The sequence below is a fragment of the Saccharopolyspora sp. 6M genome (assembly GCF_020176775.1).
GTDB classification, from domain to species: Bacteria; Actinomycetota; Actinomycetes; order Mycobacteriales; family Pseudonocardiaceae; genus Saccharopolyspora_C; species Saccharopolyspora_C gregorii.
This window is the reverse complement of sequence record NZ_JAIUJZ010000096.1, coordinates 1-47722: the sequence shown is the minus strand read 5'-3', so window position 1 is coordinate 47722 and position 47722 is coordinate 1. Positions and strand designations below refer to the sequence as shown.

Here is a 47722-nt window from a genome sequence, read left to right as displayed (position 1 = left end):
CCGGTGTTCCGGCTCCCCCAGGTTTGCGCCCGGACCGCCCCCGCCCGATCCCGTCCGCCCCCCGGTGCGGGCGGGTCTCCGGCTCGGCCCCGGCACGCGCTGAAGTCTGCCGTGGCCGGGGGCCCCGCAAGACCGTGAGAGCCCGCGGTGCCGCTGAGTAGAGCTACGCAACTCCACCGGGGGGCCGACGACGCGGACCCCCGGGGCGGGCGCCGGGTGAGCCCCCCCCGCCGGCGCCCCCCCCCCCCCCCGGGGGGGCGGCCCCCCCGGCGGGGGGGGCGGCCCTGCTGGTCCACACCCGGCTCCTCGGCAGCCCTCCGACCGATGGCCGGAACCGCCCGGTGTCAGATCGCCGCCACCCCGGTCTCCCCCGTCCGGACCCGCACCACGGAATCCACCGCGGTGACCCAGACCTTGCCGTCGCCGACCTTGCCGGTGCGGGCGGCACGCACGATCCCGTCGACGACCTCACCCACCGCCACGTCGTCCACGACGACCTCGACCCGGACCTTCTCCACGAAGTCCACCGCGTACTCGGCGCCGCGGTACACCTCGGTGTGGCCCTGCTGCCTGCCGTATCCCTGGACGTCGCTGACGGTCATGCCGAGCACGCCCAGCCTCCCCAGCGCGTCCTTGAGCGCGTCCAGCCTGCTGGGCTGGACGATCGCGGTCACCAGCTTCATGCGTTGCTGCCCTCCAGCTCGCGGTCGGCGCCGTCGGTGCGCACCGCCGGGCGGCGCGCGGAACGGCCGTCGCCGAAGTGGTACGCGGATTCGGCGTGCTCGGTCTCGTCGACGCCTTCGGCCTCGTCCTCCGGGCTCAGCCGGAAACCGACGGTGGCCTTGACGATCCAGGCCAGCAGCAGGCTTAGCGCGAACGAGTAGGCGAACACGACCACGGCGCCCACCGCCTGTCGCCACAGCTGGTCGAAGCCACCGCCGTAGAGCAGCCCGTTCACCCCGGCGGGCGCCGAACCGGAGGCGAAGAACCCGACCAGCAGGGTGCCGACCAGGCCGCCGACCAGGTGCACGCCGACCACGTCGAGCGAGTCGTCGAAGCCGAACCGGTACTTCAGGCTCAGGGCCAGCGCGCACACCGCGCCGGTGATCCCGCCGACCGCGATCGCGCCCAGCGGCGTCACCGACGAGCAGGCCGGGGTGATCGCCACGAGACCGGCGATGATGCCGGAGGCCGCGCCGAGCGTGGTGGCGTGACCGTCGCGCACCCGCTCCACCAGCAGCCAGGCCAGCATCGCCGCGCACGTCGCCACCAGCGTGTTCACCAGCACCACCGCCGCCGAGTTGTCGGCGGCCAACGCGGAACCGGCGTTGAAGCCGAACCAGCCGAACCAGAGCAGCCCGGCGCCGAGCACCACGAACGGCAGGCTGTGCGGCTTCCCGGTGCCCTTCGGCCAGCCCGCCCGCTTGCCGAGCACCAGCGCCAGGGCCAGCGCGGCCGCACCGGCGTTGATGTGCACCGCGGTACCGCCCGCGAAGTCGATGGCGGCGAGCCGGTTCGCGATCCAGCCGCCGACCGCGGTCACGTTCCCCGCATCGTCGGTCTCGTCGAACGCGAACACCCAGTGCGCCACCGGGAAGTACACGACGGTCGCCCACAACCCCGCGAACAGCAGCCACGGCCCGAAGCGGGCCCGGTCGGCGATGGCGCCGGAGATCAGCGCGACCGTCAGGATCGCGAACATGGCCTGGAAACCGGCGAACGCCAGCGTCGGGATCGTCCCGGACAGCTGGTCCTCGCCGAGCAGCCCGTCGAGCCCGAAGAACTGCACCGGGTCACCGAGCAGCCCGAGCCCGCCGAGGTCCCTGCCGAACGCGGCCGAGTACCCGAACAGCACCCACAGGACGCCGACGACGCCCATCGCTCCCAGACTCATCATGATCATGTTGAGCACGCCGCGGGCGCGCACCATGCCGCCGTAGAAGAAAGCCAGCCCTGGTGTCATGAGCAGCACCAGCGCGGCGCTGATCAGCACCCATGCGGTATCGCCTGAATTCACGTCGCCTCCCCGTGCGAACCGGTTGGGCGCATCCTGGGGAATGCCTGTTTCAGGCGATCCGTCCGCTCGTTTCCCCGCCGTGAACTGTCCGGGCCCTCGTGTTACGGCGACGTTCCCCGGTCACCACCAGGTCACGCGTCGAGCCGAGATCCGGCCGCCGAGTTCACTCCGCGCGCACCACGTTCAGCGAGGCCAGGACGGCGTCCCGATCGTTGATCGAGTCCAGCGCGTCCACCGGGAGCTCGAAGTAGTACAGCAGTTCCCGCAGCTCAGCGGCCTCTTCGGGGGACAGCGGGATGTTCTTCTCGCACAGCGTGCAAGCGATGCTGTCCAAGACCAGCCCGTGCTCCCCGGCCCGTGCAGCGCTCGACAGGTACGACGCGAAAACGCCCGGGGCCCGCCGTTGCACGGCGGACAGCAGATCGTCGACCCGATCCATGAACTCGTGCTCGTCCATGCTCATCGCTTCCTCCTCGGGTTTTCGATCACGCCTGGGCCGCCTTGCGGGAAGGTGGTCACCACCGATCCATCGGGATCCAGGATGACGACGATACGAACCCCGTCCCGAACACCGTTGACCAGCCAGCGCCCATCAGGTTCGTGCACTGGCGGCTGATCCGGATTCCGCCCCACGCTGCGCGCATTGTTCAAGATCAATTCCCGGTCCCATTCCGCCGGGAATTCGGTCTTGCCCGGAGCACCCGTGCCCGCGAGATGCCCGCCGCCCGTGCGGTCCCCGCCCAGGACGTGCGCCTCCCGCGCCGCCGTGATGTGCACCGAAGCCGGGTCGGGGTGCGGTTCGTCCACCGCGGCCCAGCCGTCGTACGGCGCGTCTCCCAGCCGCTGTTCGAGCCCTGCGTCCACCTGGGAGTAGACCCGGCTCTCGGAACCGATCTCGGTGTCCGAGCCCGCCCATTCCCGCAACCGGGCGGCGGCGCCGCTGTCGGCGAGGCGTGCGACGGCGACTTCCCGGTCGGCGTCGTAGTTGCTCTTGATCCGTTCCACGATCGCGAGCACCGCGAAGTACTCCCCGACGTCCACGGCGGCGGACGCCGCTTTCGCCCAGGGACCCGGTAGGTAGCCCAGGGCCGTGGCCAGGACGTCGAGGAACCGGTCAGCTTCACGCTGTTCGGCGAGCGTGCGCATGCCCTGCTGCGCTCGCTGGACGCCCTTCGCCAGTTCGCGGCACGACTGGGCGAGCAGGGTGGTGGTCGCCGTGACGGCGGGGAAGATCTGCGCGGTCCCGCACAGCTGGGACTTCGTCTCCCAGTACCCGCGAATCCGGTCGAACACCTCTCCCCGGTTGTCCCGCACGAGACCGTCGATCAGCGCGTCGCCTTCCGCCGAGATCTCGTGCAGCACTCCGACCAGGTGCTCCCATTCGCCCGCGGCGAACCGGAGCCGCTCCGGATACCCGTCCGGCCAGTAGTCGAACGCCCAGTCCGGGCGCGGTTGCGCAGGCGCGGCCGCGGCGCAGGACGGCGGCGGGGCGCTCGGACGCACCTCATCGACACCGAGCGCGGGCAACCGGTTCGGAACGCGGGAGCCGTGCCCGGCCGTGGAGGCGAGCTCGGAGTCGACGTAGTTGTTGCCGGTGTCCGTCATCCCCTGCGCGATCCCGCCGAGCACGTTCGTTGCGGCGCGCAACGTTCCCCACAACATCCGCACCGCGTGGTCGTACAACGATCGCCACGACGCCAGCACCGGATCCGCCCCGGCCATACCGGCCGCCGACTCGGCCAGGTTCCTGCTGATCCACGCCATGTTGTCGGCGAGACGCTGTTGGAGCCCGTAGAACGAGCGCGCCACGCGGCGGAGTTCCTCGACCGAGACGTCCACCTCGTCGGCGCCCGCGGACCCGCCCGCCGACATCGGCGCGGTGCCCGCCGGGCCTGCGGAACCGCCGGACGCGGCCGGGCCACCCCAGATACCGAGGTTGGCCCCATGCGCGTGCCGGTAGTTCTCGTCGATCTCCGCCAGCAGGCGCGCCAATGCGGCCAGGTTCAGGGCCATCTCGTCCGCGGCGACGCCCGACCAGCCGGCTCGGAGCGGACCCAGGTAGGCGTCGAGCCGGGCGAGCTGTTCCTCGATGTCGGCACCGGTGCCTTCGACCGAATGCCGCGCCTCGCCGAGCGAGGCGTACCGAACCGCGAACCTGTCCACTGCGCCCCTCCGCGAGCTGATCTTCAGGCATTCTCGCGGTCGAGCGACTCGGCGTTCAACCGGTTCCGGGGGGTTCGGGGGCCGGTCAGCCGAGGAGGGCGTCGACGAAGGCGGCGGGCTCGAAGGGGGCCAGGTCGTCCGGGCCTTCGCCGAGGCCGACGAGCTTGACCGGAACGCCCAGCTCGCGCTGCACCTGGAAGACGATGCCGCCCTTCGCGGTGCCGTCCAGCTTGGTGAGCACGATGCCCGTCACGTCCACGACCTCGGAGAACACCCGGGCCTGCACCAGCCCGTTCTGCCCGGTGGTGGCGTCCAGCACCAGCAGCACCTCGTCGACCTGGGCGCGCTTCTCCACCACCCGCTTGACCTTGCCGAGCTCGTCCATCAGCCCGGTCTTGGTGTGCAGCCGGCCCGCGGTGTCGATCAGCACCGCGTCCACGCCGCTGTCGGTGGCGCGGGAGACCGATTCGAACGCGACGCTCGCCGGGTCCTGGCCCTCGTTGCCGCGCACCACCTCGGCGCCGACCCGCTCACCCCAGGTGGCGAGCTGTTCGACGGCGGCGGCGCGGAACGTGTCGGCGGCGCCGAGCAGCACCCGGTGGCCGTCGGCGACCAGCACCCGCGCCAGCTTGCCGGTGGTGGTGGTCTTGCCGGTGCCGTTGACGCCGACGACCAGCAGCACCGCGGGCTTGCCGCCGTCGGCCGGGTCGCCGTGCGGCAGGGCGCGCACCGAGCGCTGCGCCTCGGTGCTCAGCGCGTCGATGAGGACCTCGCGCAGCAGCGCCCGCGCCTCGTCGGGGGTGCGCACGCCGCGCGAGGCGATCTCGGTGCGCAGCCGCTCCACGATCTCGGTCGTGGTGGCCGCGCCCAGGTCGGCCAGCAGCAGCGTGTCCTCGACCTCTTCCCAGGAGTCCTCGTCCAGGTCGCCCGCGCCCAGCAGGCCCAGCAGGCCCTGGCCGAACGTGGAGCGGGACCGGGACAGCCTGCCGCGCAGCCGCTCCAACCGGCCCGCGGTCGGCTCGATCTCCTCGACCTCGGTGACCGGTTCGGCGGCGGGCGCCGGTTCCGGCGGGGTCTCCACCCGTCCTTGGTCGGGCACGCGGGTCGCGGTGCCGGTCGAGTCGTCGCCGGGGATCTCGTCGGCGACGACCGAGCCACCGTCGGCGCCGTCCTGGACGCGTTCGGCGTCGGTCTCGGTCGCGCCGGAGCCGGTGTCGGTGTCGGTGTCGGTGGTGTCGGCGGGCTGCTCGCGGGGCGTGCCGGTCTCGGCCTCGACCTCGCCCTCGGCGGGCAGCGGCACGTCCACGATGCCGCGGCGCGCGCTGTCCCTCGGTTCCGCGGCGTCGTCGCCCACGCCGGGCTGGCCCTCGGTCTCCGGACGCTCCGGGACCGGGTGCTCCGGCTGGTCCGCCTCCGCGGGCGCGGCGGTCGCCCCGCCGCTGGAGAAGCTGAACCCGCCGCCCGCCTGGTACCCGCCGCCCTGCACCGCCGGGCGCTCCGCCTCCTGCTCGCGGAGGCTGATGCGGCGCCTGCGCGCCAGCACGATGCCGGCGACCACGGCCAGCACCAGCAGGACGGCGACGACAACGACGACCAGGATCAGGTTCGAGGTGGACACGGCGCCCATCCTCGCACCCGCCCGGAGCAGCAGCGGGACAACCCCAAGGTGGGCGATTCACCAACAATGGCGGAAAGGCGCTTGCGTCCCCCAGCTCGGTGCAATACACCACTGAGCATGTCCTCATGGCGAGTCCTCGGCCTGCTCTCCGGCACGTCGATGGACGGCATCGACGTCGCCGCCGCCGAGCTGAGCACCGCGGGCGACGGCGTCGTCGAACTGCGGCCGCTCGGGTTCGCCGAGGTCCCCTACCCGCCCGCGCTGCGCGAACGGCTGCAGGCCGCGCTGCCACCGGCGGCCGTGGACGCGCGGGAGTTCTGCGTGCTCGACACCGAGGTCGGCCGCGCCTTCGCCGACGCGGCCCGGCACGGCCTCGCCGAGTTCGGCGGCGCCGACCTGATCTCCTCGCTCGGCCAGACGCTCTACCACTGGGTGGAGGACGGGCGGGCGCGCGGCACCACCCAGCTCGGCAGGCCCGCGTGGATCGCCGAAGCCACCGGGTTGCCGGTGCTCGCCGACCTGCGCGCCCGCGACGTCGCCGCGGGCGGGCACGGCGCGCCGCTCGCCGGGGTGCTCGACGCGCTGTGGCTCGCCGACCGGCCGGGGCCGGTCATCGCGCTCAACATCGGCGGCATCGCCAACATCACCGTCGTCGGCGGCCCCGAACCGCTCGCCTACGACACCGGGCCCGGCAACGCGCTGCTCGACGCCGCCGCCGCGCGCGTCACCGGCGGGGCGGCGGCCGGCGACGTCGACGGACGGCTCGCCGCTGCGGGGCGGGTGCGGCCGGAACTCCTCGAACGGTTGCTCGCCGACGCCTACTACCGGGCGGAGCCGCCGAAGTCGACCGGCAAGGAGCACTTCAACGCCGCCTACCTCGACGAGGTCCTGCGCGGCACCGACCTCGACGGGCCCGACCTGCTCGCCACGCTCACCGAGCTCACCGCCGCCACCGTCGCCGACGCCTGCCACCGGCACCGCGCGCGCGAGGTCGTCGCCTCCGGCGGCGGGGTGCGCAACCCGGCGCTGCTGGCCGCGCTGCGGCGCAGGCTCGGCACCGGGGTGGACCTGCACGTCAGCGACGACCTCGGGTTGCCCGCCGCGGGCAAGGAGGGTTACCTCGCGGCGCTGCTGGGCTGGCTGACCTGGAACGGGCTGCCCGGCAACGTGCCCGGCACGACCGGCGCCGACGGCCCCCGGCTGCTCGGCTCGCTCACCCCCGGAACCGGACCGCTGCGCCTGCCCGAACCCGCGGCCGGACCGGTGCGGAGCCTGCGCATCACCCACCCCACGACACTGGAGGCCGAATGAGGTCGATCGATCTCATCGTGATCGGGCTGTACCTGGTCGCGATGCCGCTGCTGGGCCTGCTGCTCAGCGGCAGGCAGCGCAGCTCGCAGGAGTACTTCGTCGGCAGCCGGACCCTGCCGTGGTGGGCGGTGTGCTTCTCCGTCGTCGCCACCGAGACCTCGACGCTGACCGTGATCAGCGTGCCGACGGTCGCCTACCTCGGCACCTTCACCTACCTCCAGCTGGCCATCGGGTACCTGATCGGCCGCGTCGTGGTGGCGTTCGTGCTGCTGCCCAAGTACTACGCCGGGAACCTGGTCAGCGCCTACGAATTCCTCGGGCAGCGGTTCGGCTCCGGGTTGCAGGGCACCGCGTCGGTGACCTTCCTGATCACCCGGCTGCTCGCGGACGGGCTGCGGCTGTTCGCCACCGCGATCCCGGTGAAGGTGATGCTGGAGGTGTTCGGCCTCAGCGTCTCCTACTGGCAGATCGTGCTCGCGCTGTCGGTGCTGACCGTGATCTACACCTACCTCGGCGGGATCAAGGCCGTCGTGTGGGTCGACGCGATCCAGATGTTCGTCTACGTGGCCGGTGCGGTGCTGGCCGCGGTGGTGCTCGCGGGCGAGCTGCCCGGGGACTGGGTCTCGACCGCCTGGGAAGCGGGCAAGTTCCAGCTGTTCGACTTCGGGTCGTCCATCGTCACCGAGCAGTACGCGTTCTTCACCGCGGTGATCGGCGGCGCCGTGTTCGCGATGGCCTCGCACGGCGCCGACCAGCTGATGGTGCAGCGGCTGCTGTCCTGCCGGAACCTGCGGGACAGCCAGCTCGCCCTGATCACCAGCGGGGTCGTGGTGGCGGTGCAGTTCGCGCTGTTCCTGTTCATCGGCACCCAGCTGTGGTCCTTCTACCAGGGGGCCGATCCCGCGTCGTTGGGCATGGGCAGCGACGACGAGCTGTTCCCCCGGTTCATCGTGACCGAGCTGCCGCCCGGCGTGTCCGGGCTGCTGATCGCCGGCATCCTCGCCGCGGCGATGAGCACCCTGTCGTCCTCGCTGAACTCGCTGTCCACCTCCACCGTCAGCGACCTGTACCGGCGGATCGGGGGCAGCGGGGCGGACGATTCGAGCGTGCTGCGGCTCGGCAAGATGTGGACGCTGATCTGGGCGCTGGTGTTCGTGGTGTTCGCGTCCCTGTTCAGCAGCACCGACAACCCCGTCGTGGAGATCGGGCTGAGCATCGCCAGCTACACCTACGGCGCGCTGCTCGGCGCCTTCCTGCTGGGGCTGCTGGTGAAGCGGGCGCGGCAGAGCGACGCGATCATCGCCTTCGTGGCGACGCTGGTCGTGGTGCTCGTCCTGGCGTTCGGCGTGACGTTCCCGGACGGCGAGGGCGGCGAGGCGTCGCTGGCGTTCCCGTGGTTCACGCCCGTCGGGGTGATCGTCACGCTGCTGGTCGGCGGCCTGCTGTCGCTGCGGCACCCGGCGCCGCCCGAAGCGGAGAAGGTGGCGGCCACCGCCGACTCCGCCTGAAACCGCCGGTGAACGGCCCGCTCGCGGTGCGGGTGAGCCGTTCACCGCCGGTCGTCCTGCGCAATGCTCGCTGTTATTAGTGGCTGAAGCGTGATCAACGATCATCGCTGATCGTCGGACCGGGATCCCGGTGCTGGTCAGGCGCCGTCCTGGTCGGAATCGGCGGAGAGCACGATCGACGCCAGGTAGCCGTCGTCCTCCGGCACCACCTTCAGCAGCATCGAATCCTCGAAGATGTTGTCACCGTCGTTGAACGTGTCCCGCCCGGTGTGCTCGCTGTACGGGGCCCGCGCGAACACCGCCGAGTTCAGCTGCTCGTCGAACATGAGCTGGCTGGTCAGCACCCGCTCGTTGCTGACGTGCACCATCACGTGGACGTGCACCGTGCGGCCGGTGTACCAGCCGGGCCAGATGGTGGTGAACTCGACGACGCCGTCGGCGTTGCTGACCTGGGCGCCGCGCAGGTAGCGCTTGTCGTCGGTGGGCACCAGGTCCTGGTCCCCGCCGCCCCCACCGGGTCCTCCACCGCCCGGCTTCTCGCCGTCCTCCGGCGGCGGTCCCGGCGGCATGCCCCCGCCGCCGCCGGAGGACTGGGACTCGGCACCCGAGTACAGCCCGGCCGCGTCGCAGTGCCAGATCTCCACGACCGCGTTCGGCAGCGCCGCGCAGGTCTCGCTGTCCTGCACCTTCAGCGCCAGCCGCAGCCGCACGCCCTGCCGGTCCTCCCGGATGTCGCTGCGGACCTTGTCCGCGTCGAAGTAGTACGGCCCCTGCGTGGTGTCCGGGGTGAGCGTGCAGGTGTTCACGCCGGAGAACAGGTCCGACGCGTCCGCCGCGGTCTGCGGGGTGAGCGCTTGGCTCTCCCCCGTGGAAGTGGTGACGGTGGTGCTGCCGCCCGCCTGCGAGCCGCAGGCCGCGAGCAACGTGCCCAAGCCGATCGAGCCGACGCCGGCGAACATCGATCGCCTGCTGACCCGCTGCCCTTCGTGGTGGTCCGACATGCCGCCCTCTTTCGCAGTCTCGTTCGCGGAACGAGTTCGAAGTTAGAGCGGCGAGCTGCGAGGAGGCTGGGAACCGGCTGCGAGATCACCGGGCGTGCGGGGTCAGCTCCCGGCGGAGTCCTCGGGTGCGGCGGCGTCCTGCTCGGGAGCCGGGTCCTCCTGCGCCGGATCTTCCTGCGCCGGGTCCTCCTGCGCTCCAGCGGGAGCCGCGTCCTGCGCTCCAGCGGTGGCCGGGGCCTCCTGCGCCGACGTGGGCGCCGCGTCCGCGGGCACCGCGCCGTCGGCCACCGCCTCCGGCGCGGGCCCCTCGCCGGACTTCCCGGTTTTCCCGCCGCGCAGCCGCTGCGAGATGACCGTGGTGATCCCGTCCCCGCGCATGCTCACGCCGTAGAGCGCGTCGGCAATCTCCATCGTCGGCTTCTGGTGCGTGATGATGAGCAGCTGCGAGGTGCTGCGCAGCTGGTCCAGCAGGATGATCAGCCGCCGCAGGTTCGTGTCGTCCAGCGCGGCCTCGACCTCGTCGAGCACGTAGAACGGCGACGGGCGCGCCCGGAAGATCGACACCAGCATGGCGACCGCCGTCAGCGACTTCTCCCCGCCGGACAGCAGCGACAGCCGCTTGACCTTCTTGCCCGGCGGCCGCGCTTCCACCTCGATGCCGGTGGTGAGCATGTCGTCCGGGTCGGTGAGCACCAGCTTTCCGTCGCCGCCGGGGAACAGCACCGAGAACACCTTCTCGAACTCGGCGGCGACGTCGTGGAACGCGGACTGGAAGACCTCCAGGATCTTCTCGTCGACTTCCTTCACGACGTCCAGCAGGTCGCGGCGGGTGGACTTGATGTCCTCCAGCTGCGTGGACAGGAAGCGGTAGCGCTCCTCCAGCGCCGCGTACTCCTCCAGCGCCAGCGGGTTGACCTTGCCCAGCAGCGACAGGTCCTTCTCGGCGCGCTTGGCGCGGCGTTCCTGGGTAGCGCGGTCGTAGGGCACCGACGGCGGCATGGTGACCTCTTCGCCGCGCTCCTTCGCCGCCTCGTACTCGGCGACCTCGGCGGGACTCGGCGGGACCGGGACGGTGGGGCCGTACTCCTCGGCGAGGTCGTCGAGGCCGATGCCGAAATCTTCGATGATCTTCGATTCGAGCTGTTCGATGCGCAGCCGCTGCTCGGCGCGCACCACCTCGTCGCGGTGGACCGCGTCGGTGAGCTTTTCCAGCTCGCCGCTGAGCTCCCGCACCCGCGCGCGCACCGCGCCCAGCGCCTGCTCGTGCTCGCTCTGCAACGCCTGCGCGGTGTCGCGTTCCTCGGTGGCCGCCCGCAGCGACACCGCGATCCGTTCCAACGCGGCTTCGGCACCGTCCACGACGGCCTTCGCGACGCGGGCGCCGCGCTCCCTGGCCTGGCGGGCCGCTTCGGCGCGGGCGCGGGCCTCGCGCTCCTGCCGGGCGGCGCGGCGCAGCTGGTCGGCGCGTCCCTGCACGGCGCGGGCGCGTTCCTCCGCGGTGCGCTGGCCGAGGCGGGCGTCCATCTCCTCCTGGCGCAGGGTGCCGAGCTCGCCGCCGAGCCGGTCGCGCAGCTCCGTGTCCGGTTCGGCCTGCTCCTCCTGCTCGTCCTTGACGGCGGCGAGGCGCTCCTCCAGCTCCGCCAGCGAGGCCAGCGCCTGCTCGCGGGACTGCTCGACCTTGGCGCGCTGCTGGCGGACCCGCTCCACCTCGGCCACCGCGGACTGGGCGGCCTTGCGCAGGCTGGAGACGCGTTCGGAGCTGCGGGCCGCGGCGACCTTCGCCTCGTTGATCTGCTCCTGCACGGCGCGGGCCTCGTCGCGGCGGGATTCCTCCTCGGCGCGGGCGCCCTCCAGCGCCGCTGAGTGCTGCTCCTGGCGGCGCTGCGCGGCGGCCAGCTCCTGCTCGGCCTCGGCGACGGCGGCCTGCACCTCGATGACGCTCTGCCCGTCGTCGGAACCGCCGGTGGCCCAGTGCCCGCCGAGCACGTCGCCGTCGCGGGTCACCGCCCGCACTTCGGGATTCCGCCGCACCACGTCGCGGGCGGCGGCGAGGTCGTCGACCACGGCCATCCGGTCCAGCGCCGTGGTCACCGCCGCGCGCAGCCCGTCCGGGGCGCGAACCAGGTCCACCGCCCAGTCCGCTCCCGCGGGCAGCTGCGGCCAGCCGGTGCGGTCCGGTTCGGCCGTGCCGCCGACGAGCACCCCGGCCTTGCCCGCGGCGTCGGACTTGAGCAGTTCCAGGGCGCGCACCGCATCGTCCACCCCGGACACGGCCACGGCGTCCGCGACGGCGCCGAGCGCCGCGGCCAGCGCCGCTTCCGCACCGGTGTCCACGGTCAGCAGCGCCGCCACCGAACCGAGCAGGCCCGGCACCTTCTCCCCCGCGCCGAGCAGCGCGCCCGCGCCGTCCTTGCGGTTCAGGCCCATCGACAGCGCCTCGACCCTGGCCTGCCAGGACGCGATCTCGCGCTCGGCGGCGCGTTCGGCCTTGACCAGCTCCTCCACCCGGGAGCGGGCGGCGTCCCGGGCCGCGGCCGCGTTCGCCTGGCGCTCCGGAAGCCCCGCATCATCGGATTCCTGGCCGCCGCTCTCCGCTTCGGCGTCGGCGAACGCCGTCTCGGCGACCTCGGCGCGCTCCTGCGATTCGGCGAGCGAGACGTTCAGCCGCTCCAGCTCGTCGGAGGTGGCGCTCGCCTTGCTGCGCATCGATTCGACCTGGCCGGAGAGCCGGGCGACGCCTTCGCGGCGGTCGGCGATGGCGCGGACCGCGGCCATGTGCTCGCGCTCGGCCTCCTTGAGCCGGTCCTCCAGCTCGGAGCGGCGGCGCACCACCTCGGCGAGGACCTCGCGGGCGGTCTCGACCTCCTCGCGGAGCTCGATCTCCTGCTCGGCGGCCTCTTCCGCTTCGGCGTCGAGCTGGTCGGGGTCGCGGCCGCTGCGCTGCTCGGTGTTCTGCGCGGTGAGGTGCTTGTGCCGTTCCGCGGCGAGGCGCAGCGTGCCGTGCAGCCGCTCCTCCAGCGCGGACAGCCGGTACCAGGTGTCCTGGGCGCGGTGGAGTCGCGGCGCGTCGGCGGCGACCTTCTCCTCCAGCCCCTTCTCCTCGGACTGGGCGAACTGCAGGCCGCGCTCGACCTCGGCGCGCTTGGCCTTCGCCTCTTCCTGGTCGGCCTGGTCGCGGGCCAGCTCGGCGCGGGAGGACAGCAGGTCGTCGGCGATGAGCCGCAGCCGGGCGTCGCGCAGGTCGGCCTGCACGGTCTGCGCCTTGCGGGCGATCTCGGCCTGCTTGCCGAGCGGCTTCAGCTGGCGGCGCAGCTCCCCGGTGAGGTCGGTGAGCCGGGTCAGGTTGGCCTGCATCGCGTCGAGCTTGCGGAGCGCCTTCTCCTTGCGCTTGCGGTGCTTGAGCACGCCCGCGGCCTCCTCGACGAGCCTGCGGTGCTCGTCCGGCTTGGCCTGCAGGATGGAGGCGAGCTGGCCCTGGCCGACGATGACGTGCATCTCACGGCCGATGCCGGAGTCCGACAGCAGCTCCTGCACGTCCATCAGGCGGCAGCTGTTGCCGTTGATCTCGTACTCGCTGGCGCCGTCCCGGTACATCCGGCGGGTGATCGACACCTCGGTGTACTCGATGGGCAGCGCGCCGTCGGAGTTGTCGATGGTGAGCGTGACCTCGGCGCGGCCCAGCGGCGCGCGGCCGGAGGTGCCGGCGAAGATGACGTCCTCCATCTTGCCGCCGCGCAGGTCCTTGGCGCCCTGCTCGCCCATCACCCAGCGCAGCGCGTCCAGCACGTTCGACTTGCCGGAGCCGTTGGGCCCGACCACGCAGGTGATGCCCGGTTCGAAGCGCAGCGTGGTGGCCGAGGCGAAGGACTTGAACCCTTTGAGCGTCAGGCTCTTCAAGTGCACGGCTGCGATCGACCTTTCCGCGAGTGCTGCCTGCGTGCGGCGTTCGGCAGAGCCTACCCGCCGCGATGTTCACCACCGGCGGAACCGGGCCGGGCGGGGCGGGTCAGCGTTCGACGAAGCCCGTGCGGTCGCCCTTCGGCTCGGACCACTGCTCGGCGACGTGCTCGACCTCGCCGGGGGTCCCGCCGGAGCGCAGCGCCGCCAACAGCCGCTCGCAGGCGTCCCGCGGACCTTCGGCGACCACTTCGACGCGGCGGGCGGGCAGGTTCGTGGCGCTGCCGACCAGGCCGAGTTCGAGGGCGCGGGCCCGGGTCCACCAGCGGAATCCGACGCCGTGCACGTGCCCGTGCACCCAAGCCGTCAGCCGGGCCTGCTCGGTGGTGGCGGAGGTGTCGTCGAGATCGCTCACACCTCGCATGATGCCCGCCGCGCGGGGCCGCGCCGACCGCACCCCGCACGCTCCGCGACCACACGTCACCCGAAGGTGTGCCCACGGTGGATTTTCGCGGTGAATCACCAGCGCACGGCCCGGGTGATCGACTGCGCGCGCGGAACCCGGCCCGAACGGGGCTTGCCCAGGCGGCTACCGTGTCGCGAGATCCACGCGCTACGTCCGGAACGTCGACTTCCGCCCGAACCGGACGCCGCCGGTAGCAGCGGCACGGGTGCGCCGGCCCGTGCCGTCGGGACTGAACGAGTGGGACACGATGGACCCTTTAGCACCTGACCCCGCCGCGCAGGCCGGGGAACCGACCGGGACGCGGTCGCGAAGACTCGCCCTGTGGGCGACGACCGGAGTGGTCGTGGCCACCGGTTTCGCCGCCTCCGCGGCCGTCGTCGTCGGTGACCAGCAGCGCGAAGCCGCCGAGCAGTTCCCCGCGGTCTCGCCGAGCGGGACGACGCTGCTGACCACCACGGGCTACCCGGGGGTGCCGCGGCCGGTGGGACCACCGCAGCTGGCACCGCCCCCGCCGCCGGGCACCTCCCCCGCCGACACCGCGTCGAGCGAGGTGGAGGAGACCGGCGAGACCTCCGCGAGCACCTCGCAGCCGCCGGACGACGGTTCCGCACCGCCGCCACCGCCGCGCCCGACCTGGGTTCCGCCGGACACCGGCACCCCGAAGCCGCCGCCTCCGCCGCCACCGACCACGTCGGAGCCGGAGCCGCCGCCCACCACGTCGAGCCCGCCGACGTCTCCGCCGGACACCTCGGAGCCCACGACGCAACCGCCGACGGAGTCCAGCGGCTCCTCCGGTCCCTCCGCCTCGCGCACCGAGGAACCGACCACCCGCAGCAGCTCCGCGGAGGAGCCGACGACCTCGGCCACCCCCTCGGCGGACGTGACCGGCTGACCGGTCCCGGGCGTTCGGCCGGGGCGGTTGCCCCGTTCGCCCGGCACCGGCGGTCGAACGGTGCATTCCCGCGCACTGCGGCGGAAGGGTTCGACCGGGCCGTGCTAAACACGAAGCGCACGTCCCCGAACGCGCCGCGCCGACCGCTCCGGCCGGGCGAGCCGCACGCGGCTGCTCGCGCGCACGAACCCACCTCCACGAGGCACCCACGATGAGCGAATCAGAGGCGACCCCCGCTGCCGGTGGCAAGCGGGGGCGCAAGCAGCTGCGCCCCGACCCGGCCGACGGCCCGGTCGCCGCGTTCGCCTACCGGTTGTGCGAGCTCAAGGAATCCGCCGGCGACCCGTCGTACGACCGGATGCGCGCCGATTTCGGGGCCGCCGCGTCGAAGTCGGCGCTGTCCTCGGCCGCGCGCGGGCAGGACCTGCCGTCCTGGGAGACGACGTGGGAGTACGTGCGCAGCCTCGCGGTCGGCGCGCTCGGGCAGGACGCCGAGACGGTCCGCCGCGAGTGGTCCCGCCGCTGGGAGCACGCCCGCTCCGCCGCGGAGCAGCCGTCCGCGGCGGAACCCGAACCCGCGGTGCGGCGCGACCCTCCCGCCACCGAACCCGACCCGGAGTCCGGGCCCGACCGGGCGCGCCGCCGCGGCTGGATCCTGGCCGGCACCGGCGCCGCGGTGGTGCTGGTGGCCGCCGCGCTCGGCTGGTACCTGCTGTCCGGCCCGGAGCGCCCCATCCCGGGCGACGCGTCGGTGATGCTGGGCGAAACGGTGCCGGACGAGACGCCGATCCCGGCGGGGACGAGCTTCGTGAAGTCCTGGGACATCAAGAACGTGGGCCGGGTGCCCTGGACCGGGCGCTACCTGGAGCAGACCGGCGAGCGGGTCGGAGACGCCGAGTGCACCGCGCCGCAGCGCGTGTGGATCCGGGACACCCCGGCCGGCGAGCAGGTGCGGATCACCGTTCCGGTCGTGGCCGGGGAGAAGACCGGCCAGTGCAAGATCGCCTGGAAGATGGTCGACGAGAACGGCGACCTGTTCTTCCCCGATCAGGCGCTGCGCCCGGTGTTCTTCGACATCCGCGTGACACCGGGCTCCGCCTGAGCAATTCCGGAGGGGGTGCCTCCGCCCGCGTTTCCGGGACGAAGGCACCCGCCGTCCGCATTCCCCAGGGGTTGGTCTCGGATTCCCCATGTCCGCGCCTCTCCCGGTGGTTCGAGTGATCGCCGCAGACGTACCGGTCGCGGAATTCCGCGGCCGGTTCCCCACGTGCGGCGATCGCTCCGGCAGCCTGCGGGCGATCCCCCAGAAGGTCGTCCGCCGCTGCCGTGCCGACTACGTTGCCAGCCGCTGCGGGCCGCGTCGAGCGATCATTGGCCGCGACCGCCGGAAGCAATGTCCGCGCAGGTAGGCGAATTGTCCACGGGACAAAACAGGCTCAGGCCGGGTCGCCGGTGACGAGCAGATCGGCCCGCGCCCGGGTGGGTGACACGAGGTCGGCGTTGCGCTCGTCGCTGCGCAGCACCCAGTCCCGCGCCTCCGCCGGGGAACGGCCGTAGCGCACGTGCCGGGCGATGAGCCGGGAAAGGCGTTCGCCGTCGTCCGGGGCGAGGAACCACGATTCGTCGAGCAGTTCCCGGACCCCGTCCCACGGCGGTGAGTCCAGCAGCAGGTAATTGCCTTCGGTGATCACCAGCGGCGTTTCCGGGTGGACCGCGATGGAACCCGCGTACGATTCTTCGACCTCGCGGTGGAATTCGGGCGCGTACACCGTTTCGCCGCCTTGGTCCCGGATCCGGCGAAGCAGCGCCACGTACCCGGCGGCGTCGAACGTGTCCGGAGCGCCCTTCCGGTCGTGGCGGCCCAGCCGGCGCAGTTCGGCCTCGGCGAGGTGGAAGCCGTCCATCGGCACCAGCACGGCCGCCGGTCCGAGCTCGGCGAGCACCGCGTCGGCGACGGTGCCCTTGCCCGCGCCGGGCGCGCCGGTGATGCCGAGGACGCGCCGGGTGCCGTCCGCGGCGAGCGCGCGGGCGCGGCGGACGAGTTCGTCGAGCGCGACGGTGCTCATGCGCGGGCCTCCCCGCGCAGCGAGGTCTCGATGTCCTCCAGGCTGCGGCCCTTCGTCTCCGGCAACCTCCGGTAGAGGTAGGTGAGGCCGATGATGCCGAGCACCCCGTAGATCCAGAACAGTCCGGTCGCGGTGAACGCGTTGATCAGGGTGAGCACCGAGATGGAGATGACGAAGTCCAGGCCCCAGTGCGTGACGGTCCCGATGCTGGAGGCCTTGCCGCGCACCGCGGTCGGGAACACCTCGCTGTTGATCAACCAGATGGCGAGCCCGAGGCTGGCGGCGAACGCGGCCTCGTAGAGCATCAGCCCGATCGTCAGCAGCGTCCCGAGCCCTTGCACGCTCGGCAGCAGGTACAGCGCGCCGAGCCCGAACAGCACGACGATGACGACGCTCGTGCCGCCGATGAGCAGCGGCCGCCGCCCGACCCGGTCGATGAGCAGCAGGGCGATCGCGGTGAACACCATGTTGGTGGCGCCGATGCCCACCGAGGAGAGGATCGCCGCGGAGTCGCCGAGCCCGGCCTGCTTGAGGATGGTCGGCGCGTAGTAGATGACGGCGTTGACGCCGACGAGCTGGTTGGTGGCGGCGACGGCCACGCCGAGCAGCACCGCGGGCCGCAGCCGCGGGCCGAACAGGTCGCGGTAGGTGAACCGGCGCTCCTCCCGCATCGTCTCGCCGATCTCGGCGAGCTCCGCTTCGGCCTCCTCCGGGGTGCGGGTGCGCAGCAGCGCGGCGCGGGCCTGCTCGGTGCGGCCGCGGGACAGCAGCCAGCGGGGGCTCTCGCCGAGCCCGAGCAGCCCGAACAGCATCAGCAGCGACGGCACGGCGGCCAGCCCGAGCATCCAGCGCCACCCGCCGTCGGCGGCGAACGCGTAGCCGACCAGGTAGGACGCGAAGATCCCGATCGTGATCATGAGCTGGTTCATCGACACCAGGCGGCCGCGCAGCGCCGGCGGCGCGATCTCGGCGATGTAGGTGGGCACCACCAGGGAACTGGCGCCGATGGCGAGGCCTAGCACCACGCGCGCCACGATCAGCACGGTCACGTTCATCGCGAGCGCCGACAGCAGCGCGCCCGCGGTGAACACGGCCGACACCAGCAGCAGGGTGCGCTTGCGGCCGAAGCCGTCGACGAAGCGGCCACCACCGAGGGCGCCCGCGATCGCGCCGAGCAGCAGGGAGGCGACGACGACCTCCTGCATGCCGTCGCCGAGCCCGAAGGCGGGGGCGATGTAGAGCAGCGCGGCGGAGATGACGCCGGTGTCGTAGCCGAACAGCAGTCCGCCGAGCGCGGCGATGGTGGCGGCGCCGACGACGGCGCCGCGTCCGGCCCCGGGGGTGGGTGTGGCTGCGGTGCTCATGCTCGGTGCGTCCTCCTGGGTCGATCTTCCGCCGCTCGGCCGACGAGACGCTAGATGACGGCGGTCGTGATGACCAGCGTTGGTGCCGAGCGGGGGTGCGGCAACCGGCGGGGGCCGCTCGGAGGCGGTGCGGGCCCGCGAGCGAGGTCTCCCGGGACGTGCGGGAGACCTCGGTTCCGGGCGCCCGGCTCAGTCCTCGACGGTCTCCGCGACCAGCTCGCGCACGTACTCCGCGAGCCGCTGGTTGTCGCAGGGCGCGACCGTGCTCCACAACCGGCCGTCGCCGCTGGCCCGCACGCTGTGCAGGTAGCGGCCGTCCGGTGTGTCGTGGAACCCGACGACGCGGTCCGCGCGACGCGGCGCGGCCGACCGGCTCCGCACGTGCTCCACGCCGAACTGGCCGCGCATGCCCATCCCGTCGGCCATCCGCGCCAGGACCGCGGCGTCGTCGGCCACCACGCCGCGGCCGCGCAGCTCGTCCTCGAACACCCGCAGGTCCTGACCCGCGCGGGCGCTCGCGTCCAGCAGCACGTCGTTCGGCACGCTCACCGGCCGCCCGCCGCCCGGCGGACCGTCTCCGGCGACGGACACGACGGCTTCGGGCAGCGAGCTCCCCCGCACCGGCGTGAACTCGACGACGTCACCGTCGACGACCGTGACCAGTCCCGCGCCGCCGTTCGCCGAGCCCAGCGCCCGGATCGACCGGTCCGGGGCCCAGATCCGCAGGTCGACCGACAGCTGCGGCCGGTCCAGCAGCACCAGCAGGTCCGCGAAGTCCTCGTCCAGCCGGTCCGTGCCGGGTTCGGCGAGCCGCCGCGCCCGCAGATCCGCCCACACCTGCGCGACCAGCCGGGCGCGCTCGGTGTGCGTGGCTCCGGGGCTGGGCACCGTGAGCACCGCGTGCCTGCGCGCCGTCAGCCCCTCCGACTCGCACGCCACGTCGAACTCCAACGCGGACAGCACGATCTGCTCGCCATCGGCTCCGGGACGCACCGTCAACCCTGCTTCTTCCGGTCATCGGCGTCCGGCTCGGGGTCCGCGCCGAACACCGGCGGGGCCACCAAGCGGTTGTCGTCGAACGGGGTTTCCTCTTCGTAGTACTTGTTCTCGTGCTCGGCGTCCTCGTCGGACTTGCCCTGGCCCCGGGTCGCCGCCGGGCCCATCGCCGAACCCGGTGCGGGCTTGCTCGTCGCCGAGCCGCCTGCCGTGCGCCCGGCCGTGGTGTCCCCCGGGCCGCCGATGCCGGACGAGCCGCCACGCAGCGAACCGCCCTTGCCCTTGTCGGCGCCCGCCGAACCACCGCGCACGCTGCCCTCGGGCGCACCGGCCTTGCCGCCGAGCATCTTGCTCGCCGCGACCGCGCCGATCCCGGCGACCGCCGCCCCACCGGCACCGATGCCGAGCACGCCGCCCAGGCCGATGCCCGGTCCGCCGTCCTCGTCGGGGTGCGGCCGCGAACCGGGGCCGCCGTCCGCGCCGTCGTGCGGCTCCTCGTCGGTGCCGCTGCGGCCGCCCGGCGCGCGGCCACCACTCGGCACGCCGCCCGGGCTACCGCCGGGCCGACCGCCGATCACGCCACCGCCACCCGGGTCCGAGCCGCCGCCGACGCCGCCCGGCATCGACCCGGCCGAACCCGGCGTGGCGAACGCGCCGATCCCGCCGCCCGCGGTGCCGCTCGCCGTCGCCGACTGCGCGGACACCGCAGCGGGCTGCATCTCCGGCATCGGCTGGAAGTTCTCCGCCTGCGCCACCGTGGTGTCCCGGTACGACGTCAGGGCCTGCTGCGCGACCTGCTTGCGGCCGTCGATCTTCTTGGCCTCTTCGTCGTAGTCGCTGGTGTAGCCGAAGTAGCCCAAGCCCTTCTCGAAGATGTTCTCGGACTTGTCGTTGTGCATCTCCGACTGGTTCGGCAGCGTGTTCTTCGCCGACTCGTAGCCGCGGCCCTGCGCCTCCACGCTCGTCGCCGACGTCGCCAGCGGGTCCTGCGACTGCTGCATCACCGCCGACTGCTGCTTCGTCGCCTCCTGCGCGATCGAGCCCGCGTTGCCGGTCCACTCGATCTCCAGCTTGCCGAGCTCCACCCGCAGCGTCTCGTCCAGCTCCGTCACGATCTGCGCGCACTGCTGCAGCGCCGAGGCGGCCTGGTCCATCGACTCGGTGCCCCGGCCGTCCTTGATCCGGCCGATCCACCCCAGCAACTCCGGGATGTCGAAACCCTCGAAGCGCAGGTTCCTGATCGGGTTCAAATCCTCCACACCGGCCCCCTGGATTCCGCTCTCTCAGCCCTGCGCCTGCAGGTTCGACACGGCGAACTCCGCCGCCTGCTTGGCTTTGGCGCACATGTCCTGGTTGGTCAGCTCATCGCCCCCGAGCCAGGAGAGTCCAGCTTCCAGAGTCTCTCCCTCGGCAACGTCGACCGCGACGACGCACCCTAGGCTTTCAGCACCGGGGACCTGCGATCGAACGGCACCGAAACCGCTGTCGAGCGTATCGGTGGTCGCAGTGCCGCCGGAGGTTTCGGCAAGACGATCTTGGATGCTCATCGGTGCGACCGAGAGGAGGACACCGATGCTCGGCGACGCGCCCGATTCACTCAGCCACGAGCATCCAGGGAAGTCCTGTTCGTTGAGCTTCGGGGCCGGGTTACCTCCTCCGACACCGAGTTGATCCAGCTGTTCCGGCTGGATCAACTTGCAGATCTGAGCCTCATCGAGGCCCGAGACAGGTAGGTCCCGGGGGCGGTTCGGCAAATCCGGACCGGTCTCCGGAGCGGGTGCGGCCTGTCCTTGTTGCGGATCTGCGGGTTCGGCTTCATTGAGCGCACACCCACCGACCAAGAACGGCAGCAGGCCCGAGAGAACAGCGACACGCACTCCGCGCCTGGTCACATACTTCGTCACGTGCGCTCCCCCGACTGCTTGAACGAGGCGGCGATCTCCTCTTCGTCGATGCCGTACTGCCTGGCGACCTCTTCGAGCTGCTCCCCGAGCTGCTCAACGCCCTGCACATAACCGATCAAACGCCGGTAATGCGAATCTCCCTCTCCCAAAAGATTCGCGTTCCAGACCCGGGCTGCCGCCACGCTGACCTCATCTGAGGCTGAAGGAAGGACACGCAGGTTCTCTGCGAGTCGATTCAACCGGTCTTTTGCGCTCGACGCCGCTTCTCCGATCACCCGGCGCGCCGCCAGGACGTTCTCCGGGGTGACGGTGATGGTCTGGCCGGGCCCGCCCGGTGCGGGGGGCGGTGCTGGTGCGGTCATCGCGGGGAACCCCCTAGTCGCGGCTGCTGATCACCAGTGCGACGCAGACAGTAGCAGCGGCGGTTCCACCCGGACCTGGTCTTCCACCAACTTCACACCGAACGCACAGCCGACACCCGAACGGGCCCCGACCATCGTCGGAGGCGAGATCGTCGAGCGCATCCGGTCGCGTCCTCCCCGTTCCCGACTCCTCCCGGCCCAGCCCCCACGACCTTCCACATCACGACGTCCCTGAACTGCGCTCAGCCCCGCGCCTGCAGGTTCGACACCGCGAACTCCGCCGCTTGCTTCGCTCTGGCGCACATGTCCTGGTTGCTGACGGTGCCGGTCAAGGTCGGGCTGTAGAAGACCTCCAGCGTCTCGCCTTCCGCCACATCGACGTCCACCCGACATCCGAGCGCCTCCAACCCCGCGCTCCCCTGCCCCTGCTTGGCGGGAACTCCTGCGATCGCATACGACGCGGCCATGTCCGGGAAAGGCTCGTCGGACCGGTCATAGGCTCCCTCGATGCCCTTGCTCAAAGCTTCGATCTCGACCGAGATATCAGGCTCTGCACCGGGCACGCTCAGCCAGACACAACCTGGTGCTTCTCCGGGAGCCGTCGGACCCGAACGTCCCACTCCCACCTGGGTCTGCTGCTCCGGGGTGAGCAAGCCGCAGATGTCCGCGCTCTGCCTGTTCACGACCGCGAGCTCCCGAGGTCGTTCCGGAGCGGGCTGGGGTGCCGGAGCCGAGATGTCAGGGCTTGCCACCTGGCCCTTATCTCCACCCAGTGCACACCCGGTCCCGACAAACCCGACCACCGCGAACACCACGGCCCAACGAACGACACCGAAAAGCACCTGCACGTCCTCCTACAACTGAGCCTCGCTCGACCGGAACGAAGCCGAGATCTCCTCAAACGAAGCCTTCGGAAGCGCGCCTGCGCGCTGACCGCCTGCCGGTCAGGCAGGTGTCGCTACCGGGATGCCCGAGCCTCCTGGCGCCGACGTTCGTAGTCGGTCCAGGTCAACGCCCCGGGTTCGGTGGTGCCCGCCCATTCGTCGCGCCAGAGCATCTGTTCGATCACCGAGCCGCTGCCGACCAGGGCCGGGTCATCCGGCATGTCGAGCGCATCGACCGGATCGTTGGCGGGCGGGCCGGTCAGGGTCGGATAGATCCGGACGTGCGCGAGTCCGCAGGGATGCTCGGGCGTCCCGCCCCACGCCTCCTTGCGCGCCGCGTTCACCAGCACCCGCCAGCCACGATCGTGCAGTGCCTCTCGAATCACCAGCAGCGCCGTGAACACGTCACGTCCTGTGGCGGTGAGTTCCCCACCGGTCGGACCGGCCAACGTCAACTGCACTTCCCCATCGGCTGTCCTGAACCAGCTGACCGTGGTCTGCTGGATCTCGGTCTGCTCCGGATCGTCCGGTGACGGGCCGATGACGTACACGCCGCGCTCGTTGGGCTGGTGCTGCACTGTTGCCTCTTCTTCCTCCGCGCACGGCCGTGCGGGCCGTTCATCGCGTGCTCTTCCCGCGACGTCGTCAACTCGGCTGCTGTTCCTCAGTCCGCGGCTTGCGTTTGGGCTGGCACCAGGCCGGCGGGGTGGTGCCAGCCCAGTCGTGGTACCACCGGGTCTGCTGGCTCACCGATGCCCAGTGCGCCTTGCGCAGATCTCCGGGCGGCGTCCCCAGCACATCGACCTGTTCGGGAAGGGGCGGGCCGGTGAGGTCGGGGTAGAACCGGACGTGCGCGATGCCGCAGGGGTGCTGCTCCGTGCCGTGCCACGCCCCGCGTAGCGAGCCGTTGACCAGCACTTCCCACCGCCGCCGCCAGGACTCCATCCGCAGGTTCTGCAGCGCGGCGAGCAGATCGGCACCGTGGTCGTCGAACTGGACCCCGGGAGCGCGCACCCGCAGGTGAACGCCGCCCTCCGCGCGGCGGCCCCACTCCGCGACGCCCTCCTGCAGCGCCTGCTTCGTCGGGTCTTCCGGTGACGGACCGGCGAGGAAAATGGGCTCGGAATGGGGGAGTTCTGGAACCGCGGCCTCGGCGGCCTCCTGCTTCCGCGTCGCGCTCATCTCGCGCATGGAGCGGTCGAACTCGGTCCAGTTCATCTTGCCCGGCCGCGTCAGGCCCGCCCACTCCTCCCGCCACAAGATCTGCTCGGTCACGAGCATTCCGCGCTCGCCCAGCTCGGTCGGCGGACCGAGCGCGTCGAGCGGCTCCGTGGTCGGCGGGCCTGCCAGGTCGGGGTAGATCCGCACCTCATCCACTGCGCAAGGGTGTTCCTCGGTCGGCCCCCAAGCGTCGCGGCGGGCGGCGTTGACGACCACCTGCCACTTCAGTTCCTGCAACTCTGCGCGCACCAGCATGAGGGCTTTGAACAGGTTCGGCTCCACCGCGTGGTGCGCGCCGAACGGGCCGGACAGCTCAAGTCCGACCTGGCCATCGGAGGTGCGGGACCAGGTGGCCACCGCAGGTTGGAAGTCCATCTCCGCGGGGTCACCGTCGACCGGCCCGAACACGTCCACTTCACGCGCCGAAAACCCGTTCTTGTTCACCGCAGCACCGGTTTCCGCGGTCATCTCGCTCCCTGCTCATCAAACCAGCGGCGCAGTTCAGCCACCTTCTTCACCTGTTCCGGGAGGTCCCGAGAACCCGGTGGAACTCCGGGCGTTCGGGGTCGGCGGCGTCGGGCCGTGCACCGGCAAGGGCGCAGCCGACCGCCCGGGGGACCCATCACGTCGTCTTCCTCGATCGGTTCGCCATCGGTCACACGCGATTCGACGCTAGGCCGTGGCCAGAGTTGAGGTGGACCGCGTAATACCGCTGCGCGACGTCAGGCGCGTACGGGGTGTTCTTCCTCGCGCGGATGTCGCGGTCGCGCTCGGTCCACGTCCGCCGTCCGGCCGGTGTGGTGCCCGCCCACTCGTGCTGCCATGCGACTTGCTCCACGGGCATCGACCACGGCATTTCCGCGAATCTTCCCGGCGGTGTGCCCAACGCGTCGAGCTGCTCGGTCAGCGGAGGTCCGGTGAGGCTGGGGTAGATCCGGATGTGCGCAAGCCCGCAGGGATGCTGCGGGGTGCTTCGCCACGCGCCGAAGAGCGCGCCGTTGACCAACACTCCCCAGTCCTCGGCGAGCAGCTCCTGCCGCAGGTCCTGCAGCGTCGTGAACACATCGGGGCCGTGGCCGTCGATCCGGCCGAACGGTCCGCGCAGTCGCAGGTGCACGCCGCCTTCCGGCCGCCGCCCCCACTCCGCGACGCCTCGGTGCATTTCCGAGCGCTTCGAGCCGTCCGGCGAAGGTCCGATCAAGGGCACCGGTTCGGAGTGGGTGAGTTCCGGTGCAGTGGCCGCGATCGTCCGCTGTTCGCGCTCGTCCCGCTCCCCTCCACTTCTCGCCGCCGCGCCTGCTCCGGATCGTCCGGAACGGCGTTCGAATTCCGTCCAGGTGAGCCCGTCCGGCGGGATGGTGCCCGCCCATTCCTTGTGCCAGAGCGTCTGCTCGATCACCGAACCGCTGCGGACCAGGGCCGGATCGTCCGGCATGTCCAACGCATCGACCGGATCGGCGGCGGGCGGCCCGGTCAGGCTGGGGTAGATCCGGACCTGCGCGAGACCGCACGGATGCTCCGGAGTTCCACCCCACGCCTCCCTCCGAGCCGCGTTCACCAGCACCCGCCAGCCGTCGTCGTGCAGCATCTCGCGGATCGCCAGCAGCGCCGCGAACACGTCGGGCGCCTTGACCGTGATGTCGCTGTCCGGTGGCGGTCCCACCATCGTCATCTGGACCCGGCCGTCGTCCGCGAGGAACCAGCTCAATTCGGCCCGCTGGATCGTCATCGCGTCCGGATCGTCCGGCAACGGCCCGGCGACGTGGATGCTCCGGGTGTTCTCCGCGCCTTGCGCTTGCTCGTGCATCGATCCTTACCGCCTGTAACCGTTGTTCCGGAGAGCCTCGGCGTTCCGCATGTTCTCGGCCCGCTGCGCTTGCAGTTGCGGGGAATCCAGCTGTTCGAGGCGGCTTTCCTCTTCTTGCCCTCGCTTCAGGGCGGCCTCGATCTCCAGCCGTTTCGAGTCGGTGAGCGGAACCCATTCACCTTGACCGGGTCGCCCACCGCGCGTATCCGGCGTGTCGTAGTCCTGGATCGCGTCGGATGTTTCCCAGTCCGGATTTTCGTAGTCGAGAACGTAGTCGTCCGTCCAGTCGTACCCGCGTCGGGGACGGGGCTCTTCCTTCTCCGCCGGCGGGTCCGGTTCGGGTTCCGGTTCGGGTTGGGCGGCTTTTTCGCGGGCGCGTTGGAGTTCTTCTTCGGCGGGGAGGGTGTAGCCCTCGGCGTCGTGGGTGGGGCGGGGCGGTGCCTTGGGGAGTTCCGGCTCGGGTGCGTGCTTGGCGACCTTGGCGACGCGGGCGGCGAGACCGGCCTTGGAGGCCGCGCCCGCACCGCCGCCCGCGACGGTGGCGGCGATGTTGGCGCCGGCCTTGCCCAAGGCCGCCGCCGGGTCCTTCTTCCACTCGTCGAGGGAGCCGATGGTCTGGCCCCAGCCCTCCTTGGTGGTGACCATGTGCACGACGCCTGCTCCGGCCGCGAACCCGGAGGAGATCGTCGCGGCCGGGTCGGTGATCAGGTGCAGGGGTTTCGCGACCAGGCCGAGACCGCCCATCGCCATCTCACCCAGCGCGCCGAAGCCCCCGCCCACGTAGCTCTTGCCCGCTTCGAAAAGGGCACCGCCGCTGTTGCGGAACGCATCCATCATCCGTTCCAGGAGGGAGGCTTCCGGAGCGCTCTCGGCCGCCGCCTTGAGCGCTTCGGCGGTGGCGACGCCGGACGTGCCGAACTTGCTCCTGGCTACGTTCAGCAGGGCCCGCGCTTCGGTGGTCTTGGCCGCGCCGGGGTCCTGGAACGGCGCGACCTGGTCGGTAGGCCCGGCCGCTGCCACCTGCGCCGCGTGGTCCTTCTCCGCGCGGGCGGTCTCCTGCTCGCCTTGGCGGTGCAGTTCGATCGCGCGGGCCGCCGCGTCCTGCGCGGTGCGCAGCGCTTCCGCGTGCTCGACGAGCGCCGTCGCCGCCTTCCCGAACGCCGCGGCCGCGACGTCCCAGCGCTGCTGCTCGTCGCGCACCGTCTTCCGGTACGCCTCGGCGGCCGCACCGCTCCAGGCGTGTTCGGAGTCGATGCGCTGCACCGCGGCGAGGCCGTCGGCGATGCGGCGGAACGTGTCCGCCTTGTCCTTGGTGCCCGCGACATCGCCGGGCACGAGCTCGGTGGGGTCGTCGGTGTCGCCGAGTTCCGCCGCCATCAGCGATCACCTTCCTGCGGCAGGCCCGGAGTCAGCAGCCTCGAACCGGTGACCCCGGCCGTCCACGCGTCGTCGGCGGCCTGGCCCACGGACTCGCCGACCTCGCCGAACTCCTCGCCCCAGCCGCCGTAGTCGGGCCTGCCGGCCTGCGCCAGTTCGCCCCAGCTCATCTCGCGGGCACCGGCGACCTTCTGCTGGTCCGGCGAGACGACGGTCATGAGGATCTCCTTGAACAGGCCGGAGATCTCGTCGTCCTGGCCGCGGTACTCCTTCAGGACGTCGGTGAGCTGGTCGGCCAGCTCCTGACCGGTGCGCAGCAGGCTGCCCAAGCCGTGCTCCCAGCGGAGGCAGAAGAACGCGAGCGCGTTCTGCACCTCGGAGTGCTCGCCCAGATCACCGGCGCTGAACGCCATCGAGTGCAGACCGGCGGCCGATCCCGCATCGGCGACGTACCCGCCGCCGGGTATCAGGTCGGACAGCGCCCGCACCGTCTTCTCGTGCCCGGCGATCACCGCTTCCAGCGCGGCCGGGTCGAGGCCGAAACCGTCGTCAGGCATCGCGCACCTCCGCCGCCGCCAGCACCAGCCGGTGCTGCTCGCCGGAATCGACGACGACGCCGACGTCCGGCGGCAGGTAGTGCTCGAACAGCCGCTTCGCGGGCAGCGCCACCACGTCCACGGTGCCGTCCGCGCCCGCCAAGCCCGCCGCTCCCGCGTAGTCCGCGGCGCGCTGCCGCGTCGAGAACACCGGCAGCCACTCGCGGCCGCCGAGCAGCAGCGTCGAAGCCTCCGCGGGCAGGTGCAGGGTCGACCGGCCCAAAGTCGCCAGCAGCAGCGTCGGATCCGGAGGACCCCCCGCGTCCTGCCAGCGGCGCGCCGCGAGCACCAGCACCGGTTCCGGCTCGGGCGGTGCCGATCGCTCGGGATCCGGCGTCGGAGCCGCGCTCGGCTCCGGGTCCGGCAGGGCCGCTCGGGTCGGTTCCGGGGTTCCCGTTGGTTCCGCGGTTCCCGCCGGTTCCGGAGTTCCCGCCGGTTCCGCGATTCGCGTCGGCTCCGGGGTTCGCGTCGGCTCCGGAGTTCCCGCCGGTTCCGGGGTTCGTGCCGGTTCCGATCGTTCCGGCACCGGCGAACGCACCGGTTCCGCGTCCTCTCCCGAATCCGACCACGCAGGTTCCGGCGTCCGCGCCGATTCCGGCTCTGGCGGCCAGGACCGGTCCGGTTCCGGAGGTGGCAGGCCCAGATCTCCGGACAGCCGCACCACTTCACGCATCCAGCACCCCCCAGCACTGGAGCCGCAGGTTCATCCCGCACTTCCTTCCGAGCTCCGCGGCCCGCTGTTGATCAGCGGGCAACGGCTCGGAACGCTAACAGCGCGCCGACGACCGCGTACCCGATTCGATCAACCTCGCAGAACCCGCGAATCCGGCGAGGTGAACGGCTCATTCGGGCGCGTCCGATCGGCCCAACGGACCGTTCGTGCGGGCCGAACGGGGAACGCGCCCGCGGCGTCAGGTGCGGAGGGAAGCCAGGAAGCGGATCCAGTGGTGCGCGGCGAACACGAGGAGACCGGCGTCGGGGGACTTCGAATCTCGGACCGCCACCACCGGGCCGTCGGCGGCCACCTCGACGCAGTTCGCCGTGCTGGCACTCCGGCTGGACTTCCGCCAGCCAACCTCGACGCAGTTCGCGGAGCTGTTGCTGCGGCTGGACTTGCGCCAACCGAACGCGATCTCGACGCAGTTCGCCGTGCTGTTGCTGCGGGTCGACTTGCGCCAACCGAAGGCGATCTCGACGCAGTTCGCGGTGGTCGCGCTGCGCGAGGACTCGCGCCAACCGTCACCCGATCCAGGACTGCCCATGGAATGAGCGTGGCAGCGCATCGGCCCTCTGCCCAGCGTCGCCCCGCCGCCGGAGCAGCGAACCACCGGGAATCCCACCCGGAAGCACCATCACCGAGGGCGTGAATCTCCCACCGCAGCGAGGAAATCGGCCCACCGCTCGCCGGACACCGCCAGCACCGGACCACCCGGGTCCTTCGAATCGCGGACGCCGACGATCTGGCCGCCCAGCGCGACCTCGACGCAGTTGGCCTTGCTCGCACTGCGGCTGGATTTTCGCCAAACAACCTCGTCAAACCGAGAAAGTTTCATGTCCGAAGCATGTCACTGCCCTGCTCAGCCTGAACAGCCATCTGGCGCAACTGAGCCACGGACTCGTCTGGAGCCAGCGCACAGCCACTGAGCTTCTCCCAAGCGAGCCGGTATGCATCGAGCTGCTCGTCCTCTTCGAGAATCAGAGACGAAGCAATCAGCTCAAGCCAGATCAAGCTCAATTCACCGTCGTACTCCACGATGATGAACGCGCCCGCAGCGCCAGGATGCAGACCTGCACTCGTAGGCACGATCTGGACCGTCACGTTCGGCCGCGAGGCTTCCTCGGCCAAATGATGAAGCTGCCGAACGAGGCAGCCCCTATCACCGAACGGCCTAGCCAAAGCCGCTTCTTCGATCAGCACATGCAAGTGCAGCGGCTCCGGCCGCGACAACAGCGCACGCCGCGCCGTGCGGCTCGCCACCCGCTCTTCGATTTGGTCGACACTGAGGCCGTCGCTGGTACCCGCGATAACCGCTCTGGCGTATTCCGACGTCTGCAGCAGACCAGGAATGACCATCGGGTCGTAGTACCGTAACCCCGTCGCTTCGTCCTCGAAGTCGCTCCAGGTCTGCCAGTCCGCCGGGAAGTGCGCGTTGCGCGTGCGCAACCAGCTGCGCTGTTCCGCGTGGCGCGCGATGTCGAGGAGTTCGACGCGGCGCTGCTGCGTCACCTGGTGGAAGTCGAGCAGCTTCTCCAGGTCGTCCAGGTAGATGCCGATCTCGCAGGTCTCGATCCGGTTGATCTTGCTACCGGACATGCCGAGCTCCTTGCCGACTTCAGCGGCGCTGACGCCCTTCTCGGCCCGAATCTTGCGCAGGGTCTGCGCCAGACGACGGGACCGGGCGGACGGTCCGGGGCGGCGAGGCATCAACGATCTCCTGTCGTTGCGAGGAATGTGCCCTCAGCCTGGCAGGAATGATCAGCTTTCGCGATCACTCGATCGCGTAATTGCGCACCTTCTTGCGTTCACGCAATTCTTGAAAGCGTGATCCACAACCCCAGGAGGCAGTGATGGACGAGAAGATCGCGCGGTTCGGTTCCGAGAGCCCGCAGCGCGAATGGCTGTGCCGGTGCAGCGACGACGATGCAGAGCTCGCGCTCTGCACCGTCGGCGTCGCGGCCGGTGACGTGGAGGTGTTCGGGCCCGAGCTCCAGGGCTACTTCCGGTTGCGCGGCAGCGAGATCGCGGTGTTCCGGCGGGCGCTGGACGAGGCCGCGGTGCTCGCGGCGGAGGACCTGGCCCGGCGGGAAGCCCGGCCGGACGCTCAGCCCTCGAAGCGGTAACCCATGCCCGCCTCGGTGATGAGGTGGCGGGGGCGGCTGGGGTCGTCCTCCAGCTTGCGGCGCAGCTGCGCGATGTACACCCGCAGGTAGTGGAACTCGTCGGCGTAAGCGGGTCCCCACACCTCCTGCAGCAGCCGCCGTTGCGCGACGAGCTTGCCGCGGTTGCGCACCAGCACTTCCAGCATGCCCCATTCGGTGGGCGTCAGGTGCACTTCGGCGCCGGCGCGCAACACCTTCTTCGCCGCCAGGTCCACTTCGAACGCGTCGGTGCGCACCACCGGTTCGTCCTCGGCGACGGCGGACCGGGAGCGGCGGACCGCGGCGCGCAGCCGGGCCAGCAGTTCGTCCATGCCGAACGGTTTCGTCACGTAGTCGTCGGCGCCGGCGTCGAGGGCGTGCACCTTGTCGGTGGATTCGGTGCGCGCGGACAGCACGATGATCGGCAGCGTGGTCCAGCCGCGCAGCCCGGCGATCACCTCCACCCCGTCGAGGTCGGGCAGGCCGAGGTCCAGCACGACCGCGTCCGGCCGCGCTTCGGCCGCCACCCGCAGCGCCGTCATGCCGTCCGGCGCGACCGCCACCTCGTAGCCGTGCGCGGTGAGGTTGATCCGCAGCGCGCGCAGCAGCTGTGGTTCGTCGTCCACCACCAGGACCTTCGTCATCGCCCCTCCGTCGCCACCGGCAGCGCCAGCACCATGGTCAGCCCGCCGCCGGGGGTGTCCTCGGCGCGGATCGTGCCGTGCATGGCCTGCATGAAACCTTGCGCGACGCTCAGCCCGAGACCGACCCCGGGCGGGCCGGTGTCGGCGTGCCCGCCGAGTCGCTCGAACGGGGCGAACACGGTGTCCGCGGCGCCTTCGGGCAGGCCGGGGCCGTGGTCGACGATGCGCAGCTCCACCCACCGGGCGTGTTCGCTGGCGCGCACGCCGACCCGGTCTCCGCCGTACTTCAGCGCGTTCTGCACCACGTTCGCGATCACCCGTTCCAGCAGTCCGACGTCGGCGAGCACCGCGGGCAGCGACTCGTCGGTGTCCACCTCGACCCGCTCCCGCCCGTCCAATCCGGCCAGGGCGCCCGCGACGGCCTGGTCGTAGCCGACGGGGCGCAGCCGCGGCACGATCGCGCCGGTCGCCAGCCGGGACGAGTCCAGCAGGTTGTCCACCAGGTCCGCGAGCCGGTCGGCGGATTCCTCCACCCCGGCGAGCAGTTCGGCGACGTCCTGCTCGGACAGCTGCACGCCGGGCAACCGCAGGCTGCTCACCGAGGCCTTGATGGACGCCAGCGGCGTGCGCAGGTCGTGGCCGACGGCGGACAGCAGCGCGGTGCGCAGCCGGTTCGCGTCCGCTTCCCGCTGGGCTTCGGCGGCGTCGGCGGCCATCCGCTGCTGGCGCAGCGCCACCAGCGCCTGGCCCGCGGCGGCTTCCAGCACCGTGCGGTCGTCGGCGGGCAGCGCCCGGCCGTCAGGGCGGCGCAGCGCCAGGTGCACGTCCGCGGTCACCTCGATGTCCACATCGGACTGGTCGGGCCGGGCGCAGGGCGTGGTGCCGAGGGACGCCGCGATGCGCCAGCCGTCCGGCCCGCGCTCCAGCAGCGCCGCCGAGGACAGCCCGAAGTTCTCCACCAGCTTCTCCAGCAGCCGCGGCAGCGGATCGGGGTGCGCCAGCACCGTCCGCGCGTAGGACGCCAGCAGCGCCGCCTCGGTGCGCGCCCGGGCCGCCCGCTCCGCGAGCCGCGCCGCCCGGTCCACCACCACCGCCACCATCACCCCGACGCCTACCATGCCGAGCACCGTCACCAGCGTCTCCGGGGAACTGACGGCCAGCGAATGCCGCGGTTCGGTGAAGAAGAAGTTCAGCAGCCCGCCCGCCAGCAGCGCCGCCGCCACCGACGGCGCCACCCCGCCGACCAGCGCCACCACCACGGTCGCCAGGAAGTAGCCGACCACGTCGGTGGACAGCTCGAAGTCGCCGAGCAGCGCGCTGACCAGCGTCACCAGCGGCGGCAACGTGCACGCCAGCACCCAGCCCCAGCCGCGGCGGGTGCGGGACAGCGGGTTCTTCGCGGCACGGCGGAACGGGCGCGCGCCCGCCATCCCGTGCGTGACCATGTGCACGTCGATCGTGCCGGAGCGCTGCACCACCGTGGAGCCGATGCCCTCGGCGGTCAGCCGCGCCCACCGGGAGCGCCGCGAGGTGCCGATCACCAGCTGCGTGGCGTCGACGCCGCGGGCGAACTCCAGCAGCGCCTCCGGCACGTCGTGGGCGCCCCCCCGGGGGGGGGGGGGCCCCCCCGGGGGGGCCCCCCCCCGCCGCGCCCGGGCCAGGTTCGCCGGGGACGCCCCGGCAAGGCCGTCGCCGCGCAGCACGTGCACCACCTGCAGCTCGGCGCCCGCGCGGGCCGCGATGCGGCGGGCGCGGCGGATCAGCGTCTCGCTCTCCGAACCGCCGGTGATGGCGGCGACGACCCGCTCCCGCGTCTCCCACGTGTCGGTGATCTGCCGTTCCGCCCGGTAGCGGCGCAGCGCCACGTCCACCTGGTCGGCCAGCCACAGCAGCGCCAGTTCGCGCAGCGCGGTGAGGTTGCCGGTGCGGAAGTAGTTGCCCAGCGCCGCGTCCACCTTGTCGGCGGCGTAGACGTTGCCGTGCGCGAGGCGGCGGCGCAGCGCCTGCGGGGTGATGTCGGCGAGTTCGATCTGCTCGGCGCGGCGCACCACCTCGTCGGGGACCGTCTCCTGCTGGCGGACCCCGGTGATCGTCTCGACCACGTCGTTGAGGCTCTCCAGGTGCTGCACGTTCACCGTGGACAGCACGGTGATCCCCGCTTCGAGGAGTTCCTCGACGTCCTGCCAGCGCTTCTCGTTGCGCGAGCCGGGGGCGTTGGTGTGCGCGAGCTCGTCGACGACGGCGACCTGCGGGCGGCGGGCCAGCACGGCGTCCAGGTCGAGTTCGGCGGCCTGGACGCCGCGGTGCAGCTCGCGGCGGCGCGGCACCTGCTCCAGCCCGGCCAGCAGGCGTTCGGTCTCGGCGCGGCCGTGCGTCTCCACCAGGCCGATGACGATGTCGGTGCCGCGTTCGAGCCGCCGCCGCGCCTCGCCGAGCATCGCGTAGGTCTTGCCCACGCCCGGCGCGGCGCCGAGGTAGATCCGCAGCTCGCCCCGCTTCATCCCGCGCCTCCCCGCCGACGGTGGCCGTCGGCACCGATCCTGCCGCTCCGCCGCGCGGTGCACCTGCCGCGGGTCATCCGCGGTGCTCGGCGACGGCCGCGTTGAGCGCCGGGACCGCGACCGTGCGCTCGGCGAACACGCCGCCGGAGGTGGCGGCGGCGATGAGCCGGTGCACCTCCTCGACCGGCAGCCCCGTCTCGCGGGCGACGCGCGGGGCCTGCAGCGCGGCGTAGGCGGGGCTGATGCCCGCGTCCACACCGCTGGCCGAGGCCGTCACCGCGTCCGCCGGGACCAGCTGCGGGGCGACCGCTTCGCGGGCGGCGATGCCGGTGCGCCGCTGCTGCACGGCCGCCAGCAGCTCCGGGTTGTCCGCGGCCAGGCTCGAGCCACCGGAGGTCGACGGATCACCGGGCCCGAGCGGTCCGTCCGCCGACGCCGACGGGCGGGTGTGGAAGTACGGGTCGTGCGCCGGGTCCGCGGGCACCGGGTCGATGCCGATCAGCTCGGACCCGACGACGCGCCCGTCCACCACCTGCGGCGATCCTTCGGCGTGGTCGTGCAACCCCGGCAGGTGGCCCGCTCCCCACACCGCCAGCGGGTAACACACGCCCAGCAGCACCGTGAACACCAGCAGCGCCCGCACCGCGGTCCCGGCCTGCCGCACCAACGTCGTGAACATCGCGTCTCTCCTCACTGCCTGTCTTCGAACCTGTCCGGCGGGTTGCGGCCGGTGCTCGTCAGCGGCGAAGCCGCTGAGCCGCCGACCACGCACGCAGCCGGACCACCCGCGGGTTCTCAGCGGTTCCCTCGCGAGGACAGCGATTTCGCCGTGTACGTGCCTGGTACATCAGAAATCGATCCCGCAGCGAGGGAACCGCTGAGGTTCCGCCACCCGACCCACCTCGCAACCGAAGTCCGGCGCCCCCCCCCCCGCCCGGGGGGGGGGGCGCCCCCCCACCACGAGGTCGATGAGCCAGATCCCCAAGAACGGGCTGAGCACGCCGCCGACGCCGAACAGCAGCAGGTTCCGCCGCAGCAGCGCCGCCGCGCTCGACGGCCGGTACCGCACGCCGCGCAGCGCCAGCGGGATCAGCACCACGATGATCAGCGCGTTGAAGATCACCGCGGACAGGATCGCGGAGGACGGCGTGGCCAGCTGCATCACGTTCAACCGGCCCAGCTGCGGGTAGATCGCGACGAACAGCGCGGGCAGGATCGCGAAGTACTTCGCCAGGTCGTTGGCGATGCTGAAGGTGGTCAGCGCGCCGCGGGTGATGAGCAGCTGCTTGCCGATCTCGACGATCTCGATGAGCTTGGTCGGGTCGGAGTCCAGGTCCACCATGTTCCCGGCCTCCTTCGCGGCGGCCGTGCCGGTGTTCATGGCGACGCCGACGTCGGCCTGCGCGAGCGCGGGCGCGTCGTTGGTGCCGTCCCCGGTCATCGCGACGAGCCTGCCGCCGTCCTGCTCGCGGCGGATCAGCGCCATCTTGTCCTCGGGCTTGGCCTCGGCGAGGTGGTCGTCCACACCGGCCTCGCGGGCGATGGCGGCGGCGGTGAGCGCGTTGTCGCCGGTGACCATGACGGTGCGGATGCCCATGGCGCGGAGTTCGGCGAAGCGCTCGGCCATGCCGGGCTTGACCACGTCGGAGAGCCGCACCACGCCGACGACGCGGAACGCGCCGTCCCGCTCCTCGGCGACGGCGAGCGGGGTGCCGCCGTCCCGGGCGATGCCGTCCGCGATGGTGTCCACTTCGGACTCGACGGTGCCGCCGCCCGCGCGCACCCACTCGCGGACCGCGCTGATCGCGCCCTTGCGGATGCGGCGGCCGGGCAGGTCGAGGCCGCTCATCCGGGTCTGCGCGGTGAACTCCACCGGTTCGCCGCCGTCCGGCCGGGCGGGGATCTCGTGGTGCTCGCGGCAGAACTCGACGATGCTGACGCCTTCGGGGGTCGGGTCGGCGAGGCTGGAGAGCACCGCCACCTCGGCCAGCTCGGCGTCGGTGGCCCCGCCGACCGGGACGAGCGCGGTGGCGCGCCGGTTCCCGAAGGTGATGGTGCCGGTCTTGTCCAGCAGCAGCGTGTCCACGTCCCCGGCGGCCTCCACGGCGCGCCCGGACTTGGCGAGCACGTTGCGCTGCACCAGCCGGTCCATGCCCGCGATGCCGATCGCCGACAGCAGCGCCCCGATCGTGGTGGGGATCAGGCACACCAGCAGCGCGGTCAGCGTCACCACCGGCAGCAGCCCGCCGGAGTAGCCGGCCAGCGGCTGCAGCGCGGTCACCGCGAGCAGGAAGATGATGGTGAGCGTGGACAGCAGGATCGTCAGCGCGATCTCGTTCGGCGTCTTCTGCCGCTGCGCGCCTTCGACGAGCGCGATCATCCGGTCCACGAAGGTCTCGCCGGGAGCGGTGGTGATCCGCACGACGATCCGATCGGACAGGACCGTGGTCCCGGCGGTCACCGCGGACCGGTCGCCGCCGGATTCGCGGATGACGGGGGCGGATTCGCCGGTGATGGCGGATTCGTCGACGGTGGCGATGCCCTCGACGACGTCGCCGTCGCCGGGGATCACCTCGCCCGCTTCGACGACGACGCGGTCGCCGATGCGCAGGCCGGTGCCCGCGACCCGTTCCTCGCCGTGCTCGCCGATCCGGCGGGCGACGGCCTCGGACCTGGTGCGCCGCAACGATTCCGCCTGCGCGCGGCCGCGTCCTTCGGCGACCGCTTCGGCGAGGTTCGCGAACAGCACGGTGAACCACAGCCAGGCGGCGACGGCGATGCCGAAGGCGCTGGGCTCGACGACGGCGAGCGCGGTGCTGAGCACCGAGCCGACCCACACGACGAGCATGACGGGGTTCGCCGGCTGGTGCTTCGGGTGCAGCTTGCGCAGGGCCTGCGGCAGGGCGGCGAGCAGCTGCCGCGGCCGGAACGACCCGGCGGCGACGGCGCGCCCGCGCTGCGGGGATCGCCGGTCCCCGGCGGATTCCGGGGATTCGGTCAGGACGGCGGTCATGCCAGTGCCTCCGCGATCGGGCCGAGCGCCAGCGCGGGCAGGAAGGTCAGCGCGGCGACGAGGACGACGGTGCCTGCGAGCAGGCCTGCGAACAGCGGTCCGGTGGTGGGCAGCGTGCCCGCACCGGCCGGGATGCGCCGCTGGCGGGCGAGCGCCCCGGCCAGCATCAGCACCGCCATGATCGGCAGCAGCCTGCCGAACAGCATGGCCAGCGCCAGGGTGGTCTGGAAGAAGTCGTCGGTGGCGGTGAGCCCGGCGAACGCGCTGCCGTTGTTGTTGGCGGCGGACGCGTACGCGTAGAGCACTTCGCTGAGCCCGTGCGCCCCCGAGTTCGCCATCGCCCCGGACGTGGCGGGCAGCGCGATGGCGGCGCCGGTGCCGACCAGCACCAGCGCGGGCATCACCAGGATCGACAGCGCGGCGGCGGTGATCTCCCGGCGGCCGAGCTTCTTGCCCAGGTATTCGGGGGTGCGCCCCACCATCAGCCCGGCCAGGAACACGGCGAGCACCGAGAGCACGAGGATGCCGTACAGCCCGGAACCGACCCCGCCGGGCGCGACCTCGCCGAGCAGCATGTTCAGCAGCACCGCTCCGCCGCCGAGCCCGCTGAGGCTGTCGTGCGCCGAGTTCACCGCGCCGGTGGAGGTGCCGGTGGTGGCGACGGCGAACAGCCCGGACAGGTAGGTGCCGAAGCGCGCCTCCTTGCCCTCCAGCGCACCGCCCGCGGCGAGCGCCGCCGGACCGTTCGGGTGCGCCTCGGCCCACCACACGACGGCCAGCAGCGCGGTGAACAGCCCGGCCATCACCGACAGCAGCACCCGGCCCTGCCTGCGGTCGCCGACCATGGTGCCGAAGGTGCGGGTCAGGCTCACCGGGATCAGCAGGAGCAGGAAGATCTGCAGCAGGTTGCTGACCCCGTTCGGGTTCGCGAACGGGTGGGCGGAGTTCGCGTTGAGCACGCCGCCGCCGTTGGTCCCGAGGTCCTTGATGGCCTCCTGGCTCGCGATCGGCGCGGTGGCGATGGTGTGCTGCTGCCCGTCGAGGCCGACGACGTGCAGGCCGGGCGCGAAGCTCATCACCGCGCCGAGCCCCACCAGCAGCACCGCGGCCACGGCCGCGATGGGCAGCAGGACGCGCACCACGCCGCGGGTGAGGTCCACCCAGAAGTTCCCGATCCGGTCGGTGCCGGAGCGGGTGAACCCGCGCACCAGCGCGACGGCGACGGCCATGCCGACCGCGGCGGACAGGAAGTTCTGCACGGTGAGCCCGGCGAGCTGCACGGTGTGCCCGAGCACCTGCTCCGGCACGTAGGACTGCCAGTTGGTGTTGGTCGCGAAGCTGACCGCGGTGTTGAACGCGGTGGCCGGGTCAACGGGACCGCGCCCGAAGTCCAGCGGCAGGAAGCCCTGCAGCCGCTGCAGCAGGTACAGCAGCACGACGGAGGCGAACGAGAACGCGAGCACCGCGGCCGCGTAGGTCGTCCAGCGCTGCCCGGCGTCGCCGTCGACGCGCAGCACCCGGTAGAGCCCGCGCTCCACCCGCCAGTGCCGGTCGTCGGTGTAGGCGCGCGCCATGTGGTCGCCGAGCGGCCGGTAGCAGACCGCCAGGGCGAGGACGAGGAGGCCGACCTGGGTGAGGCCGACCGCGAGGGAGGACATCAGAACTTCTCCGGCCTGATCAGGGCGACGAACAGGAAGGCGATGAGCAGCAGCGCGAGCAGGCCGCCCGCGGCGTTGGCGAGGAGGGCGATCACAACCGCTCCAGACCGCGCAGGCTCAGCGCGAGCACGAGGAACCCACCGATCAGCACGAGCGCGCAGGCGAGGTCCGCCATCTCCGCGCGCCTCCTTCGATGCGGGGCGCCCCGGTGGCGCCGTCTCCCCCACTCAACGTCGTCGCGCGGGGCGCGGACAGGGCTGCTGACGGTGGTTTGACGCGGGGAGCGGCGGTCTTGACGCGCTGCTTACGCCGGCGGCGTCCGTGGTCCGTCCGGGTGAGGGCGTGGCGTCCCTCACCGCACGTCGGTACGGACCGCGTTACGACCGCGTTACCTGCCGCGATGCGTGGGAACACCGGTATCGCTCGTGGTTTTTCGACCGTTTTGGCAGGTCTGGGCGTTGTCACGCACCGAGTTCGACACCGCGGATTGGTTTCGTCGATGCAACAAAGTAGTTACCTTGACTAAGTAAGAACCTTCGCGAAGGGAGCTACGCCATGTGCGGCATCTCCGGCTGGATCGATTTCCGCCGAGACCTCACCCGGGAACAACCGGTCATCGACGCGATGTGCGACACGATGGCCTGCCGCGGGCCGGACGGGGCGGGAACCTGGGTCCAGCCGCACGCGGCGCTCGGCCACCGGCGGCTCGCCATCATCGACCTGCCCGGCGGCGCCCAGCCGATGGAGGTCGACACCCCCGACGGCAAGGTCGGGCTCGTCTACAGCGGTGAGGCCTACAACTTCACCGAGCTGCGCGACGAACTCCGCCGCCGCGGCCACCGCTTCGACACCGACTCCGACACCGAGGTCGTGCTGCACGGCTACCTGGAGTGGGGCGCCGACGTCGCCGAGAAGCTCAACGGCATGTACGCCTTCGCCGTCTGGGACACCCGCACCGAGCAGCTGCTGTTGATCCGCGACCGGATGGGCATCAAGCCGCTGTACTACCAGCAGACCGAGAACGGCCTGCTGTTCGGCTCCGAGCCGAAGGCGATCCTGGCCAACCCCGAGGTGGAGAAGGTCGTCGACGCCGACGGGCTGCGCGAGCTGTTCTCCGTCACCAAGTCCCCCGGCCGGGCCATCTGGCAGGGCATGCGCGAGGTCGTGCCCGGCACCGTCGTCACCTTCGACCGCAACGGCCTGCGCGAGCACACCTACTGGAGCCTCGACGCCGTCGAGCACACCGACGACCAGGAAGCCAGCGTCGCGCACGTCCGCGAACTGCTCGACGACATCGTGCGCCGCCAGCTCGTCGCCGACGTGCCGCGGTGCCTGCTGCTCTCCGGTGGCCTCGACTCCAGCGCGCTGACCGCGCTGTCCGCCCAGCAGCTCGCCGCGCAGGGCGAGAAGGTCCGCAGCTTCGCCGTGGACTTCGTCGGCCAGACCGAGAACTTCCAGCCCGACGAGATGCGCGCGACCCCCGACGGCCCGTTCGTGCAGGACGTGCACAAGCACGTCGGCTCGCAGCACCAGGACATCGTGCTCGACCCGCAGGCCCTCGCCGACCCGGCCGTGCGCCGCGCCGCCGTGCAGTCCCGGGACTTCCCGATGGGCCTCGGCGACATGGACAACTCGCTGTACCTGCTGTTCAAGGCCATCCGCGGCCATTCGACCGTGGCGTTGTCCGGCGAGTCCGCCGACGAGGTCTTCGGCGGCTACAAGTGGTTCCACGACCCGAAGGTGCAGCAGGCGCGCACCTTCCCGTGGCTGGCCGCCTTCAACACCCAGCAGGCCGAGGGCCCCCGCGTCCTGGACAAGTCGGTCGCCGACACCCTCGACATCCCCGGCTACATCAGCTCGGAGTACGAGGCGGCCATCGCGGGCATGCCCACGCTCGACTCGGACAGCCCGTTCGAGGCGAAGATGCGGGAGATCAGCTACCTGCACCTGACCCGCTTCGTGCGGATGCTGCTGGACCGCAAGGACCGGATGTCGATGGCCGTCGGCCTGGAGGTCCGCGTCCCGTTCTGCGACCACCGGCTCGTCGAGTACGTGTTCAACGCGCCCTGGTCGCTCAAGACCTACGACGGCCGGGAGAAGAGCCTGCTGCGCGGCGCCTCCGCCGACGTGCTGCCGAAGTCCGTGGTGGACCGGGTGAAGAGCCCGTACCCGTCGACCCAGGACCCGGCTTACGCCGCCGAGCTGCAGAAGCAGGTCAAGGAGCTCATCTCGAACGGGGACCGGGCGCTGGAACTGCTCAACGCCGACTGGGTGCGCGAGGCCGCGAACCTCGATCCGTCCGAAGTGGACACCCCGACCCGGAACGTGTTCGAGCGCGCGCTCGACGTCTCCACCTGGTTCGACCTGCACAACCCGACCATCAAGCTCTGATCGAGCGCTGATCGGGCCGCTGGTCCGGGGGGGGGGGGGGGGGGGGGGGGGGGCCCCGGCCGCGGGGGGGCCCCCCCCCCCCCCCCCCCCCCACGGGGGGGGGGGGGGGGGGGCCGCCGGGGGCCGCGGCGGGGGGGGGGGGGCCCCCCCCCCCACCCCTGGTGAACGCCCCCACCGGTTCGGGTGCCGGTGGGGGCGTTCGCGCGTCAGCTCAACGGGATCAGCAGGCGGAAGATCGAACCGGACGGGCTCGTGGCCAGCTCCACCCGGCCGTTGTGCGCCTCCGCGATCGCCGCGGTGATCGCCAGGCCCAGGCCGGTGCCGCCCTCCGAGCGCTCGCGCCCGTCGTCCACCCGGTAGAACCGGTCGAAAATCCGCTGCGCGTGCTCCGGCGGGATCCCCGGCCCGGCATCGCTGATCGACACCACGCCCATCGCGGTGCCCGGCCGCACCTCGGCTCCCGCCGCGAACACCCCGTCGCGCGCCGAACCGTGCGCCACCTCCACCCGCACCGGCGTGCCCGGTGTCGTGTGCACCAGCGCGTTCGTCATCAGGTTCGTCAGCACCTGCCGCAACCGCGGGCCGTCCCCCAGCACCCGCACCGCGCGCTCCGGCACCACCAGCTCGATCTCGCGACCCGGGTCCCGCACCCGCGCGTCGCCCGCGATGTCGGTGGCCAGCGGCACCAGGTCCAGGTCCACCAGGTCGATCGTGCGCTCCCGGTCCAGGCGGGCCAGCAGCAGCAGGTCCTCCACCAGCGCGCCCATCCGCACCGCTTCGCTCTCGATGCGGGACATCATCATCCGCACGTCCTGCTCCCCCGGCGAGTCGCTGCGCCGGTACAGCTCGGCGAAACCGCGGATCGAGGTCAGCGGGGTGCGCAGCTCGTGCGAGGCGTCCGCGACGAACCGGCGCAACCGGTGCTCGGACTGCTCCCGCTGCTGCAGCGCGGCCACCAGCCTGCCCAGCATCGTGTTCAGCGCCGCGCCCAGCCTGCCCGTCTCCGTGCTCGGGTCCTGGTCGGCGACGCGGCGTTCCAGGTCGCCGGTGGCGATGGCGTGCGCGGTGTGCTCGATGCGGGTCAGCGGCCGCAACCCCAGCCGCACCGTCACCATCGACGCCGCCGCCAGCAGCACCACCACGATCCCGCCCACCACCAGCTCGATGATGGTCAGCCACTGCAAGGTCTGGTTGACGTCGCCGGTGGACAGCGCCAGCGCCACCTTCTCCCCGTTCGGCCGGCTCTCGGTGAGCACCCGCCAATCCGAGCCGCCGGAGCGGTCCGGCACCGTGATGATCTCGCCGACCGGACCCGGCCGGCGGATCATCGGCTGCCGCGGATCGGTCTCCGTCGGACCGGCCACCGACCACAACCGGCCTTCCTCGTCGAACAGCAGCGCCCGGAACTCGGTGGGCAGCCGCGGCCCCGAGCCGTGGTCCTCCGGTCCCTCGCCGGGCATCGGGCGCGGCCGGTCGTCCAGCCACGGGCGCGCCATCTCGTGCAGCCGCCCGTCCAGCTTGTCCAGCAGCGAATCCCGCAGCAGCAGCTGGCTGGCGAAGCCCATCGCCACCAGGCCGGTCACCGTCGCGCCGATCAGCAGCAGCAGCAACCTGCCGCGCAAGGTGCGGGTGAACCGCCGCATCCGGGTCAGCATCGGGGACGCTCCTCCGGCGGGATGCGCAGCACGTAGCCGACGCCGCGGATCGTGTGGATCAGCGCAGGCCGGGTGAAGTCGACCTTGCGGCGCAGGTAGCTGATGTAGGACTCGACGATGCGGCTGTCCCCGCCGAACTCGTAGTTCCACACCCGGTCCAGGATCTGGCCCTTGCTGACCACCTTCTCCGCGTTGATCAGCAGGTAGCGCAGCAGCTTGAACTCCGTCGGAGACAGGTTCACCAGCTGCCCGGCTCGCCGCACCTCGTAGGTCTCCTCGTCCAGCTCCAGGTCCTGGTAGCGCAGCCGCGAATCCGGTTCGGCGACCTGCTCCGGCTGGGCGCGGCGCAGGATCGCGCGCAACCGCAGCACCACCTCGTCCAGGCTGAACGGCTTCGTCACGTAGTCGTCGCCGCCCGCGGTGAGCCCCGCGATCCGGTCCTCCACCGCGTCCCGCGCCGTCAGGAACAGCACCGGCACCGCGTCCCCGCCCTCGCGCAGCCGCCGCGCCACCGTGAAGCCGTCCTGGTCCGGCAGCATCACGTCCAGCACCACGATGTGCGGGCGGAAATCGCTCGCGGCGCGCAACGCCTCGGCTCCGCTGGCGGCGCCGCGCACCTCGAAACCGCTCAGCCGCAGGGCGGCGGTGAGCAGTTCCAGGATGTTCGGCTCGTCATCGACGACCAGTACGCGCGCCGACGGCGCCTTCGCATCAACCACGGGGCAAGGATCTCTCACTCGGCTGGGGACTCGCTGAACGGATGCTGGGAACGGCCTGCGTGCCAGGACGCCCCGGGGCGCGCTCGTCGTCGAACGCGACCCGGGGCGCCCCGGCCGGCTCCGCCACCGGGCCTGCGCGCGGGCCCGGCGGCAGGGGCTCAGCCCCGGCAGTCGTAGAGACCGCCGGAGGACTGGCCGTCCTGCTCGGAGCCGGTGCCCCCGTAGGTGGCGGCGTCCACCAGGGTGCAGTGCTGCTCCACCCACTCCTGGCGCTCGGTGGCGGCACCGCCCTGGCCGCCGGGCATCCCGCCGCCCTGCGAGCGGCCGTCCTGGCCGTCCTGGGCCTGATCGTCCTGGTTCTGGCCGTCCTGGGACCGCTGCCCGGACGTGCCGCCCGGACCACCGCCACCGGGGCCGCCCATGCCGCCGAGCTGCACGAAACCGAGCTGCCCGGCCTCCTGCCAGGAGGCCAGCTGCACCACCGACGGGGCGTCGTCGCTGCCGGTGAACCCGCCCATGCCGATCACCCGGACATCGCTGTTGATGATGTAGGAGCCCGCGCCGTGCGCCCCGCCCTCGACGGCGAGCGGGATCTCCCGGTCACCGGCCTGCGCGGTCACGTACGCCAGCAGCGACTCCTGCTCGTCGGTGAGGGACTCGTCGCTCATGCCGCCGGGGCCGCCGCGGGACTGCCCGCCGCCGGGCCGCGAGTTCCGGTCCTGCGAGCCCTGGGCGTTCTGGTCCGGCCCGTCCTGCCCCCGGGAGTCCTGCCCGTCGCGCCCCGGCATGCCACCAGGACCACCACCACCGGGACCGCCGCCGCCCGGACCGCCCATGCCGGTGGACGGACCGGCCGTCGGGTTCGCCCCGCCCATGCCGCCTCCGCCGTCCGACGCGAACGCCGTCGCCGCCGACCACACGCTCGGCACCGCCAGCACCGCGGCCAGCGACAACGTCAGCGCCACCGTGCCCACGGCGCCCCTGCCGCGGCCGAGCAGCAGCGCGAGCACCGCGAGCACGCCCAGCCCGATGGCCAGGTACCCGGCCCAGCCGTTCCAGTCGGCGTTGCGGAACACCAGCACCGCCGCCCACGCCACGGTGAGCACCACGCCCAGCGGCAGCAGCAGCCACCCCTTGCCCGCGCCCGACCGGTACGACTTCCAGAACCGGACCAGCCCGGCCCCGGCCACCGCGCCGACCGCGGGCGCCAGCATCGTCGTGTAGTACGGGTGCATCGTGCCCTGGGCGAAGCTGAACATCAGCCAGATGAACACCAGCCAGCCGCCCCACAGCACCCAGCCCGCGGCCTCGAAGCGGTCGCCCGGCTCCCCGGCGCGGCGCCGCAGCACCGCCCCCACCACGACGGAGATCAGCACCAGCGCGCACAGCGGGAACAGCCAGCTGATCTGCCCGGCGAGCTGCTCGTTCGCGAACCGCAGCAGCCCGGACTCACCGGAGAAACCGCCGCCGCCACCGGGCCCGCCACCGCCAGGACCACCGCCGGAGGAGCCCCCGCCTCCGCCGTTGCCCTCGCCGCCGAAGATCCGGCCGAACCCGTTGTAGCCGAAGATCAGGTCCAGCGCGGAGCCGTCCTCGCTGCCCCCGATGTAGGGCTTCGGCGACGGCCACAGCATCGTCGCCGCCACCCACCAGAACGAGGTGACCAGCACGGTCACCGCGGCCGCCACCAGGTCCAGCGCCTTGCGCCCCCAGGGCGCCCGCCGACCCACCAGGTACACCGCGATGAACACCGGCAGCAGCATCCACGCCTGCAACATCTTCGTCAGGAACCCGCAGCCGACCAGCGCCGCCGCACCCACCAGCCACCAGGTCGCGCGGGAGGCGCGCTCCGCCGAGACGGCCCGGGTCAGCGCGTAGGCGGCGCCCAGCACCAGCAGCACCAGCAGCGTGTCCGGGTTGTTGTCCCGGTTGATCGCCACCGTGATCGGCGTCAACGCCATGACCAGCGCCGCCAGCAGCGCGGCGTGCTCCCCCGCCCACCGGCGCACCACGCGGTGCAGCAGGAACACCCCGGCGACGCCCATCACGACCTGCGGGAACAGCACCGCGAACCGGCTGAAGCCGAAGATCTTCGCGGACACCACCTGGACCCACAGCGCCATCGGCGGCTTGTCCACGGTGACCACCCCGGCCGGGTCGAACGACCCGAACAGGAAGTTCTCGAAGCTCTGCGACATCGACTTGACCGCCGCCGAGTAGTACGTGTTGCCCCAGGACGAGCCGATCCCCCACGCGTAGAGGACCGCGGCGAGCAGGCAGATCGCGCCGAGCGCGAACGGCTGCCACCGCCTCCGCCGGGGTGCGTCGACGGCGTCCGCTGCGGGTGCGCCGAGTGCGACCGTGGTCATGCTGCTTCCTTTTCGGAGGAGGGAACGGGAGTGGGCTGCGGCGTCCTCGGGCGGAACACCCAGGACCGCAGCAGTACGAAGCGCAGCGCGGTGCCGACGACCGAGGAGGCGATCAGCACCAGCACCTCCAGCCAGCGGGAGGCGTCCGGAACCGCGGCGTCGAGCGCCAGCAGCGCGCCGGAGGTCACCACGTAGTACAGGGCGAACACCACCAGCCCCTGCACGTGCACCCGCCCGGACGACGCGGCCCGCCCGACGAAGGTGAACCGGCGGTTCGCCTCGGTGTTCCACAGGGTCGTCACGGTCAGCGCCACCAGGTTCGCCACCAGCGGCGGCCACCACGACCGCAGCAGCGCGTACAGCACCGACGTGGCCACTGTGGACAAGATGCCGATGATGCCGAAGGAGAACAGCTGCCACAGCAGGCCGTTCTCCCGCTCCGCGAGCACCGCCTGCGGGTGCGCGGCGCGCGGTTCCGGTCGCCGCGGCAGGCCCTCGACGGTGGCGGCACCGGTCAGCTTCGCCCGCGCCACCCGCAGCAGCCCGGCGAGGTCGTCGGTGGCGGTCTTGGTGACGTTGACGCGGGTGTCGACGTCCTCGACCCAGTCCACCGGCACCTCGTGCACCCGCAGCCCGTTGTGCTCGGCCAGCAGCAGCAGTTCGGTGTCGAAGAACCAGGAATCGTCCTCGACCTTGCGCAGCAGCGGCCGGATCACGTCGGTGCGCGCCGCCTTGAACCCGCACTGCGCGTCGGAGAACCGCGCGCCGTGCGTCCAGCGGATCACCTTGTTGTAGGCCCGCGAGATCAGCTCCCGCTTCGCCCCGCGGATGGTGCGCGAGCCCGGCGCCAGCCGGGACCCGATGGCCAGGTCCGAATGCCCGTTGACCAGCGGCGCCACCAGCGGCAGCAGCCCGTCCAACCCGGTGGAGAGGTCCACGTCCATGTAGACCACCACGTCCGCGTCGCTGTAGCCCCACGCGGTGCGCAGCGCCAGTCCCCGGCCCTTGCGGTCCAGGTGCAGCACCCGCACGTTGGGCATCGACTCGGCCAGCTCGTGGGCGACGCGCAGCGTCCCGTCGGTGCTGGCGTTGTCGACGACCGTGATCGTCCAGTTGAACGGGAAGTCGTGCTCGAGGTGGTCCCGGAGCACGTGCAGGCACCCGGGCAGCGAACGCTCCTCGTTGTAGACCGGGATCACCAGATCGACCGTCGCCGTCTCGCGCGCCATCGCCCCCCGGCGCGCGGTCTCGACACTTCCTTGCGGCATCACGTTCATCCCTTTCCACGTTCTCCCGCTCCTGACATCACGGCCGGCAGCACTGGCGACCCGGGTTCCATGAAGCACCGCCGGGTTGTCCAGGGCCTCGGTACGAGGTGGGAGTTCGCTGGGAATCCGCGACCGCCGCGCGCGCCCGCTCCCGGCCCGGAGCGGCGGGTGCTGCACGAACGGCCGCCGGACCGGTCGAGGAGTGCGCGGCGGACGTCCAGCCGATTCCCAGCTTCGCCGTCCACCGTCGGGGCCGACGGCGAGCGGAGGAGTGACGCGGTGGAGCAGGAACGGTCCCGGGCGGCCCGGTGGGTGCTGGGCAGGAGGACGGACCCGGTGTGGGCGCGGCCGGCGCTGATCGCGGTGCTCGCGGTCGCGGCGGTGCTCGACACCTGGGCGCTGTCGATCAACGAGTGGGCGAACACGTACTACTCGGCGACGGTGCTGGGCATGACGCAGAGCTGGAAGGCGTTCTTCTACGGCTCGCTGGACGCGGCCTCGTTCATCACCGTGGACAAGCCGCCGCTGGCGCTGTGGGTGCAGGCGCTGTCGGCGCGGGCGTTCGGCTTCAACACGTGGAGCCTGCTGGTGCCGCAGGCCGTGTTCGCCGTGCTCACCGTGGCCGTGGTGCACCACCTGGTGCGGCGTTCCTTCGGGCACGCCGCGGGCCTGCTGGCGGCGCTGGTGCTGGCGGTGACGCCGATCGCGGTGGCGATGGCGCGGCACAACAACCCGGACGGGCTGCTGGTGCTGCTGACCGCGCTCGCGATCTGGGGCGCGTCCAACGCGATCCGCTCCGGGAAGCTCTCGCCGCTGGTGTGGAGCGCGGTGGCGATCGGCCTCGCGTTCAACGTCAAGATGCTGCAGGCGTACTTCGTCGTCCCGGTGATCGCGGTGGTGTACCTGGTGGCGGCCCGGCCGCGGTGGCCGCGGAAGCTGCTGAACCTCGGCGTCGCCGGGCTGGTGCTGGCCGGGGTGAGCGCCTCGTGGCTGGTCGCGGTGGACGCGGTGCCCGCCGCCTCGCGGCCCTACGTCGGCGGCAGCACGGACAACACGGTGCTGGACCTGCTGCTCGGCTACAACGGGCTCGGGCGGGTGCTCGGGCAGAACCACATCATGTCGCCCGGGATGACCGGCGGCGGCGGTGGCGGCGGGATGCCGGGCGGGATGCCGCCCGGCGGTGGCGGCCCCGGCG

At 72.1% G+C, this 47722-nt stretch carries 41 protein-coding genes; 6 read left to right on the top strand and 35 right to left on the bottom strand.

Annotation, left to right across the window (positions count from 1 at the left end):
* Positions 1-344 precede the first annotated feature (344 nt).
* The 5 genes from LCD31_RS14785 to ftsY form a co-directional block, all read right to left on the bottom strand.
* Positions 345-683, bottom strand: coding sequence for a P-II family nitrogen regulator (locus LCD31_RS14785; protein ID WP_224958787.1), 339 nt, complete (start codon positions 681-683; stop codon positions 345-347).
* The gene (locus LCD31_RS14780) at positions 680-2017 is read right to left on the bottom strand and encodes an ammonium transporter (RefSeq protein ID WP_224958785.1); all 1338 of its coding nucleotides are present in this window, start codon (positions 2015-2017) and stop codon (positions 680-682) included. Before LCD31_RS14780 ends, LCD31_RS14785 begins: the two co-directional genes overlap by 4 nt.
* Before the next feature lie 163 nt (positions 2018-2180).
* Complete coding sequence (locus tag LCD31_RS14775; RefSeq protein WP_224958784.1) at positions 2181-2480, bottom strand: hypothetical protein; 300 nt, start codon at positions 2478-2480, stop codon at positions 2181-2183.
* Entirely contained in the window at positions 2477-4180 is a 1704-nt protein-coding gene (locus tag LCD31_RS29575) for an EndoU domain-containing protein (RefSeq protein WP_224958783.1), read from the bottom strand. The genes LCD31_RS14775 and LCD31_RS29575 overlap by 4 nt, the downstream gene beginning before the upstream one ends.
* An 85-nt stretch (positions 4181-4265) precedes the next feature.
* Complete coding sequence (gene ftsY, locus LCD31_RS14765) at positions 4266-5798, bottom strand: signal recognition particle-docking protein FtsY (RefSeq protein ID WP_374108131.1); 1533 nt, start codon at positions 5796-5798, stop codon at positions 4266-4268.
* Positions 5799-5915: 117 nt separating this feature from the next.
* Here ftsY and LCD31_RS14760 point away from each other — a divergent pair, with 117 nt between their 5' ends.
* Positions 5916-7109, top strand: coding sequence for an anhydro-N-acetylmuramic acid kinase (locus LCD31_RS14760; protein WP_224958781.1), 1194 nt, complete (start codon positions 5916-5918; stop codon positions 7107-7109).
* Positions 7106-8617, top strand: a complete 1512-nt coding sequence (locus tag LCD31_RS14755; protein WP_224958780.1) for a sodium:solute symporter — start codon at positions 7106-7108, stop codon at positions 8615-8617. The genes LCD31_RS14760 and LCD31_RS14755 overlap by 4 nt, the downstream gene beginning before the upstream one ends.
* Positions 8618-8754: 137 nt before the next feature.
* On the opposite strand, the gene LCD31_RS14750 is transcribed toward LCD31_RS14755, so the two are convergent.
* From LCD31_RS14750 to LCD31_RS14735, 4 genes are all read right to left on the bottom strand, one after another.
* On the bottom strand, positions 8755-9618 hold the full coding sequence (locus tag LCD31_RS14750; RefSeq protein WP_224958779.1) for a protocatechuate dioxygenase: 864 nt from the start codon (positions 9616-9618) through the stop codon (positions 8755-8757).
* 102 nt (positions 9619-9720) lie between these two features.
* Positions 9721-13521 carry a chromosome segregation protein SMC gene (gene smc, locus LCD31_RS14745; protein ID WP_224958778.1) on the bottom strand — a complete coding sequence of 1267 codons (3801 nt, stop codon included), beginning with the start codon at positions 13519-13521 and terminating at the stop codon, positions 9721-9723.
* A gap of 103 nt (positions 13522-13624) precedes the next feature.
* Positions 13625-13930, bottom strand: coding sequence for an acylphosphatase (locus LCD31_RS14740; RefSeq protein WP_374108132.1), 306 nt, complete (start codon positions 13928-13930; stop codon positions 13625-13627).
* A gap of 510 nt (positions 13931-14440) precedes the next feature.
* Positions 14441-14848: a hypothetical protein gene (locus LCD31_RS14735; protein WP_224958776.1), complete on the bottom strand. Its 408-nt coding sequence runs from the start codon at positions 14846-14848 to the stop codon at positions 14441-14443.
* Positions 14849-15084: 236 nt separating this feature from the next.
* On the opposite strand from LCD31_RS14735, the gene LCD31_RS14730 reads away from it, so the two are divergent.
* Positions 15085-15975 carry an NBR1-Ig-like domain-containing protein gene (locus tag LCD31_RS14730; protein WP_224958775.1) on the top strand — a complete coding sequence of 297 codons (891 nt, stop codon included), beginning with the start codon at positions 15085-15087 and terminating at the stop codon, positions 15973-15975.
* A gap of 334 nt (positions 15976-16309) precedes the next feature.
* Here the strand turns inward: LCD31_RS14730 and LCD31_RS14725 are convergent, their stop codons facing one another.
* From LCD31_RS14725 to LCD31_RS14650, 16 genes are all read right to left on the bottom strand, one after another.
* The gene (locus tag LCD31_RS14725; protein ID WP_224958774.1) at positions 16310-16939 is read right to left on the bottom strand and encodes a nucleoside/nucleotide kinase family protein; all 630 of its coding nucleotides are present in this window, start codon (positions 16937-16939) and stop codon (positions 16310-16312) included.
* Entirely contained in the window at positions 16936-18303 is a 1368-nt protein-coding gene (locus LCD31_RS14720) for a sugar porter family MFS transporter (protein WP_224958772.1), read from the bottom strand. Before LCD31_RS14720 ends, LCD31_RS14725 begins: the two co-directional genes overlap by 4 nt.
* A 189-nt stretch (positions 18304-18492) precedes the next feature.
* Entirely contained in the window at positions 18493-19296 is an 804-nt protein-coding gene (locus LCD31_RS14715; protein ID WP_224958789.1) for an ESX secretion-associated protein EspG, read from the bottom strand.
* A 2-nt stretch (positions 19297-19298) separates the two neighbouring features.
* A complete protein-coding gene (locus LCD31_RS14710; protein ID WP_224958771.1) occupies positions 19299-20558 on the bottom strand; it encodes a hypothetical protein in 1260 nt (419 codons plus the stop codon).
* A gap of 24 nt (positions 20559-20582) precedes the next feature.
* Positions 20583-21203 carry a DUF3558 domain-containing protein gene (locus tag LCD31_RS14705; RefSeq protein ID WP_224958770.1) on the bottom strand — a complete coding sequence of 207 codons (621 nt, stop codon included), beginning with the start codon at positions 21201-21203 and terminating at the stop codon, positions 20583-20585.
* Complete coding sequence (locus LCD31_RS14700) at positions 21200-21565, bottom strand: PE domain-containing protein (protein ID WP_224958769.1); 366 nt, start codon at positions 21563-21565, stop codon at positions 21200-21202. Before LCD31_RS14700 ends, LCD31_RS14705 begins: the two co-directional genes overlap by 4 nt.
* Before the next feature lie 242 nt (positions 21566-21807).
* Positions 21808-22368, bottom strand: coding sequence for a DUF3558 domain-containing protein (locus LCD31_RS14695; protein ID WP_224958788.1), 561 nt, complete (start codon positions 22366-22368; stop codon positions 21808-21810).
* A 155-nt stretch (positions 22369-22523) separates the two neighbouring features.
* Positions 22524-23027 carry a hypothetical protein gene (locus tag LCD31_RS14690; protein ID WP_224958768.1) on the bottom strand — a complete coding sequence of 168 codons (504 nt, stop codon included), beginning with the start codon at positions 23025-23027 and terminating at the stop codon, positions 22524-22526.
* A gap of 67 nt (positions 23028-23094) precedes the next feature.
* Complete coding sequence (locus LCD31_RS14685) at positions 23095-24138, bottom strand: hypothetical protein (RefSeq protein WP_224958767.1); 1044 nt, start codon at positions 24136-24138, stop codon at positions 23095-23097.
* Positions 24139-24325: 187 nt separating this feature from the next.
* Positions 24326-25477 (bottom strand): hypothetical protein, encoded by a 1152-nt coding sequence (locus LCD31_RS14680; protein ID WP_224958766.1) that lies wholly within the window; start codon positions 25475-25477, stop codon positions 24326-24328.
* 6 nt (positions 25478-25483) lie between these two features.
* Positions 25484-26854 (bottom strand): putative T7SS-secreted protein, encoded by a 1371-nt coding sequence (locus LCD31_RS14675; RefSeq protein WP_224958765.1) that lies wholly within the window; start codon positions 26852-26854, stop codon positions 25484-25486.
* On the bottom strand, positions 26854-27411 hold the full coding sequence (locus LCD31_RS14670; protein WP_224958764.1) for a hypothetical protein: 558 nt from the start codon (positions 27409-27411) through the stop codon (positions 26854-26856). The genes LCD31_RS14675 and LCD31_RS14670 overlap by 1 nt, the downstream gene beginning before the upstream one ends.
* On the bottom strand, positions 27404-27745 hold the full coding sequence (locus LCD31_RS14665) for an SseB family protein (RefSeq protein ID WP_224958762.1): 342 nt from the start codon (positions 27743-27745) through the stop codon (positions 27404-27406). Before LCD31_RS14665 ends, LCD31_RS14670 begins: the two co-directional genes overlap by 8 nt.
* Positions 27746-28361: 616 nt before the next feature.
* Positions 28362-28712, bottom strand: a complete 351-nt coding sequence (locus LCD31_RS14660) for a DUF397 domain-containing protein (protein ID WP_224958759.1) — start codon at positions 28710-28712, stop codon at positions 28362-28364.
* Between the two features lie 90 nt (positions 28713-28802).
* A complete protein-coding gene (locus LCD31_RS14655; protein ID WP_224958756.1) occupies positions 28803-29003 on the bottom strand; it encodes a DUF397 domain-containing protein in 201 nt (66 codons plus the stop codon).
* Entirely contained in the window at positions 29000-29875 is an 876-nt protein-coding gene (locus LCD31_RS14650) for a helix-turn-helix transcriptional regulator (protein WP_224958754.1), read from the bottom strand. Before LCD31_RS14650 ends, LCD31_RS14655 begins: the two co-directional genes overlap by 4 nt.
* Before the next feature lie 143 nt (positions 29876-30018).
* Between LCD31_RS14650 and LCD31_RS14645 the strand changes: the two genes are divergently transcribed.
* Positions 30019-30291 (top strand): hypothetical protein, encoded by a 273-nt coding sequence (locus LCD31_RS14645; RefSeq protein ID WP_224958753.1) that lies wholly within the window; start codon positions 30019-30021, stop codon positions 30289-30291.
* Here LCD31_RS14645 and LCD31_RS14640 read toward each other — a convergent pair.
* From LCD31_RS14640 to kdpF, 6 genes are all read right to left on the bottom strand, one after another.
* Entirely contained in the window at positions 30273-30953 is a 681-nt protein-coding gene (locus LCD31_RS14640; protein ID WP_224958751.1) for a response regulator, read from the bottom strand. The genes LCD31_RS14645 and LCD31_RS14640 overlap by 19 nt on opposite strands.
* Positions 30950-33454 carry a DUF4118 domain-containing protein gene (locus LCD31_RS14635; protein WP_224958750.1) on the bottom strand — a complete coding sequence of 835 codons (2505 nt, stop codon included), beginning with the start codon at positions 33452-33454 and terminating at the stop codon, positions 30950-30952. Before LCD31_RS14635 ends, LCD31_RS14640 begins: the two co-directional genes overlap by 4 nt.
* A 73-nt stretch (positions 33455-33527) precedes the next feature.
* Positions 33528-34133: a potassium-transporting ATPase subunit C gene (locus LCD31_RS14630; protein WP_224958749.1), complete on the bottom strand. Its 606-nt coding sequence runs from the start codon at positions 34131-34133 to the stop codon at positions 33528-33530.
* 168 nt (positions 34134-34301) lie between these two features.
* Positions 34302-36467 carry a potassium-transporting ATPase subunit KdpB gene (gene kdpB, locus LCD31_RS14625; protein WP_224958748.1) on the bottom strand — a complete coding sequence of 722 codons (2166 nt, stop codon included), beginning with the start codon at positions 36465-36467 and terminating at the stop codon, positions 34302-34304.
* Positions 36464-38125, bottom strand: coding sequence for a potassium-transporting ATPase subunit KdpA (kdpA, locus tag LCD31_RS14620; protein WP_224958747.1), 1662 nt, complete (start codon positions 38123-38125; stop codon positions 36464-36466). The genes kdpB and kdpA overlap by 4 nt, the downstream gene beginning before the upstream one ends.
* Complete coding sequence (gene kdpF, locus LCD31_RS14615) at positions 38125-38220, bottom strand: K(+)-transporting ATPase subunit F (protein ID WP_224958746.1); 96 nt, start codon at positions 38218-38220, stop codon at positions 38125-38127. Before kdpF ends, kdpA begins: the two co-directional genes overlap by 1 nt.
* A gap of 460 nt (positions 38221-38680) precedes the next feature.
* Here kdpF and asnB point away from each other — a divergent pair, with 460 nt between their 5' ends.
* Positions 38681-40516, top strand: a complete 1836-nt coding sequence (gene asnB / locus LCD31_RS14610) for an asparagine synthase (glutamine-hydrolyzing) (RefSeq protein WP_224958745.1) — start codon at positions 38681-38683, stop codon at positions 40514-40516.
* 206 nt (positions 40517-40722) lie between these two features.
* On the opposite strand, the gene LCD31_RS14605 is transcribed toward asnB, so the two are convergent.
* From LCD31_RS14605 to LCD31_RS14585, 4 genes are all read right to left on the bottom strand, one after another.
* Positions 40723-42171: a cell wall metabolism sensor histidine kinase WalK gene (locus LCD31_RS14605; RefSeq protein WP_224958744.1), complete on the bottom strand. Its 1449-nt coding sequence runs from the start codon at positions 42169-42171 to the stop codon at positions 40723-40725.
* On the bottom strand, positions 42165-42890 hold the full coding sequence (locus LCD31_RS14600) for a response regulator transcription factor (RefSeq protein WP_224958743.1): 726 nt from the start codon (positions 42888-42890) through the stop codon (positions 42165-42167). Before LCD31_RS14600 ends, LCD31_RS14605 begins: the two co-directional genes overlap by 7 nt.
* 158 nt (positions 42891-43048) lie before the next feature.
* Positions 43049-45259, bottom strand: coding sequence for a glycosyltransferase family 39 protein (locus tag LCD31_RS29375; protein ID WP_304614692.1), 2211 nt, complete (start codon positions 45257-45259; stop codon positions 43049-43051).
* Positions 45256-46527: a glycosyltransferase gene (locus LCD31_RS14585; protein WP_374108021.1), complete on the bottom strand. Its 1272-nt coding sequence runs from the start codon at positions 46525-46527 to the stop codon at positions 45256-45258. The genes LCD31_RS29375 and LCD31_RS14585 overlap by 4 nt, the downstream gene beginning before the upstream one ends.
* 279 nt (positions 46528-46806) lie before the next feature.
* Between LCD31_RS14585 and LCD31_RS14580 the strand changes: the two genes are divergently transcribed.
* Positions 46807-47722, top strand: a 916-nt coding sequence (locus LCD31_RS14580) for a glycosyltransferase family 39 protein (RefSeq protein ID WP_224958739.1), incomplete at its 3' end; no start/stop codon positions are given.

Coding starts and splice junctions, on each gene's coding strand:
- LCD31_RS14760 (WP_224958781.1), top strand. CDS start 5,916: ATGTCCTCATGGCGAGTCCTCGGCCTGCTCTCCGGCACGTCGATGGAC.
- LCD31_RS14630 (WP_224958749.1), bottom strand. CDS start 34,133: ATGTTCACGACGTTGGTGCGGCAGGCCGGGACCGCGGTGCGGGCGCTG.
- LCD31_RS14685 (WP_224958767.1), bottom strand. CDS start 24,138: ATGACCGCGGAAACCGGTGCTGCGGTGAACAAGAACGGGTTTTCGGCG.
- LCD31_RS14680 (WP_224958766.1), bottom strand. CDS start 25,477: ATGCACGAGCAAGCGCAAGGCGCGGAGAACACCCGGAGCATCCACGTC.
- LCD31_RS14755 (WP_224958780.1), top strand. CDS start 7,106: ATGAGGTCGATCGATCTCATCGTGATCGGGCTGTACCTGGTCGCGATG.
- asnB (WP_224958745.1), top strand. CDS start 38,681: ATGTGCGGCATCTCCGGCTGGATCGATTTCCGCCGAGACCTCACCCGG.
- LCD31_RS14775 (WP_224958784.1), bottom strand. CDS start 2,480: ATGAGCATGGACGAGCACGAGTTCATGGATCGGGTCGACGATCTGCTG.
- LCD31_RS14675 (WP_224958765.1), bottom strand. CDS start 26,854: ATGGCGGCGGAACTCGGCGACACCGACGACCCCACCGAGCTCGTGCCC.
- LCD31_RS14655 (WP_224958756.1), bottom strand. CDS start 29,003: ATGAAACTTTCTCGGTTTGACGAGGTTGTTTGGCGAAAATCCAGCCGC.
- kdpA (WP_224958747.1), bottom strand. CDS start 38,125: ATGTCCTCCCTCGCGGTCGGCCTCACCCAGGTCGGCCTCCTCGTCCTC.
- LCD31_RS14640 (WP_224958751.1), bottom strand. CDS start 30,953: ATGACGAAGGTCCTGGTGGTGGACGACGAACCACAGCTGCTGCGCGCG.
- LCD31_RS14650 (WP_224958754.1), bottom strand. CDS start 29,875: ATGCCTCGCCGCCCCGGACCGTCCGCCCGGTCCCGTCGTCTGGCGCAG.
- LCD31_RS14670 (WP_224958764.1), bottom strand. CDS start 27,411: ATGCCTGACGACGGTTTCGGCCTCGACCCGGCCGCGCTGGAAGCGGTG.
- LCD31_RS14725 (WP_224958774.1), bottom strand. CDS start 16,939: ATGAGCACCGTCGCGCTCGACGAACTCGTCCGCCGCGCCCGCGCGCTC.
- LCD31_RS14645 (WP_224958753.1), top strand. CDS start 30,019: ATGGACGAGAAGATCGCGCGGTTCGGTTCCGAGAGCCCGCAGCGCGAA.
- LCD31_RS14750 (WP_224958779.1), bottom strand. CDS start 9,618: ATGTCGGACCACCACGAAGGGCAGCGGGTCAGCAGGCGATCGATGTTC.
- LCD31_RS14660 (WP_224958759.1), bottom strand. CDS start 28,712: ATGGGCAGTCCTGGATCGGGTGACGGTTGGCGCGAGTCCTCGCGCAGC.
- LCD31_RS14785 (WP_224958787.1), bottom strand. CDS start 683: ATGAAGCTGGTGACCGCGATCGTCCAGCCCAGCAGGCTGGACGCGCTC.
- LCD31_RS29375 (WP_304614692.1), bottom strand. CDS start 45,259: ATGACCACGGTCGCACTCGGCGCACCCGCAGCGGACGCCGTCGACGCA.
- LCD31_RS14730 (WP_224958775.1), top strand. CDS start 15,085: ATGAGCGAATCAGAGGCGACCCCCGCTGCCGGTGGCAAGCGGGGGCGC.
- LCD31_RS14700 (WP_224958769.1), bottom strand. CDS start 21,565: ATGACCGCACCAGCACCGCCCCCCGCACCGGGCGGGCCCGGCCAGACC.
- LCD31_RS14605 (WP_224958744.1), bottom strand. CDS start 42,171: ATGCTGACCCGGATGCGGCGGTTCACCCGCACCTTGCGCGGCAGGTTG.
- kdpB (WP_224958748.1), bottom strand. CDS start 36,467: ATGACCGCCGTCCTGACCGAATCCCCGGAATCCGCCGGGGACCGGCGA.
- LCD31_RS14585 (WP_374108021.1), bottom strand. CDS start 46,527: ATGCCGCAAGGAAGTGTCGAGACCGCGCGCCGGGGGGCGATGGCGCGC.
- LCD31_RS14635 (WP_224958750.1), bottom strand. CDS start 33,454: ATGAAGCGGGGCGAGCTGCGGATCTACCTCGGCGCCGCGCCGGGCGTG.
- LCD31_RS14720 (WP_224958772.1), bottom strand. CDS start 18,303: ATGAGCACCGCAGCCACACCCACCCCCGGGGCCGGACGCGGCGCCGTC.